This window comes from Mesorhizobium newzealandense, assembly GCF_042682145.1.
Classification (GTDB): Bacteria; Pseudomonadota; Alphaproteobacteria; order Rhizobiales; family Rhizobiaceae; genus Mesorhizobium; species Mesorhizobium newzealandense.
In genome coordinates this window covers 1-57,671 of sequence record NZ_JBHUGZ010000001.1, presented here as the reverse complement: position 1 = coordinate 57,671, position 57,671 = coordinate 1, and the positions used below count along the sequence as shown (strand labels likewise).

Here is a 57,671-nt window from a genome sequence, read left to right as displayed (position 1 = left end):
GCCGTACGGCCGATTTCGAGGACGCGCAGCGCATCCTGGTCAAGCGTCATCGTCATATCCTCAGGCCAGCAGGTCGCCCGCCTCTTCCTCTGTCAGCAGGGCAGGTTGAGTGACATCCCCCGCGACCGCGACCGAGCCCCGGCTCTCCCCGGAACGCAGGACAGCCTCCATGATCTCCAGTACGTGCAGCGCGAGGGTTCCGGAGGCGCGTGGCGCGTTGCCGGTTTGAAGCGAGCGCACCAGATCGGCGACGCCGAGCATGCGGTAATTGGCGCGATCGGGCGCCGCATAAGGCCAGTTGCGAGCGCCATAGAGGTCGCCCTCGCTGGTGAAATCCTTCCAGTCGGCGCCGCGTTCGGACAGCGATACGGTGCCGCCGAACGTATCGGGATCGGGCAGGCGCAGCGAGCCTTCCGTGCCGTGCAGCTCGATCGGGTGGTTGGAGTGGCGGAAGACATCCCACGAGGCGCCGAAGGTGACCGTCGCGCCAGAACGAAATTCAAGCAGCGACAGCACGTTGGTCGGAGTGCCGACCTTGAATGTGGTGTTCTTGAACGGCCCGTCGGCGGTGATCAGCCGTTCCTCCTGGCCCCGCGTCGCCATCGCCACGACGCGCTCGACCGGGCCGAGCAGGTTGACCAGCATGGTCAGATAGTAGGGGCCCATGTCGAACACCGGGCCGCCGCCCGGCTGGTAGTAGAATTGCGGATTGGGGTGCCAGTGCTCCATGCCGCGGCCCATCATGAAGGCGGTGCCGGTGACTGGACGGCCGATGGCGCCGGCATCCATCAGCCGGCGCGCCCGGCGACCGGCGGCACCCAGGAAAGTGTCGGGCGCCGAGCCGAGCAGCAGGCCGCGCGACTTCGCCTCGCTGACCAGAAGCTGCCCGTCGGCAGCCGAGGTGGCGAGCGGCTTTTCGGTGAAGACGTGCTTGCCGGCCGAAAGCGCCGACATGGTGACGTCGAAATGCACGGCGGGGATGGTGAGGTTGAGAACGATGCCGATTTCGGGATCGGCAAGCAGGGCATCGACGCCCATGGCCCTGATGCCGTATTCGCGCGCTCGCAGGGCGGCCGCGTCGGCCGAGATGTCGGCGCAGGCCTTCAGCTCGACTCCTGCAAAAAGTGCTGCGTTGCGCATGTAGGTCATGGCGATGTTGCCGCAGCCTATGACCCCAACACCAAGCTTTTCCATTATTCCTCCAGTCGGCCGCCGTCCGTCATTCCATGCCGGATCGGCGATTCTTCGTCCACGTGGCGATACTTCGCACACGTCATGAGCACATTGATGCACCATTATGCAGTTTAATTCTTGACGCGCGACAATTTTTTATAAATCATGTGCGAAGTTGGACGGGCGGGAATGGCTGCCGTCAACTCTGGGAGGACTACAAATGAACGAGTCAAGGAAGGGGCCGCGCAGCGGCTCCAAGTCGATTGGGCATGTCACCATTGCCGATCGCCGGCAATTTCTCATCGGTTCTGCCGGCCTTCTCGGCGCGGCGGCGTTCGGAGCAGGAACCTCGCTCGGCATTGGCCGGGCTCGTGCACAGAGCCGGGCCGAAATCTCGTTTGCCAGCGCCGCCTTCTTCGGCAAGGAGACCTTCGGCGACCTGATCAAGGCTTTCAACGAATCGCAGGACCGCATCCTGGTCAAGAACATCGAACTGCCGCCGCCGAGCTCCTCGACCGAGGTCTATCAGGGGCTGGTCCAGCAGCTCGCCCGCCGCACCGGCACGCCTGACGTCTTCAGCCAGGACGTGATCTGGATCGCCGGCTTTGCCGCCGCCGGATGGGCGCTGCCTCTCGACGAGTATTTCCCGGCCGACAAGCGCAGCGCATACTTCACCGGAACCCTCAATGCTTGTACCTATGGCGGCAAGCTTACCGCCCTTCCCTGGTTCATGGATTCGGGCATGTTCTACTACCGCAAGGATGTGCTGGAAAAGCATGGCGGCAAGGTTCCGGAGACCTGGGCCGACATGGCAACCATTGCCGCCGCCGCGCAGAAGGCCGGCGATATCGATTTCGGCTATCTCTGGCAGGGCAAGCAGGCCGAGGTTCTGGTCTGCGACGCGGTCGAGATCATCACCTCCAACAACGGCGCCATCCTGGCGCCCGACGGCAAGTCGTCGCTGATCAATCAGAAGGGCGCGGTGGAGGCGATCCAGTTCCTGCACGACACCATCGCCACCAACAAGATCAGCCCGCAGGACGTATTGTCTTGGGACGAGGAACCGTCGCGTCAGCCCTTCACCTCGGGCAAGGGCATGTTCATGCGCAACTGGTCCTATGTCTATCCGATCGCCCAGGACGCCAAGGCTTCCCAGGTGGTCGACAAGGTCGGTGTCGCGCCGCTGCCGTCGTTCCCCGGCGGCAAGAGTTCGGCCTGCCTCGGCGGCTACCAGCTCGGCGTCAATGCCAACTCGAAGCAGCGCGAAGCCGCGATCGAACTCTTGACCTGGCTGTCGTCGACCGAGACCCAGCACCGCATCGCACTGAACTTCGGCCTCGCACCAACGCGGCCGGCGCTGTTCCAGGACGCACAGATCAAGAAGGAACAGCCGTTCATGGCCAGCCTCGAGAAAGTCTTCACCGGCGCCACGGCGCGGCCGATCACGCCCGAATACGCGAAAGTGACGCTGGCCTTGCAGTCCGGCATCTCCAAGGCGCTGGTCTCGGGCAATATCCAGGCCGAGATGGACGCGACGGCGGCGCAAATCAACAAGATCGTAGGCTGAACCAATGTCCGCGGCGGCCACCATTCCTGGCATCGGCCGGCCGCGGCGCTCTGGCAAGGCGCTTCCGGGCGCCTTGTGGGCCTTGCTGCTGCTGACGCCGGCCTTCGTGTCGCTGGCGTCGGTTTCCTTCTACCCGATCGTCAACGGGCTCTACCTCTCGCTCACCAACACCTCGTTGATCACGCAGGAGCAGGATTTCACCGGCTTCTCCAACTACGTGGAGCTGTGGGGCGACCCGCAGTTCTGGAATGCCTGGTGGCACACGATGTGGTTCACCGCCGCCTCGACGGTGCTGGAGACGATGATCGGGCTCGGCATGGCGCTCATCCTGTGCGAAGCCTTCAAGGGGCGGGGGCTCGTCCGCGCGGCCATGCTGGTGCCGTGGGCGATGCCCACCGTCGTCACCTCCAAGATGTTCGGCTGGCTGTTCGACGGCCAGAACGGCATCGTCAACTACATCCTCCTGCATGCCGGGCTGATCGACCAGAACATCAACTGGTACGGCTCTCCCGACACGGCGATGATCACCATCATCATCGCCGATGTCTGGAAGACGACGCCGTTCATGGCGCTGCTGCTTCTGACCGGGTTGCAGACCGTGCCCAATTCACTGATCGAGGCGGCGCGCATGGACGGCGCCAAGGGTTGGATCACCTTCTGGTATATCCGCCTGCCGCTCCTGATGCCGACCTTGCTGATCGCCGGCCTGTTCCGCGCGCTCGATGCCTTCCGCGTCTTCGATCTCGTCTATGTGCTGACCGGCGGCGGCCCGGCCGACTCAACCGAAACGCTGTCGACGCTGTCCTACAAGGTCCTCTTCTCGACGCTGCAGTTCGGCTACGGCTCGGCCGTCTCGACGGCGATGTTTGTCACCGAGGGCATCATCGCGCTGGTGTTCTGCCTGTATCTCATCCGCCAGATCAGGAGGGCGCAATGAACGACACGCGCTCGCCGCTGCAGACAGTCATCATCTATCTCGGCGCCTTGCTGATCCTCGTCTGGTCGGGCGGTCCTTTCATCTGGCAGTTCTCGACCTCGTTCCAGCTCGACAAGGCATTGACGTCAGGCTCGCCGTCGCTGATCCCGCATCCCTTCACGCTGGAGCACTACTACAACGCCTTCATCGAGAAACAGCTTCACCGCTATGTCTGGAACTCGCTGGTGGTCTCGCTGGCGACGACCTTCCTGTGCCTGTTCGTCGGCTCGCTGGCCGCCTTCGCGCTGTCGCGGCTCAACATCAAGGGCCGCTTCGGCATTCTCATGGTCATCCTTTCTGTATCGATGTTCCCGCAGATCGCACTCGTCGGACCGCTCTATCTGGTCGCCACCAATCTCGGCCTGCTCGACACCTACACGGCGCTGATCATCACCTACCTGGCGCTCGGCCTGCCGCTGGTGACCTGGGTGCTGTTCGGTTATTTCGAGACGCTGCCGCGCGAGATCGACGAGGCGGCGCGCATGGACGGCGTCAGCGTGCCCGGCCTGCTCTGGCGCATCATCCTGCCGATGTCGCTGCCGAGCCTCGTGACCACCGGCCTGCTTGCCTTCATCACCGCGTGGAACGAATTCCTGTTCGCGCTCGCCTTCACCTCCAACATCGACCGGCAGACGATCCCGGTCGGCATCGCCAACTTCACCAACCTCTATTACGTCCCCTGGGGTGATATCGCCGCGGCCTCCGCCGTGGTGACCGTGCCCTTGATCCTTCTGGTGCTGTTCTTCCAGCGCCACATCATCGAAGGCCTGACCCAGGGTGGCGTCAAGGAATGAACGACATGACGAAGACGAAGCTCAAGGTCGGCTGCCAGACCTTCACCTGGGAAATGCTGGGCAAGGCCTGGACCGGCGGCCCCGATGACCTGTTGAAGGCGATAGAGGATGGCGGCTACGCCGGCATCGAAATCACCGACACCATGATCGGCCACTATGCCGACAAGCCCGCCGAATTCGCTGCCGCGCTCGGCGCCCGGGACCTCGCCCTCGTCTCCTTCGCCTTTGGCTCGAAGAGCGGTTTCACGCTGAAGGAGGCGCTGGAAAGTGACCTCGAAGCCGCCCGGCGCTGGACAGGCTTTGCGGCGAACTTTCCCGGCGCGCTGGTATCCATCGGTTCGGCGACGGTCGTCTCAGATGGTCCGCGTGAGGATAAATTCGCCATCGCTGCCGAATTCTACAACCGCGCCGCCGAGATCGGCCGCAAGGCCGGTGTCGACGTCGCCGTGCATCCGAGTTCGCACCACAACACGCTGCTGTTCGACCGCGCCGACTATGACACGATCTTTGCCTTGCTCGACCCCGACCTTGTCGGCTGGGTGCCGGATACCGGCCACATCCTGCGCGGTCACAAGGACATTTCAGACACGCTGCGCACCCACCGCGACCGCATCCGCTACATTCACCTCAAAGATGTCGACGCCAAGGGCACATGGGCGATGCTCGGCGCGGGCGTCTGCGATACCCCGGCGGTCATCGAGATCGCCGGCACAGCGCCGCACTTTACCGGCTGGCTGGTGCTCGAAGAGGAGTCCGACACGGCCGCCGCCGATCCCGCCGGCGCGGTCAAGACCAACCGCCAGACAATGCGCTCTTACGGCGCCTGAAGAACGAGACAATGATCAAGAAACAGGACAGACGCCTCAGGGTCGGCGTGCTCGGCTGCGGCCCCATCGCGCAGTTCGCGCATCTGCAATCCTGCGTGAAGGCCGGCAATGCCGACCTCTACGCCATCTGCGACGCGGCACCCGACCTGCTCGCCCGCATGGGTGCCACCTACGAGCCGCGGAAGATGTACGCCGACTATGACGCTATGCTCGCCGATCCCGAATTGGAGGCGGTGATCGTTGCCACGTCGGACGCCTATCACGTGCCGATGTCGATCAGGGCGCTCGATGCCGGCAAGCATGTCTTGTGCGAAAAGCCGATCGGCACCTCGGTCGAGGAAGGCGAGGCGCTCGCCGCGGCGGTCAGGCGCTCGGGCAAGTTGCTGCAGGTCGGCCATATGAAGCGCTTCGACCCGGCGCTGGAGGCGGCGCGCGACTTCGTCCGCGACGAGATCGGCGACGTGCTGGCGCTGAAGGCGTGGTACTGCGATTCCACCCATCGCTACACCAACACCGATGCCGTCCAGCCGCTGCCCGTCACCAGCAAACTGGCGAGGAAACCGAGCGGCAATCCGAAGGCTGATCTCAGGCAGTATTTCATGCTGGCCCATGGCTCGCATCTCGTCGACACGGCGCGCTTCCTGTGCGGCGATATCGTCGCCGTGCGCGCCCGCCTCAACGAGCGTTTCGGCGCCTATTGCTGGTTCGTCGAGACCGAGTTCGCCAGCGGCGCGCTCGGCCATCTCGATCTCACCGTCGCCGTACGGATGGACTGGCACGAAGGCTTCCAGCTCTACGGCGAGTACGGCTCTGTCGTCGCCAAGACTTTCAACCCCTGGTACTTCCGCGCCAGCGAAGTCGAGATCTTTCACGAGAAGACCGCGACCGCCCACAAGCCTCTCGGCGCCGATGGCCACTTCTTCCGCCGCCAGCTCGAAGGTCTTGCCGAAACGGTGCTGGACGGCGCGCCGATGCGCGGCGCCAATGTCGAGGACGGCATTGCGTCGATCCGCGCCATGGTCGCCATTGCCCGCTCGGTGGAGATCGGCGAGCGGGTGGAACTCGCCTCGGTTTCGGGGGCGGTCTGATGCGTCTCGGCATTTTCGCCAAGACATTTGCGGGCAGCGAGCCGGCCGCCGTGCTGGCGGCCGTGCGGCAGGCAGGCTATGACGCAACGCAGTTCAATCTTGCCTGCGCCGGCCTGCCGTCGATGCCGGATGCGGTTCCGGCCGAGACCGTCGCGGCGATCCGCGCCGCCGCGCAATCGGCCGGTGTTTCGCTCGCCGCACTTTCGGGCACCTACAACATGGCGCATCCCGACAAGGCCGTCCGCGACGACGGGCTCAGGCGCCTCGCCGTCGTCATCGAGGCGGCTGCTGTCCTGGATATTCCCCTGGTCACGCTCTGCACCGGCTCGCGCAACGCCGCCGATCAATGGGCGTACCATCCGGAAAATGCTACTCCGGCGGCTTGGTCCGACATGGCCACCGAGATGGAGAAGGCGCTGGCGCTGGCCGAAGCCGCCGGTGTCGATCTCGGCATCGAGCCCGAGCAAGCCAACATCGTCACCTCGGCGAAGGATGCGACGCGGCTGATCGCCGATATGGGGTCGAGGCGTCTGAAGATCGTGCTTGATCCGGCAAATCTGTTCGAACACGCGACGCCTGACGAAGCGCGCGCCATCGTCGCCGCCGCGATCGACGAGGCGGCCGGCCATGTCACCATGGCGCATGCCAAGGACCGCCATGGTGACGGCCGCTTTGCCACCGCCGGGCAAGGCATCGTCGACTTCCCGGATTTCGTCGGGCGGCTGAAGGCGGCCGGCTTCGACGGGCCGCTCGTCACCCACGGGCTGTCCGCCGACGAAGCCCCCGGCGTTGCCGCCTTCCTGCGCAGGCTCGTCTGATGCGCGCCGTGCCGACGATTATGCTTCGCGGCGATGCAGCGCTCCGTGTCTTCGATACGGGGCAGGGCAGGCTTCCCGTCGTTTTCCAGCATGGTCTCGGCGGCGATGCCACCCAGGTGGCGCAGAACTTTCCCGACAGCCCGTCCTATCGCCGGCTGACCGTCGAGTGTCGCGCACAAGGTGGCTCCGGCGCCGGCCGTGGGCGGCCCTTTTCGATCGCCATGTTTGCCGACGACGTGCTTGCCGCCGCCGACGCGGCCGGGCTCGACCGTTTCGTCGCCGGCGGCATCTCTATGGGGGCGGCAATTGCCTTGCAGCTTGCTGCCCGGCACCCGGGTCGTGTCACCGGTCTCGTGCTTGTCCGCCCAGCCTGGGCGTTCGATGCGGCGCCGCAAAACGTGCGCCCTTACGCGGAAGCCGCGGAACTCATCTGCGACCGTCCGCTGGATGAGGCGCGCAGCGTCTTTGCAACCTCCGCGACAGCGGCCCGCTTTCGCAGGGAAGCGCCGGACAATCTTGCTTCCCTGCTCGGCTTCTTCGAGCGCGAAAACGCGGCTGTCTTCGCCGAGGTGATGCAGGCGATCGCCAACGATGGGCCCGGCGTCACGCGGGCTGCGGCCGCCGGCCTCGCGGTCCCGACGCTCGTCATCGGCAGCGGCGTCGATCTCGTCCATCCGCTGGCGACCGCCCAGGAGCTTGCCGAAAACATCCCCGATGCGGTCTTCAGCGAGGTGACGCCGAAGGCCACCGACAAGGATCGCCATTTCGCCGAGGTCCGCGCGGTTATCGCGGGCTTCCTCGATGCAAATTTCAACAACCAGGACCGATCATGATCTCGAAACCTCTCTCAGGCCCGGCGGCCATCGCCGCACTGCCGCGCGATCGCATGATCGCTGAATTCTCGCTGTGGTCTGCCGACCTCGTCAATTTCGAGGGCGACCTGAAGCGCATCGAGCCCTATGTCGATCTTCACCACATCGATGTGGCGGACGGTCATTTCGCGCCGTCCTTCTTGTTCTTTCCCGATCTCGTAGCCCGCATTGCCAGGCGGACCGCCAAACCCATCCATGTCCATCTGATGGTCGATGCGGAGATAGTCGAGGCGCAGACGCGCCAGTTTATCGAGGCCGGCGCCGACATGATCAGCGTCCATGCCGAGAACCGCGAGGCGGGATTGCGCGCCGTCCGGTTGGCGCGGGAACTCGGCGCTGAAGCGGGCGTCGCGCTCAGGCTGGAGACGCCGGTCGAGACGGTGAGGCCTTTCGTCTCCGAGGTCGCTTTTGTCACGCTTCTTGGAACGGCAATCGGCGTCAAGGGCCAGAGCCTGTCGGACAAGGCTTGTGACAGGCTGGGCGCTGCCCGCGCCATCCTGAGAGAGGCCGGCCGCGAGGCGGCCGTTGTTCTTGCCGCCGATGGCGGTATCCGCCACGAGACCGTGCCGTTGCTGCGTGCAGCCGGCGCCGAGACCGTGGTTCTCGGTTCGCTCGCCTTTGGCGACAAGGATCTGGCCGGCCGCATAGGCTGGCTGCATGGCCTGAAGGTCGCGGCATGAGCAAAGAAGCCGCCCTCGCGATCGATCTTGGCGGCACCGAGCTTCGTGCCGCCCTGGTCGACCGTGACGGCAAGATCCTGGCGTTCGCCGCGGTGCCGACGCAGGCGCAGGCTGGCCCCGATGTGGTGATCGGCCAGATCGAGGCGCTGGCCGCGACCGTCCATGCCGAGGCACCGGCGCTCTCAATCCTCGGCGTCGGCGTCGGCGCACCGGGACCGCTCGATCCGCTGGCCGGCATCGCCGTCGGACCGCCGACACTCGCCGGCTGGCTCGACGTGCCGCTTGCCGATATCCTCGAACGGCGGCTCGGCCTGCCGGTGCGGCTGGAGAATGACGCCAATGCCGCGGCACTCGGCGAATGGCGCTTCGGCGCCGGTCATGGCGCCCGCTCGCTGGTCTTCGTCACGGTTTCCACCGGCATCGGCGGCGGTGTCGTTGTCGACGGACGCATCCTGCATGGCCGCCGCGGCCTCGCTGCCGAGATCGGCCATATGACCATCACCAATGAAGGCGAGCGTTGCGTGTGCGGCGTCGTCGGCTGCTTCGAGGCCATCGCCTCGGGCACGGCACTTGGCCGCCGCGCCAACGCCGCGACAGCTCCATCGGATGGCTCGACGCTGCGGGGCCTCTCGGGCAACGGTGACGTGACAGGCCGTCACGTGGTCGAAGCGGCGCGGCTGCAGGATGACCTTGCCTTGGCCCTGCTTGACGAGGAAGCACGCTGGCTGGGCATCGGCTTCACCAATCTGCTGCATCTCTATTCGCCCGACGTCCTGGTCGTTGGCGGCGGCATTGCCAACGGCCTCGACCTCATGGCGCCTGCCATCGAGGCGACCATCAGGCAACGAGCCATGCGAGCCTATCGCGACGTGCCGGTCGTTCAGGCCCAGCTCGGCCGCCACGCCGGGCTGGTCGGCGCGGCCAGCCTTGTCCTGTTCGATGATGGCGGCACGTTGGCGGCACGCATGCCGGTTGGCCCAAGCACATTTCCGGACACGAGGAGGGACTTCAATGGCTGAGCTCAAGCTGCGCGGCGTGCGCAAGTCCTATGGCAATGCCGAGGTGATCAAGGGCGTCGACCTCGATGTCGGCGACCGCGAGTTCGTCGTCTTCGTCGGCCCGTCGGGCTGCGGAAAGTCGACGCTGCTGCGCATGATTGCCGGCCTCGAGAAGATCACCTCCGGCGAACTGATGCTTGACGGCGCGCGCATCAACGAGGTCGATCCCTCCGAACGCGGCCTCGCCATGGTGTTCCAGTCCTATGCGCTCTATCCGCACATGACGGTCGCCGAGAATATGGGCTTCGCGCTGAAGATCGCCGGCCTGCCGGTGACCGAACGCGACGCCAAGGTCAAGGCGGCGGCCGACGTGCTGCAGCTGTCGCATCTGCTCGAGCGGCGGCCGAAGGAGCTGTCCGGCGGCCAGCGCCAGCGCGTCGCCATCGGCCGCGCGATCGTGCGCCAGCCGAAGGTCTTCCTGTTCGACGAACCCCTGTCGAATCTCGACGCCGCGCTGCGCGTCAACATGCGGCTGGAGCTGATGCAGCTGCACGAACGGCTCGCCGCCACCATCGTCTATGTCACCCACGACCAGACCGAGGCCATGACCATGGCCGACAAGATCGTCGTCCTCAATGGTGGCACGATCGAGCAGGTCGGGACACCGCTCGACCTCTATGCCAGGCCGGCCAATGTCTTCGTCGCCGGCTTTATCGGTTCGCCGAAGATGAACATGCTGCCGGTACGGGTTCTCTCAACCAACAGGGATGGCGTTGCCGTCGCACTGCCGGGCGGATCCAAGCTCGTCGTTCCGGTCGAGGCGCGTGCGCTTGCGCCGAACAGCGAGCTGCTGCTCGGCATCCGGCCGGAACATATCCGCATCGCAGATGCGGGCCAGTTCAAGGGCGAGGCAGTGCTGGCCGAACGGCTCGGCGGCCTGACCATCCTGCATGCCGACATCGGCGAGAAGACGAGGCTGGTCGTGCAGACCGAGGGCATCGACACGACACCGCTGCACAGCCCCATCGCCATGCAGGCCGACCCCTCCCGCTGTCATCTCTTCGCGGCCGACGGCAAGGCGCTGGCGCCACTGGGCAAAACCGGTACCGCCTGACATCGTCGTGACCTGAACGGCAACGGCCGGAGGCTGTGACCTCCGGCCGTTGATTTTGGTATTGCGCGCGCGGATTACTCGGCGGGAACGACATCAGCCGGCAGGCTGTCGTCGGCCGTGCCCGCCAGTGCCCTGGCCAGCTTGGCTTCGTCGAGTTCGCCTTCCCAGCGTGCCACCACCAGCGTGGCGACGGCGTTGCCGACGAAGTTGGTCAGCGCCCGGCATTCCGACATGAAGCGGTCGACGCCGAGGATCAGCGCCATGCCGGCGACCGGCACTGCCGGAACGACCGACAGCGTCGCGGCAAGGGTGATGAATCCGGCCCCGGTGATGCCGGCCGCACCCTTGGAGGAAAGCATGGCAACCAGCAGCAGCAGGATCTGGTCGCCGATCGACAGATGGGTGTTCGTCGCCTGCGCGATGAACAGCGCCGCCAGCGTCATGTAGATGTTGGTGCCGTCGAGGTTGAAGGAATAGCCGGTCGGGATGACCAGGCCGACCACCGAGCGCTTGGCGCCGGCCTTCTCCATCTTTTCCATCAGCGAGGGCAGGGCGGCTTCCGACGAGGAGGTTCCTAGCACCAGCAGCAGCTCTTCCTTGATGTAGCGGATCAGCGACAGGATGGAGAAACCATTGTAGCGGCAGACCGCGCCCAGCACGACGAACACGAACAGCAGCGACGTCACGTAGAAGGTGCCGACCAGCATGGCGAGGTTGATGACCGCGCCGATGCCGTATTTGCCGATGGTGAATGCCATGGCGCCGAAGGCACCGATCGGAGCTGCCTTCATCAGCACGCTGACCAGCTTGAAGATCGGCGTCGTCAGCGCCTGCAGGAAATTGAGGACGGGCGTGCCCTTGTCGCCGACCAGCGCCAGCGAAATGCCGAACAGCACCGAGAAGAACAGCACCTGCAGGATGTCGCCGTCGGCGAAGGCGCCGACGATCGTCGACGGGATGATGTTCATCAGGAACCCGGTGACCGACTGATCATGCGCCTTGGCGGTGTAGGTGTTGACGGTCGAGGCGTCGAGCGTTGCCGGGTCGATGTTGAAGCCGGCACCCGGCTGCACGACATTGGCCACGACAAGGCCGATGATCAGAGCCAGCGTCGAGAAGGTGAGGAAGTAGAGCATCGCCTTGCCAGCGACCCGGCCGACCTTCTGCAGGTCGCTCATGCCGGCGATGCCGGTCGCCACGGTCAGGAAGATGACCGGGGCGATGATCATCTTGACCAGCTTGATGAAGGCGTCGCCGAGCGGCTTCATGCTCTCGCCGACCGACGGATAGAAGTGACCGAGCAGGATGCCGACGGTGATCGCGACGAGCACCTGCACGTAGAGTTGGGCATAGAAAGGCTTGCGCTGCGCGGCAAGCGCGCCTGATTGGTCTGCGATGTGCATCGAACTCTCCCTGCCGGACGGGGCGGAAATGCACCGCCCTGCGTGACTTCTCCCATCGCGGCGCTCCGGTCGCACGCCGCTGCAAGGACTTTTGCAAGCGCTGTGCCAGATCGGTGAAAGGCCGGAATCCCGGGATTTCGGCGGTTGTCCGTGCTTTTCGGTAAATGCCTGTGCGGATTTCCGCACAGGCGACGTTTGCCTGGGCGGAATTTCGCATTACACTGGCCGCAAGGCCGCGGAGAAAAGGGGCCGCGAGGAAAAAGGGAGAGGGCAGACGTCGCAAGCAGGCACCGATAGCGGATCCACAGGGTTTGCCGGCCGTGAGTTGCTGCGCGAGGCGGTGGCCCGGCTGCGCGATGGCCGCTGGCTTGTCGTGCTTGTCGCCCTGGCGATTCTGGCAGGGGCGATCGCCATTGCCGGGCGCATCGCATCCGGCCAGGCGGCCGACAATCTGCGCGACACAGCACTTGCCGCCTTGCCGCTGGCGGCGGGAACCCTGACCGGCGAAATCGAAAAGCAGCGCCTGGTTCCATTGGTGCTGGCACGCGACGATGCTGTGCGTGGCGCGCTGCGCCGGGCCGGAAAGATGGAAGAATCCGCCCTCAACGACAAGCTCAAGGCGATTGCCGGCGATGCGTCGGCGTCCGCTATCTATGTCATCGACACAGCCGGCATTGCGATCGCCGCCAGCAACGCCGGCGAGCCGACGAGCTTTGTCGGCATCGACTATAATTTCCGTCACTATTTCAAGGAGGCAATGGCCGACGGCGCCGCCAGCCAGTATGGCCTCGGCACGATCAGCGGCCGGCCGGGTCTTTACCTCGCCAGCCGCGTCGACGATGGCGCCAAGCCGCTTGGCGTTGCGGTGCTGAAGGTCGAACTCGATCGCGTCGAGGCCAATTGGCGCTCCAGCGGCTTTCTTGTTTTCGTCACCGACGAACGCGGCGTGGTGCTGGCCACCAGTCAGCCCGAATGGCGGTTTCGTGCCCTGGCGCCCCTCTCGGCGCAGGACGCCGCAATTGCCCACGAACAGCTTCAGCTGGCCGATGCCGGCTTCGCACCGCTGCCGCTGCGGCGTGGCGCTGGCGACGGCCTGGCGACGATCGACAGTTCTGGAAAGCCGCGCCAGTTCGTCGAAGTGGTGCAGGACCTGCCCGGCGCGGTGCCCGGCTGGCGTCTGTGGCTGCTGACGCCAGCCGACGCCGCTCTCTCCTCCGCCGCCAACACGGCGCGCCTGACCACGCTGCTCGGGCTGCTGCTTATGGGCCTGCTTGCCTTCGTGCTCACCCGGCGCAGGCGCGCCCGCCGGATGAGGCAGGAGGCGCTGGCGCGCATGAATGCCGAACTGGAGAGCCGGGTGAGCACGCGAACGGCCGAGCTGACACGTTCCAACACGGCACTCGCCGGGGAAATCGCCGAGCGCGAAAATGCCGAAGCCAAGGTCCGCCGGCTGCGTGACGATCTCGCCCAGGCCAACCGGCTTTCCATCCTCGGCCAGATCGCCGCCGGCGTGGCGCATGAGATCAACCAGCCGGTCGCCGCCATCCGGACCTATGCCGAGAATGCGGGCCGCTTTCTCGACACTGGCAAGACCGAGCCGGCCACCGGCAATCTGACATCGATCATTTCAATGACCGAACGCATCGGCGCGATCACCAGCACCCTGCGCACCTTCGCCCGTCGGCCGGGCGTCGCCGCCTCGCCGCTGCCGGTGCGCGAGGCGATCGACGGCGCGCTGTCGCTTTTGTCCGGCCGCATCCGCGATTCCGGCGTGACCATCGTCAAGCCGCGCGGCACCGCGTCGCCTGTGGTCATGGCCAGCCGCATCCGGCTCGAGCAGATCCTGGTCAACCTGTTGCAGAACGCGCTGGACGCGATGAAGGACCAGTCCGATCCCCGCATCGAGATCGATATCGCCGAGCGCGACGACAGGGTGCTGATTTCGGTGCGGGACAACGGCCCCGGCCTCGGTCCGGAGGCGGCCGGCAATCTGTTCATGCCGTTCCAGACCACCAAGGAGAAGGGGCTTGGCCTCGGGCTGGTGATCTCGCAGGAGATCGCCCAGGAATTGGGCGGCACGTTGCGTCTCGATCCCGGCAGCACCAGCGGCGCATCCTTCACCATCGACTTGAGGCGAATCGAATGACAGAGGCATCAGGGCTGGTGGCGCTCGTCGACGACGATGCGGACCTGCTGCACGCCACCACCCAACTGCTCGAGCTTGCCTGTTTCACGGTGGTTGCGCTCGATGCCGCCGAGGCAGCGCTTGCCGTCGTCGACAGGAATTTCGAGGGCGTGGTCGTCAGCGACATCCGCATGCCGGGCATGAACGGGCTGCAGCTGTTCGATCGCATTAGGGCGATCGACCCCGACATACCGGTGATCCTGGTCACCGGGCATGGCGACGTCGATCTCGCGGTGGCAGCGCTCAAGGATGGCGTCTATGATTTCATCCCGAAACCTTATGCCGGCGAGCGCCTCGTCGAGGCGTTGAGACGGGCTTCGGAGAAGCGGCGGCTGGTGATGGAGAACCGGCGGCTGCGCGAGGCGGCGGCGCAGGCCGCCGACGGCCTGCCGCTGATCGGCGAGGCGCCCGCGATCAGACGGCTGCGTGAGACCTTGCGCCAGATCGCCGACATGGATGTCGATGTGCTGGTGGAAGGGGAGACGGGGACCGGCAAGGAAGTGGTGGCGGACCTCCTGCACAAATGGGGCCGGCGCCGCGCGAAGCCCCTTGTGGCGCTGAATTGCGGCGCCCTGCCGGAGACCGTCATAGAAAGCGAGCTGTTTGGCCACGAGGCCGGCGCGTTCACCGGCGCGCAGCGGCGACGGATCGGCCGCATCGAGCATTCCAGCGGCGGCACGCTGTTTCTCGACGAGATCGAATCCATGCCGCCGGCCCTCCAGGTCAAGCTGCTGCGCGTGCTCGAAACGCGCAGCGTTACCCCGCTTGGCTCGAACGAGACCCGACGTGTTGACCTGAGAGTCGTCGCGGCGACCAAGGTCGATCTCGGCCGGCAGGATCAGCGCGGCGATTTTCGCGAGGATCTCTATTTTCGCCTCAACGTGGTGACGCTGCGCATCCCGCCGCTGCGCGAACGGCGCGGCGACATCCCGATGCTGTTCGGCCATTTCCTCGGCAAGGCCTCGGAGCGGTTCGGCCGGCCAGTCGCAAAGGTGAACGCGGCGGTCAGCGACCATCTCCAGTCGCATGCCTGGCCAGGCAATGTGCGCGAGCTCGCCCATTTTGCCGATCGCGTCGCGCTTGGCCTTGGTCCGGATGACGACACGAGGGCGGTTCCCGCGAAATCGCAGGAGCTTGAGGCCACACTGCCCGAACGAGTTGGGCACTATGAGGCGCAACTCATCCGCGATGCATTGCGCGATCACGGTGGTGATGTGCGTAGTGCCATCGACGCGCTCGGCGTGCCGCGCAAGACCTTCTACGACAAGCTCAAGCGCTACGGCATTGCCGCATCCGAATTTCGCAATGGCGGCGATCCGGATCCGCACCCTGTTCGGGACCAGATATAGATGCGCGGGGCAACGCCCTTTCGTAACGCGTCGTTCGTATCCAGCTGCACATCTCGGAAAAGCCATGAACACGACACTTGAAACGACGGCAAATCCCTTGCCGGAAGAGCTCACTTTTCTCGCCGAGCGCTTGACGGCATTCAACGATAGCGACGTCGGCGCTTCCGAAAGGAAGGCCCTGGCGGTGTTCGTGCGCGACGAGGATGGCGCGGTGGTCGCCGGCATCTCCGGCTACACCGCCTGGGGCTGGCTTTACGTGCAATGGCTGTGGGTCGATGAAAGGCTGCGCGGCCAGCACATGGCCGGCAGCATGCTGGACGCGGCCGAACAGGAAGCCGTGGCGCGCGGCTGCCGGAATGCCTGGATCGACACCTTCAATCCCAACGCCGCCAAGGTCTATCAGCGCCAGGGCTATCAGCCCTTCGGCACGCTTGCCGATTTCCCTGTCGGCCGCAGCCGCATCTTCCTGCGGAAGACGCTGTCGCCGGCTTGATCAGCCCGCCAGGCGTCCGCCACGCATCGGCTGCGGTGCGCCGGTCGTGCTCGGGAAGCTGATCGGCAGGCCCCTCAGCACGCGAACCGCGAGGAAGGCAAAACACTCCGCCTCCACCGCGTCGCCGCTCCAGCCGAGGCTTTCGGCCTGCACCACTTCGACACCGGCGCGGCTGGCGAGCATCGCCATCATCGTCGGGTTGTGGCGGCCGCCACCGCTGACCACCAGTTTTTTCGGCCGGCTTGGCAAGAGGTCGAGCGCCTTGCCGACAGCGGCGGCGGTGAAGGCAGTGAGCAGGGCCGCACCATCCTCGGCATTCAGGCCGTCCGCCATCGCGGCGCCGAAGTCGAAGCGGTCCAGCGATTTCGGATAGGGCTTGGTCAGATAGGGGTGCTGCAACAGCTTGGCGAGCCGTTCCTCGTCGACCATTCCCGCGCGGCCAAGCACACCATCGCGGTCCATTTCGCCGAGCCCCTTCGACTTGATGAAGTCGTTCAGCGGGGCGTTCGCCGGTCCGGTGTCGAAGGCAACGACATTGTCGGCGCCGTCCCACCAGGTGACGTTGGCGACGCCGCCGAGATTGAGCACGGCCACCTCGCCGCTGGCACCGGCGCTGCGCATCAGCGCGGTGTGATAGGCAGCGGCCAATGGCGCACCTTGCCCGCCGGCACGCATGTCGGCCGAGCGGAAATCGTAGGCGACCTTGGTGCCGAGGATGGCGTGCATGAGTTCGCCATCGCCGAGCTGCCGGGTCTGGCCGAGCCGTCCCACCTGTGGTGCGCGGTGCAGCACGGTCTGGCCATGAAAACCGACGACGCCGATGTCGGCCATCGTCATGCCATAGCCTTCGACGAGTTCCTTGACCGCCGCGGACTGGGCACGCGTCAGGGCGTCTTCCGCCTTGCGGAAGATCGCCGGCTCCGGTCCGGTGAAATTCCAGGCTCTTGCCGCGGTCAGCGTCTCTTCCAGCAGGGAACGGATCGATTGCGGGTAGGGCATCAGCCTATAGGTGCCGAAATCGTCGATGCGCTCGCCATCGGTCTTGATCAGCGCGACGTCGATGTTGCCGTCAAGCACGGTGCCGGTCATCAGGCCGACGGCCCAGATTGGTTCCATGGTCACTTTCCTAATAATCCCCGTTAACAAAGTCGCCGACCGCCTGCCGAAGCGCGGCGATGCCGCTGTCGAAATGACGTGTCGGATGGATCCGGTTGGTGAGCAAGGTCCAGGCCTTGCCTCTGTCGAAGTCGATCCACAGTCCCGTGCCGGTAAAGCCGGTGTGGCCGATGGTTCCCGGACTGCACAACATCCCGCCGGACCAGCCCTCATAGGGGCGCTCCCAGCCATGGGTGCGGGTGGCGGACAAGGGCGTTCGCATCAGCGCGATCGAACGCTCGGAAGCGCCAGTGCCATCCAATAGCCCCTGCGCGAAATCGAGGACGGAAGCGGCCGTTCCGAACAGGCCGGCGTGCCCCGCGCCTTGCAATGCCGAGCAATTGGCGTCGTGCACCTCGCCGGACAGCACCCGATGGCGCCAGGTGCAATCCTCTGTCGCGGCGGCGGCGTCCGGTTCGGCGGAGAATGCGAAGCCGGGACCGGGATATATGTCCCGGACCATCTTTCCCGACAGCCGCTCAAGCGCAAAGCCGAGCAGGATGAAGTTGATGTCGGAATAGACCGGGTCGCGGGCGCGCCATTCGCGCTGCAGGATGAAGGCACGCAGCAGTTCGGGGTCGCGCCCATAGGTGTAGATCGGCTCGACGGCGGGAAACGGTGTCTGGTGGCCGAGACACTGGCGGAAAGTTGCCTTCCGTTCCCAGGCCTCTGCATCATACTGGCGTAGGTCCGGCAGGGCGGAGGTCAGCGGCGCGTCGAGATCGATGGTGCCGGCTTCCGCCAGCGCCAGGATGCGCGGCGTGGTGAAGATGACCTTGGTCAAGGACGCCAGGTCGAACCAGGTTTGCTCCTCCATGGGTCTTGGATTTGGCACCAACTGCGCGGAGCCGATCGCCCTGACGGTGCGTGCGCCATTTCTGTCGACAATGCCGAGCACACCGCCAGGAATGCGCCTGGCGGCCACGGCGGCTGCCAGTGGTGCGAACGCGCGATCGAAGAGCTGGGCGAGGGCGCTCAATGCCGGCCTCCATCTGAAAAGTAGCACTGCGTCCCACCACCCATCACGCCTCCGCCCTCGCTCGATGATCAGGCCCAAACTGCTGCCACCTCGCTGGCGCCGGCTCAAACCCCTGCGGGCGCACCAGCGAGGGAACCTGGCGCGTGTCGAGTTCGAAATGTTCATGCCGGCGGTCGATGGTCGGAACGGCGGCGATGAGCTTCTTCGTATAGGAATGCTTCGGCTTCGACAGCACCGAGGTCGCGTCGCCGATCTCGACGATCTGGCCGGCATAGATGACGGCGATCCGGTGGGCGATCCGCTCGACGACAGCCATGTCGTGCGAGATGAACAGATAAGCCAGCCCAAACTCGCGCTGCAGGTCGACCAGCAACTCCAGCACCTTGGCCTGCACCGAGACATCGAGCGCGGACACCGCTTCGTCGAGAACCACGACGGAAGGGTTGAGCATCAGCGCGCGGGCGATGCACAGCCTTTGCCGCTGGCCGCCGGAGAATTCGTGCGGATAGCGCTCCAGACTGTTTTTTGGCAGGCCGACGCGTTCCAGCAGGCTCGCCATCCTGGCCCGCGTTTCAGACTTCACCCGGCCACCGGTGGCGATCACCGGCTCGGCCAGAATGCTCTCGATGGTCAGCCTTGGATTGAGCGAGGCATAGGGGTTCTGGAACACCATCTGCACAGGCAGGGCGCTCTGCTCGGCCGAAGCCTTTCGGACTCCGACCGTGAAGCTGCCGCGTGTCGAACGCACCAGCCCCAGGACGGCGCGCGCGGTGGTCGATTTGCCCGAGCCGCTCTCGCCGACGATGGCCAGTGTTTCACCTGGCATCAGGTCGAAATCGATGCCATCGACGGCATGCACCGCGCCGCTGGCGCGGCTGAAGAAACTGCTCTTGAGAGGAAATCGTACAACCAGGTTATCGACCTTCAGGGCCGGTTCCGTGCTTGCATCCTTGTCGCGCTGCCCGTCCACGCGCGTCGCGCTGCCGTTGGCGAAATGCGGCACGGCATGCAGCAGGTGCTGCGTATAGGGATGCTGTGGAGTGTCGAGGATCTGGTTCAGCTCGCCTTGCTCCACGGCCTGGCCGTTCTGCATCACCATCACCTTGTCGGCGATACCGGCAACCAGGCCGATGTCGTGGGTGATGAAGATCATCGACATGCCGGTTTCCCGCTTCAGCTCGGCCAGCAGCGCCATGATCTGCGCCTGCACCGTCACGTCGAGCGCCGTCGTCGGCTCGTCGGCGATGAGCAGGCGCGGATTGCAGGCCAGCGCAATGGCGATCATCACCCGCTGCAGCATGCCGCCTGACAGCTGGTTGGGCGTGTATTTCAGCCGCCGCGCGGCATCGGGAATGCGCACGCGGTCGAGCGCATCCCTGGCCGCTGCGGTGGCTTGTCTTCCGGTCAGCCCGCGGTGCAGGCGAAACGATTCCTCGATCTGCCTGCCGATGCTCAGCACCGGATTGAGCGAAGTCATCGGCTCCTGGAAGATCATGCCGATCTCGGCGCCGCGAATGCCGGTCAGCTGCGGCTCGGTCGCGGTCATCAGGTCGAAGACGCTGCCATCGGCGCGCTTCAGCTTCATGGCGCCACCGGTGATGCGGCCACCGCCAAAATCGATGAGGCGGTTGATCGACAGTGCGGTGACGGATTTGCCCGAGCCGCTCTCGCCGACGATGGCCAGCGTCTCGCCATCGGCGAGGTCGAAGCTGACGCCGCGCACCACCTCATTGGCTTGCGGATTGCGGCCGAAGCCGACGCGCAGATCCGTGACGGACAGCAGCGGGGTCATGCCGGCGCCCTCCGCATCCTCGGATCGAGGATATCGCGCAAGGCGTCGCCAAGCAGATTGAAGCCGAGGATGCTGATCATGATCGCCAGACCCGGAAAGATCATCAGCCAGGGCGCCGTCTCCATCAGATTGCGGCTGTCGCTCAGCATCAGGCCGAGCGAGGCGGCGGGCGGCTGTGTGCCGAGCCCCAGGAAACTCAGGCCCGCTTCCGTCAGCAGCGCCCAGGCCAGCGCCAGCGTCACCTGGACGGTCAACGGCGCCACCAGGTTGAGCAGCAGATGGCGTGTGACAATGTAGCTTGAGCTGCTGCCGAAGGTGCGCGCGGCGTCGACGAATTCGCGCGCCTTGAGCGACAAGGCAGGGCCGCGCACCACGCGGGTGAAAATCGGCGTGTAGACGATGCCGATGGCGACGACACTCGTCCATGTGCCCGGCCCGGCAACGGTGACGATGAGCAGCGCCAGAAGGATAGCCGGGAAGGCCAGCAGCACGTCCATGACCCGCATCACAACGCCGTCCCAGCGGCGTCCGAGCCAGGCGGCGGCCAGCCCCAGCACTGTGCCGGCAAGCGTCGCGAAGGCCACCGAGAAGAAGGCAACGGTGAAGGATTGGCCGACGCCCGCCATCAGCCGGCTGGCCACGTCGCGGCCGAACAGGTCGGTGCCCATCCAGTAAGCGCCGTTGGGCGCATGCAGCCGGTCGACCCGGTATTGCGTGATGGGATTGTGCGGCGTCAGCCCCAGCATACCGAGGATGGCGATCAACAGATAGACGCCGACGATGATGCCGCCGATGCGGCCGCTGCCATGGCCGAAGATGGCGCGCAGGATGCGCATCATGGCTCTCCCAGCCGAATGCGCGGATCGAGCGCGACATAGGCGAGGTCGACCAGGAGATTGACGATCATGAAGTTGAAGGCGATGAACAGCACGCTGCCTTGCACCAGCGCGTAATCGCGTTGCAGGATCGCGTCCAGCACCATGCGTCCAAGCCCCGGCAGGGCATAGATCTGCTCGACGATGACGGCGCCGCCCAGCAGGTAGCCGAACTCAATGCCGCTGAGCGTCACGACCGGGATCAGCGCATTGGGCAGGGCGTGCCGCCAGATGACGCTGCGTGCCGAGGCGCCCTTGCTGCGCGCGGTGCGGACATAGTCGTCGCTCAACACGTCGAGCATCGCCGAGCGCGATATGCGGGTGACCGACGCGGCGAAGGCGAAGCCGAGTGTGATGGCGGGCAGGATCAGCTGGCTGAGATTGCGCAGGGGATCGTGCCAGATCGGCGCGAATTCGCCCATCGCCGGCAGCACGCCGAAGCCAGCCGACAGCGTGTAGATGATCAGCAGGCCAAGCACGAAGCTCGGCGTCGACTGGCCGATCATGGCGGCGATGCGCACGCCGAGATCCGACAATTTCTCATTGTGCGTGGCGGCAAAGATCCCCGCCGGCATGCCCACGGCAAGCGCGATGATCATCGACAGGATTGCCAGTTCGAGCGTCAGCGGGAAGCGCTCGAGGATGACGTCGAGCACCGGCCGGCCATAGGTGACCGAGATGCCGAGATTGCCGTGCAGGATGCCGCCTATCCAGCGCCAGTACTGGACGAACCAGGGCTGGTCGATGCCGAAATAGGCGGCGAGCGAGTCGCGTTGCGCCGGCGTCAGCAGGCCGGCTTCGGTCCCCAGCATCGCCGTGATCGAATCGCCTGGCACCATCCGGATCGCAACGAAGACCAGGATGGACACGCCAAGCAGGACGAGAGGAAACGTCGCCAGTCGTCGCATCAGATAATTCACGCGAAGAGTACCTCTCGTCCAATGCCGGCGGCTACTGCTGGATGGTAACCTTGCTCAGGCTGAACAGAGTGCCCGTCGGGGTCGGCACGAACCCCGCAATGTTCTTCTGCTGGGCCGTATAGCTGTACGAGGTGTAGAGCCAGATCCATGGCGACATCTCGGCGAGGTGCTTCTCGAACTCGGCGAAGATCACCTTGCGTTTCGCCGGATCGGTCTCGGCGCGGCCCTTCTGCATCAGGCTGTCGAGCGTGTCGTCGATGTAGTTCGCCACCTTCTGCAAATTGCCTGATTTGGTCCAGTAGCGGTTGTACATGGTGTAGGGGTCGGCGCGGCCGCCGTTGAGCGCGATGGCCATGTCGAAGTCGCCCTTCAGCCAGGCGTCGACATAGACGTTGAGCTCCATCATCTTGATGTCGAGCTTGACGCCGATTTCGGCCAGCTGCGACTGGATGACCTGGGCTTCCGCCGCCGCCGTCGGCGGCTCGCCGGTGGCACCGATCACCGTCGCCGAAAAGCCATCGGCATAGCCGGCCTCGGACATCAGCTTCTTGGCCTTCTCGACGTCGCGCTTGTAGCAGAACAGCTGGCTGGGATCGGTCGCCAGGGCTGGGATGGTCAGCGGCCCGGTGACCTTGCCTTCGCCGAGCGAAGCGGTGTCCAGCACCTCCTGCCGGTCGATGGCGCAGGAGATGGCCTGGCGCACCTTGAGCTCGGTCATCGGCTTGCGCGACGGATTGAGCTGCAGCACGTGATAGGACAGAACCGGCACCCGGTTCAGTTGCAGGCTGGCTTCCTTCGGCACCAGCGTGGCGACGAGCGGGTCGTTGAGCAACGCGAAATCGATCTGCTTGGTGCGCATGGCGGCCAGGATCGCGGCTTCGTCGGGAAGCACGCTGATCTCGATGCCGTCGACGCCGGTCGCGCCGCCGGCCCAGTCCTTGTTGGCGCTCAGCACCTCCTTGGCATTGGGGTCCCATTTGTCGAGCTTGAAGGGTCCTGAGCCGAGCGCCTTGGTGCCGATCGAGCCGGCCTTGATTTCGCTTGCCGGAACGATGGCCGCGTTGACATCGCTCATCGCCGTCAGGATCGGCGCGTCCGGCTGCGAGAGATGAAACACGACGGTCGCCGCATCGGGCGTGTCGATGCTGGCGATCGACAGGAAGTTGGCGCGGGCGGCCGCACCGGTCTTCTCGTCGAGGATGCGCTCGAACGATGCCTTGACGTCGGCCGGGGTCACAGCCGTGCCGTCCTGGAATTTCGCCTTGGGATCGAGCTTGAAGGTCAGCTCCTTGCCGTCCTTGGAGAATTCCCAGGAGGTGGCGATGGCTGGGATGATCTGCAGGCTGGCGTCGACCCGCACCAGCGGCTCATAGATCAGCTCGAGCAGCCGCAGCGACGAAAAGGCCGTCTGCTTGTGCGGGTCGAGCCCGGTAGCATCCTGCGACCAGGCCATATGCAGCGTCGCTGCATTCGCCTGCGTTGAAACCGCGGCCACGCCGAGCATCGCGGCCAGCGTGATGCCTGACAGCAGCTTTCTTGTGAGGTGAACCATTCTCGTCTCCCATTCTGATTGAACTTGATGCCTTGCAGTTTCTGCGGACCGCTTCCAAGACACACATGGTTTGGAGTATCAGCCCAGTCTATGCGGCTTCACGCCGTCTTGTCTCAAGCGGCTTCACGCCGTTGTGTCGCTGATCGCCTTTCGCAGGAATCCTCCGGCCTTGCCGAGAGCCGCACGCGCCTCCTCGACGCCCATGCCGGTGATCGTCACCAGGATCGCCAGCTTCACATCATTGCCGGTCTGGCCGAGAACGTGTTTTGCCTGCTGCGCCGTGCAGCCGGTCGTCTGCATGACGATCCGGATCGCCCTGGCGACCAGCTTCTTGTTGGACGGGTTAAGATCGACCATCAGGTTCTGGTAGCTCTTGCCGATGCGGATCATGCTGGCGGTGGTCAGCATGTTGAGCACCAGCTTCTGCGCGGTTCCCGACTTCAGCCGGGTCGAGCCGGTGAGCACTTCCGGACCGACAACCGGCGAGATGGCGATGTCGGCCATGCCGGCAATGGTCGATGCCGGATTGCAGGACAGCGCGACCGTCGTTGCGCCCACCTGCCTGGCATAGTTCAGTCCGCCGATGACATAGGGCGTGCGCCCACTGACCGCTATGCCGACCACCACGTCGTCTGCTGTGAGCCCGATCTCCTGCAATGCCTTGGCACCCATTTTGGGATCGTCCTCGGCGCCTTCTGTCGACCGCACCAGGGCGTCAGGACCGCCGGCGATCAGGCCGACGACCATGCCTTCGGGCACGCCGAACGTCGGCGGACACTCCGAAGCGTCGAGAACCCCGAGCCGGCCGCTGGTGCCGGCGCCCATATAGATCAGCCGCGCACCCTTCTGGAAGGCAAGCACGGTGCGGTCCACCGCGGCGGCGATTTCCGGCACGACCTTCTCGACAGCCGCCGGGACGGCCCTGTCTTCATCGTTGATCTTGCGCAGGACGTCGATGGTCGGCAGCAGGTCGATGTCCATCGTCCTCGGGTTGCGGCCCTCGGAAACCAGCCGGTCCAGCTCGGACATCAACCCTTGTTCGGTCATCTCTTACTTTCAAATCGTGCCGCACGGCCGGCGTCGAGCGTAGCTCCTTGACCGGCACCAGCGCACACGGACCATGGGTCCGTTGTCGCTACCTGTTTTCCTTCGTTAACTTTTTAGAATTGAATATTCGCACCGTCAACAGGAATGTGGAATATATTATTCCTATCCGGACAGAGCGCTATCGCCCGCCGCAGGACCGTTTGGCGAGGATGATCGCGCCCGAGACGGCATCGCCGTCAGCCGGCTTCAGGCGGCGCCTCACATCGGGGGCGAGCCATGGTTCGAGCGGGCTGGACAGGCCGCCCAGCAAGGTCACGCGCGGCGCGCCTTGTTCGAACAGCACCCGCACCAGCGTGTCGATCTGCTCGGCCGCACTTTGCACGATGCGCCGCCCGACCGGGTCGCCCTGGTCGGCATGGCGCATCACCATCGGCGCCAGGACCGCGTAGTCCGTGGCGCTGGCGCGGTCCATCCAGGCGACCGCTTCCATCGGGTCGCCCTCGAAGCGCTGCATCACCTCCGCCAGCAGCGCCGTCCGCTCATGCCGGCCATCATGGGCGCGCAACGCCAGCTGCACCGCTTTCAGTCCAAGATCGGCGCCGCTGCCTTCGTCGGAGATCGGAAACCCGTAACCGCCGACACGCAGGTCGCGGCCGTCGACAAAGCCGAGGCCGATCGAGCCCGTGCCGGCAATGACGATGGCGCCGTCCTGGCCGGAATGGGCGCCGAGGCAGGCACCGACGCCGTCGCTGACGAAATCGATGCTGGCAAATGGATGCGCGATCTCCCGCAACGCCTCCAGCGCGCCCTTGCGGCCGATGCCGGCAAGGCCGATACCGGCGCTGATCCGGGCGGTCTTGGCTGGTCCGAACCCTGCCTCTTCGATCGCCGCGTCGAAAGCTTTCGCAATCGAGGCCCAGGCAGCGTCGATGCCGAGCCGGGTTGTTGCCGGGCCCGACAGGCCCTGTCCCAGCACGTTTCCCTGGGCATCCTCGATGCGAGCCCTGCAGCCGGTGCCGCCGCCGTCGACACCGAGAAAATAATGATCCGCGTCGCTCATGCGCTCAGCCGCTCGATGTCGGCGCCGCACAGGCGGAGCTTGCGGTCCAACTGCTCATAGCCGCGGTCGAGGTGATAGACGCGGTTGATGGTCGTCTCGCCCTCGCACACCAGCGCCGCCAGCACCAGCGACACCGAAGCACGCAGGTCGGTGGCCATCACCGGCGCGCCATGTAGCCTTTCGCCACCACGCACCAGCGCCGTGGTGCCCTGCAGCTTGATGTTGGCGCCGAGCCGCATCAGTTCGGGAACATGCATGAAGCGGTTCTCGAAGATCGTTTCGCGCAACAGCGACGCGCCCGCGGCACAACACATCAGCGCCATGAACTGCGCCTGGAGATCGGTCGGAAACCCCGGATAGGGTTCCGTCGTGAGGTCGACCGCCTTGAGCGGCCGGTCGCGCGACACGATGAGCCCGCGGTCGCCCGGCCAGACGCTGACGCCGGTGGCCTCCAGCAGTTGCACCACCGAGGCCATATGCTCGAGCCGGGCATGCGTCAGTTCGAGCTGTCCGCCGGTAATCGCCGCGGCGATGGCATAGGTGCCGGCCTCGATCCGGTCCGGGATGATGTCGTGCCGGGCAGCGTGCCAGGTCGTGTTGCCGGCGATCAGGATGCGGTGCGTGCCGGCGCCCTCGATGCGCGCGCCCATGGCGTTCAGGCAAGCGGCGAGGTCCGCCACTTCGGGTTCGCGCGCCGCGTTGAGGATCTCGGTTTCGCCCTTGGCCGTGGTCGCCGCCATCATCGCGGTCTCCGTTGCCCCGACCGATGGTGAGCTCAAGACGATGCGCGTGCCGGTCAGCCCGTGCGGCACTGATGCGACGATCGAGCCGTTTTCGATGGCGATCCGGGCGCCCAGTGCGGCGAGCGCCGCGACATGCATGTCGACCGGCCGCGCGCCGATCGCGCAGCCGCCCGGCAGCGAAACCCGCGCATGGCCGAAGCGGGCCAGCAGTGGCGCCAGGACGAGCACCGTCGCCCGCATCTTTCGCACCGTATCGTAGGACGTCTCCTTGGAGACGGCGGCACTGGTGTCGATCGTCGCGGCATGGGCCGACCGCGTCACTTCGGCGCCGTGCAGCCGCACTACGCCGAGCATGTTCTCGACGTCGGTCACATCAGGCAGGTTGGTCAGTTCGAGCGGGTAGGGGCTGAGCAGGGCCGCCGCGATCTGCGGCAGGGCAGCGTTCTTGGCGCCGGATATGGTGACCGCGCCTTCCAGTCTTTGTCCGCCGACGATCCGCAGTCTGTCCATGGGCTGAAACCTTGTGCCAGGAGCCGGGCCGCCGTCACGCTCCGGAGTGCTGCTCCGAATCCTGGATTGGCTTGGGTCCAGGTCGAGAATTAATTGTGCGTTCTTGGCTGTCAATCGGAATTGGAATATTTTATTCCTATCTTGGCGCGCCGTCAGCCGGGGTTGGCTGTGCGCCTTGCCGGCCTGAAACGCGTAAGGGAATCCCGTGTCCGTTCTGAACAGGATCAATGCGAAGCTCGACGGCATGGCTCCTGGCGATCGTGAGATCGGCCAGTACATCGTCGACAATCCCGACCAGATGCTGCGCCTGTCGACTGCCGCACTTGCGGCCGAGATCGGACGCAGCCAGTCGAGCGTCGTCAAGTTCAGCCAGAAGCTCGGCTATGCCAGCTACCAGGAACTCAAGCTCGCCGTCAGCGAGGCCAAGGCGCAGGAATGGCAGGTGCCGGCCGGCGTGATCCACGGTTCGATCGAGGTCGGCGACAGCTACCAGGTTATTCTGAAAAAGCTGGTCGGCAGCAAGCTTCTGTCGATACAGCGGACCGTCGCCGCCAACACCGAGCGGATCATTTCCAGGGCGCTGGAACTATTGGATGGCGCGCGCCGCATCCATCTGGTCGGTGTCGGCGCCTCCTCGCTGGTGGCGCGCGATTTCTCCTACAAGCTGATGAAGCTCGGCCGCAATGTGCTGCATGACAGCGACAGCCACATCCAGATGGCCAATGTCTCGACGCTCGGGCCTGGCGATGTGCTGTTTGCACTCTCCTATTCCGGCGCCAGCATCGAAACCTTGCGCATCGCCGAGCTTGCCCGCAAGCGCGGCACGACGGTGATCGCCGTCACCGGCCTGCACGACAATCCGCTGAGCCGGGTTGCCGACATCTGCCTCTACACCATCGCCGACGAGGAGCGTGCGCGCTCCTCATCCATCACCGCACGCGACGCGCAGCTGACGCTGACCGACCTTTTGTTCATCCTGCTGGTGCAAAAGCAGCCCGACGCCAACGAACATATCCACAACAGCGAGCTAGCGGTCTCGGTGCTGAAGGCCGATCGGTCTTCGTAGTTTCCTCAGGACGGAGGGCAGTCCCGCCGTCATCTGGAATGGAGCCTGCCTCTCCCACGATCTGCCAGAGGCTTGCACGTGCGGTTTTTGGTATCCACATCCTCCTGACACCAAAATCGCAGCAAAGGCTTTTCTTGCCTCTTGTCGCCGAAAGCGCGACGTTGCGAAACACCGGAGGAAAAAATCATGACATCCGATGTGGCCGTCATTGCAGGTGCGGGCGCTGGCCTGAGCGCCTCGCTTGCGCGTCTTCTCACGAGAGAGGGCTTCCGTGTGGTTCTGGCGGCCCGCAACGTCGAGAAGCTGCGCGCCCTGGTCGACGAGACCGGCGCACTGGCCGTCGAGACGGACGTCGCCGATCCAGCCTCCGTTGCAAATTTGTTCGACGCCGCCGACAAGGCCGGTCCGCTGCGCTTGCGGTGTTCAACGCCAGCGGGCGCACGCGCGGCCCGATCGCCGATCTCGATCCCGATGCGGTCAGGCAGGCGCTGCTGGTCGGCGCTTATGGCGGCTTCCTGGTCGGCCAGCAGGCGGCGCGGCGGCTGCTGGCGCGGGGCTCGGGATCGATCCTGTTCACCGGTGCCACCGCCAGCCTCAAGGGGTTTTCCGGCTCGGCCGGCTTTGCCATGCCGAAATTCGGCCTGCGCGGACTGGCGCAATCCATGGCCCGCGAGCTTGCGCCCAAAAACATCCATGTCGCGCATTTCATGATTGACGGTCAGATCGCGCCGCCCGGACAGGCAACCGATCCCGACAGGCCGGACCACCGCCTGTCGCCAGACGCGATCGCCGAGGCCTATCTCGCGGTCCATCGTCAGCACCGGAGCGCTTGGAGCTTCGAAGTCGAGCTCAGGCCGTGGGTCGAGGCGTTCTGACAATCTAACTGATGCGGCCATAGTTCATGCCGCCGACAATCTGGTCGACCACGATGCCCTTATAGGGCAATCGGACCTAAACGCTTTCGAGGTAGGTCTCGATCTCGAAATCGCTGACATTGAGCGCGAACGTGTTCAGTTCCTGGCGTTTGCAGGCGATGAAAGAGTCGCGCAGGATTGCCGGAAAGATCTCGGCCACGTGTGTCCCGCTCTCGAAACTGGCGATCGCGGAGGCCCAGTCCGGCGGCAGCTTGGCCGGCACAAGCCCTTGCCAGTCGCTGCCGGTCGGGTCGCCGGGCGATAACTGTCTTTCAATGCCGATTAGTGCTGCGCCCAATATGGCGGCAAGCACCAGATAGGGATTGGCATCCGCTCCCGAAACGCGATGCTCGATGCGACGCGCGCCGGTCGGGCCACCGGGAATGCGGATCGCGACCATGCGGTTCTCGTAACCCCAGGCCACGGCGGTCGGAGCGTAGGACCTCGGACGCAGCCTGCGGTATGAATTGAAGTGCGGTGCGAACACCAGCGTGCTCTCGGCCATCGCCGCGAGAAGGCCGCCGACCGCATGGCGCATGATTTCCGAGCCCTGATCCGTGCCGTCGTCGAACACGTTGCGCCCCTCGGCGTCGACCAGGCTGAAGTGGACGTGAAAGCCGTTGCCGGCGCGGTCGCCATAGGGCTTGGCCATGAAACAGGCGGCAAAGCCGTGCTTGCGGGCGATGCCTTTCACCGTGCGCTTGAACAACACGGCATCGTCGGCCGCCCGCAGAGCGTCGGCGACGTGGTTCAGATTGATCTCGAACTGGCCGACGCCGTTTTCGGCAATGGCCGTGTCGACGGGAATGCCTTGCGTTCTGCAGGCTTCGTAAACGTCGTGGATGAAGGATTCGAAGTCGTCGATCTCATCGATCGAGAGCGCGGCGTCGGAATCGAGGCGGCGCCCGGTTACCGGTGACACCGGCCCGACCGGCCGCTGCGACTGCGGATCGACCAGATAGAATTCGAGTTCCGTCGCCGCGACCGGGGTCAATCCCAGGGCCTTGTAGCGATCGAGAATGCGGGCCAGCGCCCGCCGTGGATCGCCAAGATAGGGCGCGCCGGTTTCGTCGGCGAGCCAGAGCGGGACAAGCGCGGTGGGATGCGCCGTCCAGGCCACCGGGAGAATGCCGCGCCCCGTCCATTGGCACAATCCGTCGGCGTCGCCGGTCGAGAAAACCAGCGTGTTGCCTTCGATGTCTTCGCCCCAGATGTCGAGGCCGATCAGGGAATAAGGCATGCGCAGCTTGCCTTCCAGCGCCTTGCGTGCCTGCTCGACCGGGATGCGCTTGCCGCGCATGACGCCGTTGAGGTCGCACACCGCCGCCCTCAGGCTCTGGATGTCGTTTCTGGTTTCAAGCCAGTTCAAAACGTCCGCAATTGCATCGCTCAATTTCTAACCTCTGGTTTTTGAAGGTGCCGCAACCTGACCGGCTACGCTGTCCCTGGTAAAAATGGCTTGTGAGTTCTTGAAAACCAAAATCCGACCGCCGCCGGAGGTTTTCTTATCTTTTCAAGTCACTAGTCGGGATGTCGGGAGGCATTTCAAAACCAATTACGCGATCTGCGATCGCAACATAGAGGCATGAGTTGGGAAAGCCAAGTGGCATTCGAGTGGTGCGTGTTACCAGGTGCAACCCGGCCACTTGATAAGCACGCTGTGCCCGTAGGCAGCCTCCTTATCGTCAAATGACTTGACGACCGACCATACCGGATTGCCGTTGTCGTCGGTTTCGTTGTTCACCATGACCGCAACGATATGGTCCGGATACGCGGCGCTCTCGACTGCCGTCAGCCTGTCGCGAACGCGCGCCTTTTCCTCGTCGGTCAGATGTCGTTTCATGGAAGAAACCTCCACCACTTTCCGCCGAGCATACAGGAGTTCGGCCCGCCATGCGACAGCAGGCAAGCTTCGACGACATACCTGCTATACGGCTGGATGCCTCTCGGTCGAAAGTGATCAAAGCGGGCAATTTTGTGCTAGTCTCGCGAGCGGTTGAACGGATGGTGGGTGGTGGCAATGCTTGAAGCGGACAAGATGTTCACCGGCTCGATTCCGGAAAACTACGACCGCTATATGGTGCCGTTGATTTTCGAGCCGTTCGCCGCGGATCTTGCGCGAAGGGCAGCGTCCTTGTCGCCGAGTGCCGTTTTGGAAATCGCCGCTGGCACCGGGGTGGTCACCCGCGCATTGGCGCCAAGACTGTCCCCCGGCGCAAGCTATGTCGTAACCGACCTCAACCAGCCGATGCTCGACTACGCCGCGTCGCGACAAGCTCCCGACAGTCGCATCACATGGCGCCAGGCGGACGCCCTGGCACTGCCATTTGAAGATGCGGTCTTCGATCTCGTTTGTTGTCAGTTCGGCGCGATGTTCTTTCCCGACCGCCCCTCAGGCTACCGCGAAGCAAAGCGGGTCTTGAAGCCCGGAGGCCATTTTTTGTTCAACGTCTGGGATCGCATCGAGGAGAATATATTCGCCAACGATGTGACGAATGCTCTCGCGGAGATTTTCCCGAACGATCCGCCGCGCTTTCTGGCCCGCACGCCACACGGCTACCACGATACGGCGCTGATCCGCAGCGAGCTGGAGGTCGCGGGCTTCTCCCATGTGATGATCGAAACGAGAGCCGAACAAAGCCGCGCATCCTCGCCGCGCGTTCCGGCCGTTGCCTATTGCCAGGGAACTGTTCTTCGCAGCGAAATCGAGGCCAGGGACGCGGGAGGACTGGAAGCCGCGACCGACTACGCAGCAGCCGCCATTGCGGACAGACATGGCCGCGGCGAGGTTGCCGCCAAAATTCAGGCCCACGTCATCATGGCTGTGGTCTAGAGCAATTCCAGGAAAAGTGTGAAACAGTTTTCCCGGGAAAAGCGCGTAGCGCTTTTCCCTAGGGAATTGCGTTAAAACAAAGAGATAGGGCGATCCGGCGGTTCCGTGAAACGGTGGATCGCCCTAGTTTCTGGCTTTCGGAAACCGGGCCTGCCGAAGGATATGTGTGGCGCCTTCGTCGATGTCCCGAACGATGGCCGCGCGCGCACGCTCGCCATCCTGGGCCTCGATCGCCGCGACGACTTCCTCGTGGTAGTCGATGTCGAGAATGGAGGCGAGATCGTCCTCGAATCCCATGGCCAGGTTCCTCAGAAACGGGCCGACCTGCATCCAGACGGTCTCGATCAGGAAGATCATCTGCTCATTGCCGCAATGGCGGTAGATCGAGAATTTGAAGTCGTGGTTCTTGCGCAGATAGTCGTCGATATCGCCCTTGCGGGCCGCCAACGTCAGGTCGGTGCAGTGGCGTCGGATCGTCCGCAAATTGTTGCCGTTGATGAGCTTTGTCGCAAATTCAGTCGCGGAGCCTTCAAGGATCGTCCGCACGGCGGTCAATTGTGAAAACCGTTCAGCCGAGATGACAGGCACTTCGACGCTGCCGTTCGGCATCGGGCTCAGTGCCCGCAGCGCCTGCAGCCGCATGAAAGCGCTGCGCACCGGCATGTCGCTTGTGCCGAGTTCCTTGGCGAGCTTGCGCGAGGTCAGCTTCTGGCCAGGCACGAACTGGCCGGACATCAAGGCCCTGACAAGCTCCAGATAGACTTTCTCATGCAAGGGGACGGTGTCGACGGCGGTCAACCCGAATTGTGTTCTGTCGGCCATGGCAGGGGCGCTACTTCATTCGTTCTGAAATCTACCCTGACGACATTCGCCGCAGACGATCGGGTTGGCCGAACGCGGCAGGAACGCCGAAGTCAGCGATTTATCAAGCACATGATAGCCGCTGCGATCATTGCGCGGCAAGCCGTGTTGGCAAAGCCGGCCCCCAGCGGCCCGGCGCCCGGCGTCTGTACCACGGTGTGCAAAACCGTCATCACAAATCTTGACCGTTCCCGCACTTGCACCTCTGGCCGCTCTCTGGCTTTTTGGGGTACCCATCCGAACGGACTGATTCGCGTCATGCCGCTCGATTGCAATGACCCAAAGGCAGTCTGCGGGTGGGTCGTGAAGTGCGCGCGATTGGCGAAGGAGAAACAGGCATGGCCGAGTTCAAGAAGCCCGAAATCTCCGAGATGAGACCCAAGATCACCGTCATCGGCGTCGGCGGCGGCGGCGGCAATGCCGTCAACAACATGATCACGGAGCAGCTTCAGGGAACCGAGTTCATCGCCGCCAACACCGACGCGCAAGCGCTGACCATGTCGAAGGCAACGCGGCTGATCCAGCTTGGCGCGCATGTCACCGAAGGATTGGGCGCCGGATCGCTTCCCGAGATCGGCCGCGCCGCGGCCGAGGAATCGCTCGACGAGATCATGGACCATCTGGCTGGCACGCATATGTGTTTCGTCACCGCTGGAATGGGCGGCGGCACCGGAACCGGCGCTGCTCCGATCATTGCCCAGGCTGCGCGCAAGGCCGGTATCCTGACCGTGGGCGTCGTCACCAAGCCTTTCGCCTTCGAGGGCAGGCGCCGCATGCAGATGGCCGAAGAGGGCATCGAGCGGCTGCGCGAGAGCGCCGACACGGTGATCGTCATCCCGAACCAGAACCTGTTCCGGATCGCCGACGCCAAGACCACCTTCGCCGATGCGTTCGTCATTGCCGACCGCGTGCTCTATTCCGGCGTCAGCTGCATCACCGACCTGATCGTCAAGGAAGGCCTGATCAATCTCGACTTCGCCGATGTCAAATCGGTGATGCGCGACATGGGCCACGCCATGATGGGAACCGGCGAGGCCTCCGGCGACGGCCGGGCGATGAAAGCGGCGGAAGCCGCGATCGCCAACCCGTTGCTCGACGAAGTGTCGATGAAGGGCGCCAAGGGCGTCCTAGTCTCGATCTCGGGCGGCAGGGACATGACCTTGTTCGAGGTCGACGAGGCCGCCACCCGCATCCGCGAAGAGGTCTACGAGGACGCCGACATCATCGTCGGCGCCATCTTCGACAAGAGCATGGAAGGCCGCTTCAGGGTCTCGGTGGTGGCGACGGGGCTCGACCGTTCGTATGGGGCCGAGGATGCCGATGCCGGCATCGCCCGCGACCACGTCGGCCAGCCGCCAGCGCGGACGCTTCAGTAGGGCGTATCCCGCGTATATCCTCGCCTAGGCACGCCTTTCTGAGGGAGATCACCGAACAGCAGGACACATTGCCCGCAGATCAGCCTGGCGACGCAAATTAACGCGGCCAGCTGTATCGATCTCTGGGGCACTGCTGCTACAAGAATCCTTCACAGACGGCCATCTATACTGGCAACCGGCATTCGTTCGAGCGACGAGAGGCGCGGCTTGGAATTTGACTTGAAAACCATCGAGGCGCTCGCGCCCGACCAGGCGTCGTTGAGCGCCGCTTCCAAGTTGACCAAGCAATCGAACTGGCCACGGCTCGAAAAGAGTGAACAGCTCGCTCTCATCTGGGGGGAATGCCAGGGTTCCGGCTCCAATCCCTACCGTGTGGTCGTCGACACCGGCGACCATGGCTACAAATGCACCTGCCCGTCGCGGAAATTTCCCTGCAAGCACACTTTGGCGCTGATGTGGATCGCCGCCACCGCGCCAGCCGGTTTTGCCGCTGCCGGCTCGACGCCGGAATGGGTGAACGATTGGCTGGGCCGCCGTAGGAAGACGGCGTCGCAGCCTGTGGAACCGACGCCCGGTGCGGGAGGCAAGAGCATTGGCGAAGCCGCGCGCGACGAAAGCGCAGATATCGAGGACGCCGCAGCGGTCGAGCGCCGCGAGGCGGCGCAGCGCAGGCGGGCGGGAGAGACGCGATCCTCCGTGTCGGCGGCGCTGGATGAGTTGGATCAATGGATCGCCGACCAGCTGCGGCTTGGGCTTGCCGGTTTTGTCGACAACAGCAGCGACCGTTGCCGCCGGATCGCTGCGCGGCTGGTCGACATGAAGGCGACGGCACTTGCCGGCCGCATCGACGAGATACCGTCACGGTTGATGGCGTTGCGCAGCGAGGAACGGCCGGACGCAGCGATCCGCGAACTCGGCAAGCTTGTGCTGCTGGCCAAGGCCTGGCGATCGGCACCCGATGACCCGGAACTGAAGCGGCTCGTATCGACCTCCGAGAGCCGCGAACAGGTGCTGGCCAATCCCGATGCGACACAGGTCGAAAGCGTCTGGGAGGTGCTCGGCGAGAAGATCGAATCCCGCCGCGACGGTCTTGTCAGCCATTCGACCTGGCTGCTCGACCTGAACAGCGCGACCTCGCAATTTGCGCTCCTGCTCGATTATTTTCCGGCGTCGGCCGGTCGCCGGTCGAACGCGTTCACGCCAGGCGACCGCTTCGATGCCCGGCTGATCTTCTATCCCGCGCGCCAGCCGCTGCGGGCTCTGGTGGCGGACCGCAGGGGCGACGTCCCGTCCGGTGAGTGGCCCGATTTCAGCGTTGGCGCATCGGATCCGCTCGCGGCCCATATTGCGCGCCAGGACGCCGCGCCTTGGGTGACCGATTGCCCTGTCATGCTGCCGTCCGGAGCGATCCTGCTGGATGATCGGGGCGCCGCTTGGTGGCAGGCCGCCGGCGATCCGCACGGCATCGCCTTGCCGATCGCCGACACCGTCAATCCAACGCTGCTTGGGCTGGACCTCAAGGCAACGGCCGCACTTTGGAACGGCAGCCGGCTTGACCTGCTGGCGGCGCAAAGTGGGTTCGGAAGGCTTGATCTGTCATGAATGAGATCGAGCAGACCGGCCTGGCGACCATGCGCGATTGCTGGATCACCGGCGGGACCACATTCGACCTGGCTCCGGCCGCGTGGAAGGAGATCGCCGGCAGTGCAAACCCCGACGAACGCGAACGCCGCCTGCTGGCAATCGCCGCGCAAGCCCTCGACATCGCCTTGCGGCCGGCCGCGCCGAAGACGCTGAAGGGGCGCCCGCCGCTGCCCGAACTTGCCTTGCCGATGCTGCCGGAGCGGCTGCGGCCGCTTTTGCGAGCCGCGCTGAAGCATGCCAGCGACACACGAGGCAAGACGCGTGTGGTGACTCTCGTCGCCAGCCGAGGCTTCGTGCTGCATCCGATGGATTGGATGCCTGCCGCATCGTATCAGGAAAGTCCGGACGTCTATGCGCCCTGGATCGACTGGCAGTCAGGCGTGGACGGCGAAAAACATACAAGCCAGGAACAACTGGCGGCGGAAAATTGGGACGACTTCTATCCCGCTGCGCGCCGTACCGCGCTGGCCGACATGCGTCGCACCGCACCGGCTTCGGCCCGGATGCTGATCGAGACCAAGGGGTCTGGCGAGCCGGCGGAGGTCAGGCTCGCGCTCATCGAACTGATGCGCTTCGGCCTCGGCGCCGATGACGTGCCGTTCCTGCAGAGCCTCTCCGCCGATCGTTCCGGCAAGGTGCGCGAATTGGCCGGCCGGCTGCTGGCAAGGCTGGGAGAGCACGGCCATCCCCGTGATGGCGGGCCGGAAGATCCGACAGCCGAACTCGCCGCCTTCATCGCAGAAGGCAAATCCGGCTTCATCCGCCGCCGCACCACCTACGCGCCGGCAAAACTCAAGTCACCTGCGCAAGAGGCACGCCGCGGCGATTTGTTTGCCACCTGTTATCTGGGCGATCTTGCCGCCCGCTTCGGCAAGACAGAGTCCGATTTCGTCGGGGCATGGCAGTTCGGCGTCGACGACAATGCCGATCTCTTTCTCGTTCGAATGGTCTCGGTGTCCGGCGGCGATGCGGCGGTGGCGTATTTGGCTGATGCACTTGTCGCCGAAGGCGGCAAGCCGGCGCTTTTGGTCCTCCAACTGATGCCGCGCCTGGACAGCCAGCGGAAGCGTGTCTTGGTCAGGTTGATCCTGAAAGGCCCGCAACCGCTTGGCGCGCTCAATCAGGCCGAAGGCCTCGAAGCAAGTTGGCTGGAATGGGCAGACCTGACACAGGCCTTGCCGGCGTTGCGTTCCGCCATTGCGGGAAGCGACGAGCTCGCGCGGCGAAGCAGCGAGCAAATACTGGAAACGATAGGCTTTCTTGCCACAGCGGCGACGGCGGAAAAATTGATCGGGGACGTTGTCGCGGCCGGCATGCCTCCGGCTGCGCCTTCGCTCGGTCTTCTGCGTCTCAACGCATCACTGGCCGGGCCTGGAACCGACATATGATCAATCCGGAGAAAAGCAAATGAACGCAGCCATCCGTCTCCCGGTCGAGCAGGCCTACGCCACCGAGTTGCAGGCGCTCGCACGCAACGACGACCGGCAAAGGCCTGCCGGGTGGAGCCTGTCGCCAAAGTCGGTTCTCACCTATCTGCTCGGCGGAAAGGCTGACGACGGGACGCTGATAACGCCGAAATATGTCGGGCGGCGTCGGCTGATGGAGACCGCCGTGGCGACACTCGCCACCGACCGCGCATTGTTGCTGTTGGGTGTTCCGGGCACGGCGAAATCCTGGGTGTCGGAGCATCTCGCCGCCGCCATCATGGGCGACTCGACATTGATCGTGCAGTGCACGGCCGGCACCGATGAGAACCAGATCCGCTATGGCTGGAACTACGCGCAGCTTCTGGCCAAGGGGCCGAGCCAGGAGGCGCTGGTGCCGACACCGCTCTACCGTGCCATGCAGGACGGCAAACTGTGCCGCCTCGAAGAACTGACGCGCATGGGCTCTGACGTGCAGGACACGCTGATCACCGTGCTTTCCGAAAAGATGATGCCGATCCCGGAACTCAACACATCGATCTACGCGCAGCGCGGTTTCAACATCATCGCCACCGCCAACAACCGCGACAAGGGCGTCAACGAACTGTCATCGGCGTTGAAGCGCCGCTTCAACGTCGTCGTGTTGCCATTGCCCGAGGACATGGCCGAGGAAGTCGCGATCGTCTCCAAGCGGGTCGGCGAAATGGCCGGCGGTCTCGACCTGCCGGTGCCGAAGAATGTCGGCGAGGAGATCGCCCGCGTGCTGACCATCTTCCGCGAATTGCGCTCCGGTGCGACATCAGACGGCAAGGTCACGCTGAAGACGCCGTCCGGTTCGCTGTCCACGGCCGAAGCAATCGCCACCATGGTTGGTGGCCTCAGCCAGGCGGCCTGGTTCGACAGCGGTAAGCTCGGCGCCGAAGGTCTGGCGGCCAGCCTTGTCGGCGCGATCATAAAGGATCCGGTGCAGGACAAACTGGTGCTGGAAGAGTACCTGGAAACGGTCCTCAAAAAGCGGCCGGACTATGCCGGCTATTACGCGGCCTTGAACGCGGCCATCTGACGCCATGGCGCTGAACGACGTTTCCTATTTCGGCATACGCCATCACGGGCCCGGCTCCGCCGACAGCCTGGTGCAGGCGTTGCAGGAGTTGAAACCGGTCGCCGTTCTGATCGAAGGGCCGGCTGACGCCTCCGCGCTGCTGCCACTGCTTGCCCGACCTGAAATGCAGCCGCCGGTGGCGCTGCTCTGCTATCCGGAAGACGATCCGGCCTCGACGAGCTTCTGGCCCTTCGCCGAGTTCTCGCCGGAATACCAGGCGGCCCTGTGGGCTGTCGGCAACAACGCGGCTTTGCGGTTCATCGACCTGCCGTCATCGGCCCGGGCTGCGCCTGTTGACGACGCGGAAAATGCCGATGCCGGCGAAGAAGAACCCAGCGCCGGCAACGAGACGGCGCCGCATTTGCGCGACCCGATCGGGACGCTGGCGCAGGCCGCCGGCTATGAGGATGGTGAGAGCTGGTGGTCTGACATCATCGAGCAGAATCCGCAGCCGGGCCCGATCTTCGCCGCGATATCCGATGCAATGACGACGCTGCGCGACGGCGAGGGTCCGCTTGCCGCCTTCGAGGCCAGGCGTGAAGCGCATATGCGGCTTGAAATCACCGCCGCGCGCAAGGAATTCGAGGGGCCGGTCGCTGTCGTTTGCGGTGCCTGGCATGTGCCTGCGTTGCAAGCGACGCGACCGCAGAAGGAGGACCAGGCGCTTCTCAAGGGGCTCGCCCGGCGCAAAAGCATGATGACTTGGGCGCCATGGACGGGGCCGCGTCTGGCGCTGGGCTTCGGCTATGGCGCCGGCGTCGTCGCGCCCGGCTGGTGCAAGCATCTGTGGCGCACACGCGGCCGGCACGACGCGGCGACCCTGTGGCTGGCGATGATCGCGGCGGTGCTGAGAGCGAAAGGGCATATGGTCTCGACCGCCTCGCTGATCGAAGCCGAACGGCTGGCGCGCACGCTGGCCGCAATCCGTGAGCGGCCAAAGCCTGGTTTCGAGGAATTGCGCGACGCCGCGATCGCCGCCCTGTTCAACGGCGAAGCGCTGCTGTGGGCGCTGGTCGAAGCCGAATTGCTGCTGGGTGCAGATGTCGGTGAAATTCCACCCGACACGCCACTGGCGCCGCTGATCGAGGACCTCCAGCGCAACCAGAAGACGGCGCGGCTGAAGCCCGAGGCGCTGGAGCGCGAACTGTCGGTCGACTTGCGCAGCGAAAGCGGGCTGTTTCGTTCGACATTGCTGCACCGGCTGAACGTGCTTGGCGTGCACTGGGGCAAATTGACCGACAGCGGCCGCAGCCGCGGCACGTTTCGCGAGCGGTGGATGCTGTCGTGGGAGCCGGAATATGCCGTTCGCCTGGTCGAGAACCTGGTCTATGGGCCGACCATCGAAAAGGCCGCCAACGGCCGGCTGATCCAGATGATCGGCGCGGCGACGTCTCTCGATGCGATGGCCGCACTGGTTCAGGGCGCCATCACGGCAAACCTGTCGGAAGCGTCGGCGGCCGGCCTCGTGGCCTTGGAGGAACGGGCGGCGCGCAGCAGCGAATGCCTGGAAATCCTGGCATCGGTGCCGCCGCTCGCCGACATCATCCGCTATGGCGAGGCGCGCAAGACGCAAACGGTTCGCCTGTCCGGTCTGCTAGAACGGCTGATCATCGAAGGCGGGATCGCACTTGCCTATGCCGCCCGCGACCTCGATGCCCAGGCGTCCACGACGCTGGTTGGCGCCATGCGCAAGGCCGACGAGGCGATCAGCCTGGTCGAGCCCGGACAGGACGTGCTGGACGCCTGGCGCAATGGACTGGCTGCGGTGCTGGATGGATCGCGATCGACGGCGCTGGTGGCGGGCTGTGCCGCGCATCTGCTCTACGAAGCCGGCCATCTGTCGGCCGACGCCGCGACGGGCCTGATCGCGCGGCGCCTGTCGCCGGGAACGCCGGTCGCCGAGGCGGCAGGGTTCTTCGAGGGTTTCTTCAGCACTGCCGGCCAACGGCTGATCTATGATGAAGGCCTGCGCGGAGCGGTCGATGCCTGGCTCAAATCCCTCGACGAAGACGCCTTCATTGCGCATCTGCCGCTGCTGCGCCGGGTCTTTTCGCATCTGGACGCGATGGAGCGGCGGCGGTTGATCGAAGCGGTGCTCGGCCGCGCCAGGCGCTTACCTGCGGGCCTTACACCGACGCCGGACGGTGGTGAGGCGTGGCGCCGTCACCTGGAACGGCTTGGACCCTTGCTGATGGGCGAGAATGGCGATGGATGACGAGGGCGAGATAGGCGAAGCGTCGACCGATGACGGACGCGAGCGCCGCTGGCGACTGGCGATCGGCGCCGATGACGAGAAATCGCCTTCTCTTTCCGACACTGACAAGCGGCTTTCGGCAGCGCTCGATGCACTCTACGGCGATGGTACTGGCGATGCGGCCGCTGATCCGCGCAAGCGACGCGGCGGGCTCGGCCGCTCGGCGCCGCGGGTTGCGCAGTGGATGGGCGATATCAGGTCGTTCTTTCCCGCGCAGGTCGTGCAGATCGTGCAGAAGGATGCCTTCGAGCGCCTCAACCTGAAGCAGATGCTGATGGAGCCGGAGTTCCTCAAGGCGATAGAGGCGGACGTCAATCTCGTTGCCGACCTGATTTCGCTGCGCTCGGTCATGCCGGCCAAGACCAAGGACATCGCGCGTACGATCATCGCCGATATCGTCGCCAAACTGATGCAGCGGCTGGAGCAGAAGACGGCCGAGGCGATCCGGGGCGCGGTCGACCGGTCGCAGCGCACCAATCGGCCACGCCAGCGCGACATCGACTGGCCGCGCACCATCTCGGCCAACCTTCGCCACTACCAGCCCGAGCACAAGACCATCGTGCCGGAGAAGCTGGTCGGCTTCTTGCGCAAGCAGCGCCGACTGGTCGATCTGGACGAGGTCGTGCTGTGCGTCGACCAGTCAGGATCGATGGCAAGCTCGGTGATCTACGCCTCGATATTCGCCGCGGTGATGGCCTCGTTACCCGTCGTGCGGACCAAGCTCGTCTGCTTCGATACGGCCATCGTCGACCTGACCGATGAGCTCAGCGATCCCGTCGAAGTCCTGTTCGGCGTGCAGCTTGGCGGCGGCACCGACATCAACCAGGCCGTCGCCTATTGCGCGGAGCGCATCGAACGGCCGACCAAGTCGCACATGGTGCTGATCACCGACCTCTATGAAGGCGGCAACGGTCAGGAATTGCTGCGGCGGCTTGCCGCGCTGGTTCGTTCCGGCGTCAATGTCGTGGTGCTTCTGGCGCTGACCGACCAGGGCAGGCCCGGTTACGACCCAAAGATGGCGGGTTCTGTGGCCGCGCTCGGCATTCCGGTCTTTGCCTGCACGCCGGATCTGTTTCCAGACATGATGGCGGCGGCATTGCGGCGGGAGGATATTGGCGCATGGGCGGCCGGCGCCGACATCAAGCTGGTCCGCGCCGAGACCGAGACGCCGGAGTGAAACAGCCGGCACCAGAGTTGCCAGGATGATCCCGGCAACTCTGGGAGATGTCAGCCGAACTTCGGATCGAGACTGCCCGATTTGTAGCGCTTGGCCATTTCGGCGACCGGTAGCGGCTTGATCTTCTGCGCGTTGCCGGCGGTGCCGAACTGTTCGAAGCGCTCCTTGCAGAGCTTCCTCATCGCCGCCATCGCCGGCGTCAGGTATTTGCGCGGGTCGAACTCGCTCGGGTTCTCGGTCAGCACCTTGCGGATCGCGCCGGTCAGCGCCATGCGGTTGTCGGTATCGATGTTGATCTTGCGCACGCCATGCTTGATGCCGCGCTGGATCTCCTCGACCGGCACGCCCCAGGTCGGCTTCATCTGGCCGCCATATTTGTTGATGATCTCCTGCAGATCCTCCGGCACCGAGGACGAGCCGTGCATGACCAGATGCATGTTCGGCAACCGGCGGTGGATCTCCTCGATGACGTTCATGGCCAGCACCGCGCCGTCCGGCTTGCGCGAGAATTTGTAGGCGCCGTGGCTGGTACCCATGGCAACCGCCAGCGCGTCGACATGGGTGTCCTTGACGAACTCCACCGCCTGCACCGGGTCGGTCAGAAGCTGGTCGTGGCTGATCGCGCCTTCGACGCCGTGGCCGTCTTCCTGCTCGCCGCCACCGCTTTCCAGCGAGCCGAGCACGCCGATCTCGCCTTCGACGGAAACGCCGCCCCAATGCGCCATGTCGACGACGCGGCGGGTGATGCCGGAATTGTAGGCGTAGTCGGCCGGCGTCTTGCCATCTTCCTTCAGCGATCCGTCCATCATCACGGAGGTGAAGCCGTACTGGATCGCGGTGACGCAGGTGGCTTCGTTGTTGCCATGGTCGAGATGCATGCAGACCGGAATATCGGGGTGGATTTCGACCAGCGCGTCGATCAGCTTGGCCAGCACCACGTCATTGGCATAGGCGCGGGCACCACGGCTCGCTTGCAGGATGACCGGTGACTTGGTCTCCTCGGCGGCCTCCATGATGGCGAGGCCCTGTTCCATATTGTTCATGTTGAAAGCGGGCACGCCGTAGCCGTATTCGGCGGCGTGGTCGAGCAATTGTCTCAGTGTTATGCGAGCCACCCAATAGTCTCCCGTATCTGGTTTCAAGCGCAACGTCGCGGCCGACCGGTCGCCGGTCGGCCCTTGATGCTTCTGGCCGGATTTCAGGCCAACCGCAACCTTCAGAGGCCTTATCGACCGCAATTCTTGTTGCAGGGCTGAAATCCGGCTTCTTTTGGTGATCTCAAGCCGCGATCAACTCGCGCGCGGTCAGGATCTGCACGCAGGCATTGGCCGCTTCCTTGCCCTTGACGGTGAAGTGCTCGAAGAAGAAGCGGTGATGTTCGGCGCTGTCATGGTAGTTGTGCGGGGTGAGCACCGCCGACAGCACCGGCACGCCGGTCGACAATTGCACGTTCATCATGCCGTCGATGACGGCACTCGCGACGAATTCATGCCGGTAGATGCCGCCATTGACGACGAAGGCTGTGCCCAGGATCGCGGCATAGCGGCCGGTCCCGGCCAGGGTCTTGGCGTGCAGCGGAATTTCGTAGGCGCCGGGCACGTCGAAGACATCGACGGCGAAGCGCTCGCCTCCGAGCAAGGCCAGTTCCGCCTCGAAGGCCTGCACGCACTGGTCGACAATGTCGGCATGCCAGCGCGCGCGAATGACGGCGATGCGGGTCTTTTCATAGTCTTTATGGGAATGCTGATTCATGGGTCCATCCTTCCGTTTCGAACCAGAATCAGGACGCACGATACAAAATCCGGCCCGCCAAGGCGGTCCGTCTTCCGTTCGCTCTCTTCCATCCGGACTGTAACCGTCGGCTCCGGAATCACACCGGATCTGCTGACCCTTCCGATTGTGTCGGAAAGCGCTCGCGGGCTTGGGCCGAAACCCTTACCGCCGGTGGGGACTTTCACCCCGCCCTGAGAACATTAACGCCGTTTGTATGGAAGGGCAGGGCGCCGCTGTCAATCGCGCGAAAGACCGATGGCCACTACAGTCTGTCAATTAGTCGTGCGCCACGCCGCCGCAGCAGCGGCCACCAGCATGAGCAAGGCCGCAACCGCTGCGCAGGTGGCGAAACCGAAGGTCGAATAGAGCGGCCCGAAGCCGGTGGTGCCGACAAAGACCGCCAGATAGGTCACCGCACTGTTCAGCCCCATGATCGTGCCGCGCCGCGACGGATCGAGCGCCGACAGGCGCATCACCAGGACGTTCAGGCCGAAGTGGTTGGCCAATCCCCAGACCGCCACCATGGTGATGGTCAGGCCGAAGCTGCCGCTGGCCGCGGCAATCGCGACGTAGACGGTGGCGACAAGAAGATAGGCAAACGGCATGACGCGACGCGCGCCCAGGCGATCGATGACGCCGTCGAGGAGGGCAGCCGTGCCGAAGCCGATGCCATAGGCAAGTGCTGCCCAGCCGTTGTCGCTCACCGGTCTCCCCAATCCGCTGTGCAGGTGATCGCCGAGATAGCCATAGACGCCGTAGAAGGCGGTCATGAAAGCGGCGCAGGCGATCAGAAGCGGTGCGATGCCTGGAATGCCGAGCGCCTCCAGCGGCGTCGGTGCCGGGCCGCTCTTCCTGGCGTCGCTCAGCGAGGTCATTGTGAGGCCGGCCAAGGCAAACATTGCGAGCAGTGCGACCGCTGCGAAAACGGCACGCCAATGCACGAGATCGGCAAGCACGGCCGACAGCGAAACACCGGCGACCATGCTCAAGGTCCAGCCGGTCAGCACGACACCGATGGTGCCGCTTTCGCGACCCGGCGGCGCGATGGCCGCCGCACTGGCATAGATTGCCGGCATGGCGATACCGGCGGCGATGCCGGCAACAGACTGGGCCACGACCAGCGCCGCGACCGTCGGTGCCGCGGCACTGGCGACGAGTGCAATCGCCAGCAACAGCAATGCGCCCTGCAGCATCCGGCGGGCGCCAACCCGGTCGATATAGCGCGCCAGGAACAGGGCGCTTGCGGAGGTGCCGAGGCCGAACGCGGCCGCCGCAATCATCACGACCGGCACGCTTGTCGCAAACGACGAGGCCACGGCCGGTGCGATCGGGCCCAGCACAAGCGAATTCGAGCCGATCACGGCGATGCAGCCGGTCAGGAGATAGGCAAGGGCCGGGATCGGCGCCCGGGCGCTTGTGGCCAATGATGCAACTTGATCAGCGTTCGACATAAGACCATAGTGACCGCATTAAATTCTGTAGCAACCGGGAATTTCAACATGGATGAAGAAACAGATGGCATTCTGCAGAACAGGTCTGCGGCCCGTGACCTCGACGCAATCGACCGAAAGATATTAGGTGTCCTCGTCGACGACGCGACGGTCAGCTATGCGGAACTCGGTGATCGCGTGGGGCTTTCACCGCCGGCCGCGCATGAACGGGTCAAGCGCCTGCGGCGCAGCGGCGCCATCCGCAACACAGCCGCCATCATCGATCCCAAATCGGTGAAAAAGCCGTTGCTCGCCTTTGTCCATATCGACACCAGAGGCTGGGGAAAGACCCCGGAACTGATGGCGGTTTCGCAGTATCCGGAAGTCGAGGAAATCCACACCGTCGCCGGTGACACATGCATGCTACTGAAGGTCCGCACCGAAGACACGAGAGCGCTTGAGGGACTTCTGGCACGCCTCTACGAGACGCCGGGTGTCACCTCGACGCGCAGCTATGTGGTGCTGTCGACCTATCTCGAGCGGCCGGTGCAGCCCGGCGTCACCGCGACATGGCCGACGCCCAAACATATGGTCGAGCCTCTGTACTAGAAGACCGAGCCGGCAAAGTGCTGGACGGTGCTACGCTCGCTCGGGAAACATCGCCTTCAGGCCTTCGCGGGATGCCTTGGCGACACCGCGTTCGGTGATCAGGCCGGTGACCAGCCGCGCCGGCGTCACGTCGAAGGCCGGGTTCGCCGCGGGCGTCGTCTCGGGTGATATCCGCACCTGGGCGATCTCGCCGGCAGCGGTCTTGCCCCAGACCAGCGACACCTCGTCGGCGGAACGCTGCTCGATCGGGATTTCGGCCAGCCCGTCATGCACCGTCCAGTCGATGGTCGGCGACGGCAAGGCGACATAGAACGGCACGTCATTGTCGGCGGCGGCAAGTGCCTTGAGATAGGTGCCGATCTTGTTGCAGACATCGCCATCGGCGGTGGTGCGGTCGGTGCCGACGATGACCATGTCGATCTCGCCGCGCTGCATCAAATGGCCGCCGGCATTGTCGACGATCAGCGTGTGCGGCACGCCGTGGCCGGCCATCTCCCAGGCGGTCAACTGGGCGCCTTGGTTGCGCGGCCGCGTCTCGTCGACATAGACGTGGACAGGAATGCCAGCCTCTGTGGCCAGATAGATCGGCGCGGTGGCGGTGCCGTAATCGACGGTCGCCAGCCAGCCGGCATTGCAATGGGTCAGGATGTTGACGGGTTCGCCCGGCGGCTTGCGCGCCGCGATCGCCTTGATGATGGCGAGGCCGTTCTCGCCGATGGCGCGGTTGAGGCCGACATCCTCGTCGGCGATTTCGCCAGCGCGTTGGTAGGCGGCTTCGGCGCGTTGTTCTGTTGGCAGCGGCTTGAGGAAGCGCCGCATTTCATCGAGCGCCCAGCGCAGATTGATCGCTGTCGGTCGCGTCTCGTGCAAGGTTTCCCAGACGGCGTCGAGTGCTGCATCCGACGGATCGTCGGCCATCTGCATGGCGACACCATAAGCGGCGGTGACGCCGATCAGCGGCGCACCGCGCACCCACATGTCGCGGATCGCGGTGGCGATGCCGGCCACGCTGCCGATCCTTTCGACGCGGAAATCATGCGGCAGCCAGCGCTGGTCGATGATCTCCACCGAACGCCCGTCGTCGCTCAGCCAGATGGTGCGATAGTGGCGGTCGCCGACGTTCAAATGCTGCTCTCCTGTTCGATCAGCGCGGCCAGAGTGTTGACCTCGTCGATGCTGTGGATCTGGCGCCGGTTGACGGCGAGGTGACGGCCGAATTTCAGCGCCTTCGCCTCACAACTGGCGCGCAGATCCTCGTCGGCAATGGTCTCGAAATCGGCATTGTGGGCGAGGCCGAGGATGCGCCGGTGGACCTCGATGCCGGCAAATCCCAGGAGATCGGTCCAGATCTGGTGCAGCACATGGTCGAGCGCCTGTTCGGCGCCGAGCCTGTCGCCCTGATCCTCGAACAGGCTTTTCTGGTAGAGCATGCCGGTGCGCTCGGTGCGCCACAGATGCGAGAACTCGGCGCGGAACACAGCCCAAGTCTCGACGGTCACCTCAAGCAGATAGGCGCGCATGGCGTCGCGCTTCCTATTCTGCTCATGTCCACGCTGCGAGAAGAAGGACATCCAGAAATTGGCGAGCAGCATACCGACATCGAACGCCATCGGACCGTAGAAGGCGAACTCCGGATCGATCATCCGGGTTTCCGAGTCGGTGACCATGATCGAGCCGGAATGCAGGTCGCCATGCAGCAGCGTTTCGGCATTGGCGGCGAAGATATGCTTCAGCCGCTGCGCCTCGACCTTGAGGTCGCGGTCGGCGCGCAGTTCGGCGACGAGACCGTCGAGCTGCGGGCTCGTATGCCGGTTCATCCTGGCGTCGAAATAGGGATCGGAGAACACCAGGTTCTCGGTGATGTCGCAGAGTTCGACATTGTCGGCAAACAGCGCCAGATCGGCCTTGCGGTCCTTGGCTGCCATATGCAGATCGGAGCCGCGAAACAGGGTGCGCGCCATGAACAGGCCGATATCCCTGGCGATATCAGGCAATTGCCGGCCCTCGATCAATGCCCGTCGCAGGATGATGTGCGGCGACAGATACTCCATGATGATCAGCGCCTGGCTTTCATCGAAATGATAGATCGCCGGCACCGAACCTGGCGCGCGCGCCTCCTGCCGCGTCAGCGCGTGGTATTCGAAGAAGGAGCGCTTGAGCGGCAGCGGCCAGCTGTCGCCGACCAGGCGGACATAGGGCAGGGCCTGCTTGACCACCGCTGCACCGCTGGCGCCCTCGACGATGAAGACGAGATTGAGATTGCCGTCGCCGACCTCGCGGACCTTCCAGGCGTTCGTGTCCTTGCCGATCTTGGCGCGCAACGCCTCGTTGTCGCCAAGGCGGGTCGGCAGCGTCTCGACCGACAGTGCTTCGAACTGCAATTTCCCAGTCATCGTCATCCTCCCGCATATGCGCTCCGAACATAACGGAGGCATAGCGGCCGGGCCAAGCTAGGAAGCGATCTGGCAATTGTCAATCGTGTTGACAATTGCCGATGTAGCCCATAGCGTCATGTCAGGGAGGAACGCATGGTCGGCAATGCCGTGTTCCGCGCAGAGGGGCTGAGGAAATCCTTTGGCCAGAACGAGGTGCTTGGCGGCGTCTCGCTGGAGCTGCACGCCGGTGAAGTGACCGTGCTCATGGGCGCCAACGGTGCCGGCAAATCCACCCTCGTCAAGATCATCAGCGGCGTCTATGAGCGCGGCGACGGCACCATGGGCCTCGCTGGACACGCCTTCGCGCCGAACACGCCGGCGGAGGCGATCCGCGCCGGCGTCGTCACCGTTCACCAGAACATCAATGACGGCGTCGTCGCCGATCTCGATGTCGCCACCAATTTGACCCTCGACCGCTTGAGTGGCAGCGGCGCCCCGTTCCTGTTCAATCCGGCGCGCGTGCGTCGCGAGGCCAAGGCCGTTGCCGACCGCATGGGGCTGGCCATCGACCTCAAGGCGCGCATCAGCGATCTTTCGCTGGCCGATCGCCAGATGGTGGCGATCGCCCGCGCTTTGGCGCATCAGCCGAAAGTGCTGATCCTCGACGAGCCGACCTCCTCTCTGTCCAGCGCCGAGGCCGACCGGCTGTTTGCGCTGATCGACAGGCTGCGCGAGCAGGGCGTCGCGATCCTCTACATCTCGCACCGCATGTCTGACATCAGGCGGCTTGCCGACCGCATCGTCTCGATGCGCGACGGCATCATCTCAGGCGTCTTCGACAAGAAACCGCTCGATTATGAAGGCGCGGTCAACGCCATGCTCGGCCGCAAGATCCAGCTCGACCAGATCGTCGTCAGGGATTCGGCCAAGATCGTCCTCAAGATCGATGGTTTGCGCATAGCGCAAGGCGCCAGGCCGATCTCGCTGACGCTCGGCGACGGCGAGGTCGTCGCCATCACCGGCCTCGTCGGCGTCGGCAAGACGGCGCTGGCCGAGACGCTGTTTGGCGTGCGCAAGCCGCTTTCCGGCACCATGGTGCTGAACGGCAAGCCCTATGCACCGGAATCGGCGGGCGAGGCGATCGCCGCCGGCGTGTTCCTCGTCGCCAAGGACCGCGGCGAAAACGGTATCGTCGCCGGCTTCAACATCCAGGAAAATATCAGCCTGCCGTTTCACAAGCGCATGTCGCGTTTCGCCGTTCTCAGGCGCCGTCTGGAACGCATCACCGCGCGCCGGCAGATCGAGGAACTTGGCATTGTCTGCCGCTCCGAGAAGGACGAGATGTCGGCGCTGTCCGGCGGCAACCAGCAGAAGGTGATGGTCGCCCGCTGGATGGCGCAGAATGCAGGGCTGTTCATTCTGGATGAGCCGTTTCAGGGCGTCGACATTTCCGCGAGGCGCGACATTGCCGCCAAGCTGAGGGCGAGTGCAAACGGCCGCGCCACGCTGCTGTTCGTCACTGAACTCGACGAGGCACTGGAGACCGCCGATCGCATCCTGGTGATGTCGGAGCAGACCATCGTCGGCGAACATCGCAACGCCGATGTCGATCTCGATCGCCTGCTGGCCGAGGTCGCCGGCGGACCGCTGCACAGCGCCGCCTGAGCGCGGCGGCAAGGAATTGGAATGGAGAGAGCATGAGTTCGAGTTGGGTAAAAATCGCAGCGGCGTTGGGGAGCGCTGAATGACGCTGCGCGACCATGCCATCCGCTACGGCTTCATCGTGCTCTTGTTCGGGCTCGTCGCCTATTTCGCGATCGCCGCCGACGGTTTCGTTTCGCCGCAAAGTGCCGTCTTCATCTTCCAGTCAGTCGCCATCACCGGCGTGCTGGCGCTCGGCGTCACCGCCACGCTCGTCGTCGGCGGCTTCGATCTGTCGATCGGCTCGGTCGCCACCTCAGCCATGATGGCGGCGGCCTATGTCATGGTAGTGCTGGAGCAGAACGCTCTCGTCGCGGTCGTCGCCTGCCTGCTGATCGGCGCCATCGTCGGCCTGATCAATGGCTGGCTGATCGTCTATATGCGGGTGCCCGATCTCCTGGCGACGCTCGGGATGATGTTCCTGCTGGTCGGCCTGCAGCGCATCCCGACCGAGGGCCGTTCGATCGCCACCGGCATGACCATGCCGGACGGTTCGGTCGCCAATGGCAAATTCTCTGACGCTTTCCTGGCGCTCGGCCGCCACCGCTTCGATTTCTTCATCCCGAACCTCATTCCGGTGTCGGTGGTGGTGCTGCTCGTGCTCGCCGTGCTGATCTGGTTCTTCCTCGAATACACGCGTTTCGGGCGCATGATGTATGCGGTAGGAAGCAACGAGCGTGCCGCCGAACTCGCCGGCGCGCCTGTCAAGGCATACAAAATCTGGGCCTACGTTATTTCAGGAGTTTTTGCCTCGATCGGCGGCATTTTGCTCGCCGCCCGACTTGGACGCGGCGACATCGCCTCGGGTAATAATCTGCTGCTCGACGCTGTCGCCGCGGCGCTCATCGGTTACGCGGTGCTTGGCGCCGCCAAGCCGAACGCCTTCGGCACCGCCGTCGGTGCGCTGTTCGTCGGCATCTTGCTGCAAGGCCTGACGATGATGAACGCGCCTTACTACACGCAGGATTTCGTCAAGGGCGTGGTTCTGGTCGTCGCCCTTGTCTTCACCTTTGCGCTTTCGGGCAGGGGCAGGAGATAGCTTTCGACCGGATAGGATTTTGGGTTCAACAAGAGTGGAGGAAACGAAGTGAACATCACAAGAAGACTTCTGGGGAAGGTCGCGCTCGGGCTGGCCGGCGCAACCATGCTGATGCAGTTCCCGGCGCTGGCCGCGGACAAGCCGGCGCCTTTCGACAAGCCCGGCGTCAAGATCGCGCTGGTGCGCTATCTCTCGACCGGCGACTTCTTCCAGGCCTATCTCAGCGGCGTCGAGGCACAGGCCAAGGCGCTGGGCGTCGACCTGCGCGTGCTCGACAGCCGCCAGGACGCCGCGCTTCAGTCTGACATGGTCGATCAGGCCATCGCGCTTGGCGTACAGGGCATCATCATCCAGCACGGTCTGACGGAATCGATGAAGGACGCCGCGCAGCGCGCGGTCGACGCCGGCATCAAGGTGGTGGCTTTCGACGTCAATGTCGAAAACCCCAAGATCCCCCAGATCGAGCAATCCGACCGCGACCTGGCCCGTCTCGCGCTCGAACAGGCGGTCAAGGACAATGGCGAGAGCTGGAAGGCCGGCTATGTCTATGTCGCCGGCATCGCGCCGCTCGACCGCCGCAACGAGACCTGGGTCGACGTCAAGAAGAAGTATGCCGGCATCAGCGAAGTCGCGATGTTCGGCACGCTCGACAATCCGATCGCCAATTCCGTCGCCAACCAGGCGCGTTCGGTGCTGTCGGCCCATCCCGACATCAAGGTGATGTTCGCCCCCTATGACGAATTCGCCAAGGGTGTGAAGATCGCCGTCGACGAGGCGGGCTTGAACAAGGGCATCAAGATCTACTCGGCCGATATCTCGACGTCCGACATAGCCGCGATGCGCGAGCCCGACAGCGCCTGGGCGGCAACCGCCGCGACCAACCCGGCCGTCGTCGGCCAGGTTTCGGTGCGTGCGCTGGCACAGCTGCTCGCCGGTGAAGACCCCGGCCACAATGTCGTCGTGCCGCCGACGCTGATCACCCAGAAGGACCTCATCGACAAGGACATCAAGAACATGGAAGACCTGTCGGCCAAGTTGCCGCAGTTCGCCCATGCCGATGTCGCGATGCCGGCCTGGATGCCGAACCCGAACGCCAAGTAAGGTTCGTCACGACACAAACAAAAAGGGGCGGCCCGTGAGCCGCCCTTTTTTGGTCGGCCGGTCCGCCTACCGCAACGCGGCCGCGATGTTGCCGCCGTCGACCGTCGTCACATCGGCGGTGGTCCGGTCGGCCAGCGCGTGGTGCAGGAACGCCTGCGCCACGTCCTGCGCCGTCACTTCCTGGCCGAGCAGATTGCCGGACATGTATTCCTTCTCCGACACGCCGCGCGCGCCGGAGCGGCTGGCGATCATGGCGTCGGTCAAAAGACCCGAGCGGATGCGGTCGGCGTTGACGGCGTTCGAGCGGATGCCGTGCGCGCCATAGTCGAGCGCGTATTGCCTGGACAGGAACAGCGTCGCTGCCTTCGGCACGCCATAGGCGCCGAACTTCGGCCCCGGATTGACCGCCTGCTTGGAGGTGTTGAACAAAAGCACGCCGCCGGTGCCCTGTTCGAGCATGATGCGCACGGCATTCTGCGCCACCGACTGGTGGGCGAAGAAATTGAGCTCGAAACTCCTGCGCAAAAGCGCATCGTCGAGTTCGCCGATCCGGCCTTCCCAGGCAGCGCCCGCATTGGAGACCAGCATGTCGACGCCGCCGAACACGGCAACCGCCCTGTCGAAGGCGGCACGCACCTGCGTCGGATCGGTGATGTCGGCGGCAACACCGATCGAGTTGTTGCCGGCCTTCTTGGCGGCGTCGGCGGCCTTTTCGGCATCGAGATCGACAACGACGGCATGGGCGCCATTGTCGGCGAAGAGCCTGGCAGTCGCGGCACCAATCGCGCCGGCGCCGCCGGTGATCAGCACCACCTGGCCGGTCAGCGGCTTCGGCTTGTTGGAGGCGAGCTTGGCCTGTTCCAGCGACCAGTATTCGAGCGGAAACAGGTCGGCCTTGGCGAGCGGATGGAAACGGCCGACCGCCTCCGCGCCGCGCACCGCCTCGATCCACATCTCGCCGACGTCGGAGGCGATCTTCGCATCCTTCAGCGTGCGGCCATGGCCGAACATGCCGAGACCCGGCACCAGCGTCAGCCGCGGCATCTGGTCGAGCATGGTGCGCTTGACGTCGTCGAGGGCATCGTTGGTTTCGAAATAGGCGCGGTAATCCTTGGCGAAGGCCTCGACGTGATCCTTGATCACGGCCTTGTAGTCGCCGACCTTGTCGGCATCGGGCGCCGGCAGCGCCATCGGTCCGGTCTTGATGCGGATCGACAGATCGGGCGTCGAAACGCCGCGTCCGGCCAAGTCGGCGATCTCAGCCGAATTGATGAAATCAACGATCGCGTCCGAGGTGCGGAAGTCGCTGATCATGCGGTCGAAGCGGCCTTCGCCGCGAGCCACAGCGACGGCGCCGCGCAGTGTCGGCGCGATGGTGGCCGGCGTCGCGAGCTTTGCCGGCAATGCTGCCTTCGCCGCTCGCGGCTTGGCGTTTTTGGCGACGTAGTCCTCGGCGACGTTCACATAGTGGATCATCCGGTCGTAGGCCTGCCTGGCATCGTCGCCGAAGGTGAAGATGCCATGCTTGTCGAGGATCAGGCCCTCGACGGTCGGATCGGCGTCGAAGATGTCGGCCGCCGCCTTGGCGAGGTCGAAGCCGGGCATGATGTAGGGCACATAGCCCATCTTCGCGCCGAACACCGTCGCCACCAGCGGCTTGCTGTCTTCCTGGTCGACGATGGCGAGAATGGCGGTCGAGTGGGTGTGGTCGACAAATTTGTGCGGCAGGAAGGCGTGCAGCAGCGTCTCGACCGACGGGTTGGGCGACGAGGGGTCGATGAGGTTGACGCGTTGCAGGGCAACCATGTCCTCGTCGGCCAATTTGTTCAGCGAGCGCGCCTTGAGCAGCGGCTTGAGCTTGACCGCCGGCAGGCCCTGCGGCTCGATGACGCCCATGTCCCAGCCGCTGCCCTTGACGCACAGCACGTCCCACTGGTCGCCGACAAGATCGGTGGCCGTCGTCTTGCAGGAGGTGTTGCCGCCGCCATGCAGGACCAGCCGCGGCTCGCCGCCCAGCAGCCGCGTCGTGTAGACGCGCAGCGCCAGGTCGCGCTCGACACCCTTCCTTGCATAGTCGGCAACGAGTTTCTCGGCTGCCTCGTCATTCCACAGGTTCTTCATGTTCGCTTCGTCCGATTGCTGTCATTGATGGTGAAACAGGTATGCCGCGACGCTTTGATGACAATGCGCCGGCGGCGGAGATGGTGGTTTCCTAGGAGGCCTTTTCTGTCGTGGCAGCCGCATGGTCCAGCAGCCGCTGCGCCATGCGCGCGCCGACCACCAGATGCGTGCAAAGTCCGCCAGCGATCGCCGCGAGAAGCGGTTCGAACTTGCTGTCCTCCTGCACGACCATCAGGCGCCTGGCGATGGCACGCAGCGAGGCAAGATCAGCCGAGATCACCCGGCGGTTATAGCTGCAGTCGAGCACCTTGCCCTGGGCGTCGATGATCTGCCCGGCAATGACGCCGGCAGCGCCTTGGCTGCGCAGCTCCGCCATTTCGCCTGATGTCAGCGCGCCGCATTTGACCAGATGGCTGTCGGCGTCGACCGCGCCGACCGAGTACAGCGCCAGATCGCATTCGCCGACGCCGGACAATTGCTCGCGGATCACCGGTTCGGCGCGCAGCGCGCGCGCCAGCTCTTCCGTCGACAGCACCAGCGGCGCGTAGAAGTTGAGGCCCTTGGCGTTGAGCCGCCGCGCGATTTCCATGGTGCACTGGTCGGGCCGGTAGGAATAGGGCGCGCCGAGATTGCCGCACAGCTGCACCACGGTGACATCCTGCAGGTCGGCGTAGGACATGATGTCGGCGATCGTGTAGACGGTGCGGCCCCAGGCGACGCCGATGCGGTCGCCCTTCTTGACCAGCTCGAGAAAGACGCTTGCCGCCAGCACGGCGATTTCCGTCGACGGATCGGCGATATGGTCGTTTTCCGGCGCGATCCAGACGGCGTCGAGGCTCAGCGCATCCTCGAGCTTGCGCGCCAGCACATCGTCGGTGAAAAGCTGGGTCGAGGTCGAGATGTTGACGATGCCGGTCTCGCGCGCCTTGCGCAGATACATGGCGACCGAGGCGCGGGAAATGTTAAGCTGGCTCGCCACCTGGTCCTGCCGCAGGCCATGGGCGTAGTAGAGCCAGGCGGCCTTGTGGATGAGCTGTTCTGCCGGTCGGATCGCCATGCCGTCTCCTCGGCTGACATTATTCACGGCCTTCGACAAAAGTCAAACAAGGCCAAGGTATACGATGCCCTTTCGCCCGCTGAATCTAGATCATCATTGTGCCAAATGCGCTCGATCGTGGCATCGTTGGTGGTGACGCGGCCCGAGCCTGTTATTAGAAGGTCTCAAGGAAGACACTACAGCGCCGCGCGTCCTCACGGACGCGCAAAGGACGCTGTAGCACTTTGGTCTGCGCATGATCCTTTCCGAAAATCGATTCCGATTTTCGGGGTCATGCGCTAGGGAGGACGGGATGGGCAATCCTTACGAACAGGATCTCGACAAGAACGCGGCCAACCACCAGCCGCTGACGCCGCTCACCTATCTGGAGCGCGCGGCAAAGACCTATCCCGACCATGTCGCCATCATCCATGGCCACCAGCGCATAGACTATCGCACGTTCTGGCGCCGGTCGCTGATGCTTGCCTCGGCGTTACGCAAACGCGGCATCGGCAAGGGCGATACGGTCACCGTCATGCTGTCCAACACGCCGCCGATGCTGGAGGCGCATTTCGGCGTGCCGATGACCAAGGCGGTGCTGCATTCGCTCAACACCCGCCTCGATGCCGCGGTCATCGCCTTTCAGCTCGACCATGCCGAGACCAGGATACTGATCGTCGACCGCGAGTTCTCCAGCGTCGTCAAGCAGGCCCTGGAACTGGCCAAGGTCAAGCCTCTGGTCATCGACTATGACGATCCCGACTACGCTGCCGACGCACCTTACCCCAAGGGCGAGCGCATAGGCGCGCTCGACTATGAGGACTTCGTCGCTGGCGGCGACGAGGATTTCGCCTGGTCGATGCCCGACGATGAGTGGGACGCGATCTCGCTCAACTACACCTCCGGCACGACAGGCAATCCGAAGGGCGTCGTCTACCACCATCGCGGTGCTGCGCTGATGGCCTACACCAACACCATCCATGCCGGCATGGCCAAGCATGCCGTCTATCTGTGGACGCTGCCGATGTTCCACTGCAATGGCTGGTGCTTTCCATGGACGCTCGCCGTCCAGGCTGGCACCCATGTCTGCCTGCGCTGGGTGCGGCCGAAGCCGATCTACGATGCGATTGCCGATCACGGCGTCACCCATCTGTGCGGCGCGCCGGTCGTCATGTCGGTGCTGATCAATGCGAAGGACGAGGACAAGCGCGAATTCCCGCAGACCGTCACCTTCAACACGGCCGCTGCTCCGCCGCCGGAGGCCGTGCTGTCGGGCATGGCCGATGCCGGCTTTGCCGTCACCCATCTCTACGGCCTGACCGAGACCTATGGTCCGGCGGTCGTCAACGAATGGCATGGCGCCTGGGACGATCTTGAAAAGGCCGAGCGCAGCGCCAAAAAGGCACGGCAGGGCGTGCGCTATGCAGCGCTCGAGGGCTTGACCGTCATGGACCCCGAGACGATGCGGACGACCCCGGCGGATGGCGAGACCATCGGCGAGGTCATGTTCCGCGGCAACATCGTCATGAAGGGCTATCTGAAGAACCGCAAGGCCAGCGACGAGGCCTGTTGCGGTCGTCGCTGGCTACCGCTGTACGCACCACCATCATCCACTCGACGATGACGGCTCGCGAGGTCTGTCCCACACCCCGCGCCATGGGGCGACAATCTACCTTCGATGTGGCGCGGCGCACGCGGCAGGTGTGCGGCTGGCCGTCGTCAGAGCAGATCGTGCCGCGGCGGGCTAATTGGCATGCTGCGCGCGGTCCGTCGATGCGTCGATCGGCGCGTGTTTTCCGGTTTTGCCCTGCGTGAACGCTCGGGTAGCAGCGAGTGGGGCTCATCGGGGCGGCACGGCTGCTGAGCCGGCGCTGCGCCCTTGACCCGGCCGGAATCCGGTGCGGCGGCTTCCGGCGCGCGGGCGCTCCGAAGCGTGCAAGGCGCGGCCGCGGGCACGGACGCGAAGCTCTCGGCAAAGTCCCGGCGCGGGCTGGCCAGCAAGCCGCGCAGCGCGCCCGCCCAACTTGAAATCAGGGTGCAGGCGAAATCCAGGCGAAAAAATCCGCCCGCTGCGCAAATACCGGACGCGTGAAACCGCGGCGAGACCAGCGGAGGCGCGAGGCATAGAGGGTAGTTTGACAAGGCGCCGCCGCCAGGCCTGTGTCCGCCATCGCATGACAAAGCCGGACGGCGGCGCTCGCCGCCAGCATGCCGCCAACCGGAGCGCGAACGGGTGTGCGCGAGTTACTGGCCTGCCCGAAGCGAGACACCACGCATGGCGATGATTCCCTGAGCAATGCGGTGCGCAGCCGACTTCCGCACGACCACGTCGCGCCGGCGTCATCGCGAGGTGCGCGTGCCGACAGCCCGACAGTATCTGAAGATCGTCGCTTCGGTGCTGCCCAAGGATTTGCATGTTTCGATCAACCAACTGGACGGGTCTGCAGCGATATGACGAGATCCGGCAGCCAGGCATCACCGCACGCCTCGACAGCACGTCCTCAGCCGTTCAACTGAAGACCTCGGACGCTCCGATTCCCACGACGGCCACTATCCTCCTTGGCCGCCGCCCCTCTGCTGGCGGCCCAGCTGGAACGACGTTTCCCGCGCCACTGCTTTCACGCGCCCACCCTCCCCAATCCTCTGCCTCCTCGCCGCCTACCGGCCCTATGCAGGCACGCGGAATTCCACGCGCGCTGGCGCGCAAAACCGTGCGAACGGCTGTCATGTGCCGGCAACCAGCTCGGCAAGACCCGGGCCGGCGGTGCGCGTGTAATGGGCAATGCATCTACACCGGCCGACTATCCCTCCTGGTGAGCAAGGCAAGTGTTCTTTCGACACGCGGCGGCTGTGGGCCGCAGGTGA

Annotated in this window: 47 protein-coding genes, 2 pseudogenes and 1 riboswitch (1 of these 50 running past the window's edge); of the genes and pseudogenes, 27 read left to right on the top strand and 22 right to left on the bottom strand. The window is 64.6% G+C overall.

What is annotated here, in order from left to right; genetic code table 11:
* A protein-coding gene (locus ACFSOZ_RS00245) for an alpha/beta hydrolase (protein WP_379092063.1) crosses the window boundary here: on the bottom strand, positions 1-50 show its 5' portion. Its footprint begins 895 nt before the window's first position; the window shows 50 of its 945 coding nt (coding positions 1-50); its start codon is at positions 48-50; its stop codon lies off the left edge, out of view.
* Between the two features lie 10 nt (positions 51-60).
* Positions 61-1,194 carry a Gfo/Idh/MocA family protein gene (locus tag ACFSOZ_RS00240; RefSeq protein WP_379092060.1) on the bottom strand — a complete coding sequence of 378 codons (1,134 nt, stop codon included), beginning with the start codon at positions 1,192-1,194 and terminating at the stop codon, positions 61-63.
* 199 nt (positions 1,195-1,393) lie between these two features.
* Here ACFSOZ_RS00240 and ACFSOZ_RS00235 point away from each other — a divergent pair, with 199 nt between their 5' ends.
* The 10 genes from ACFSOZ_RS00235 to ACFSOZ_RS00190 are packed head-to-tail and all read left to right on the top strand — an operon-like array spanning position 1,394 to position 10,907.
* Positions 1,394-2,740, top strand: a complete 1,347-nt coding sequence (locus tag ACFSOZ_RS00235) for an ABC transporter substrate-binding protein (RefSeq protein WP_379092057.1) — start codon at positions 1,394-1,396, stop codon at positions 2,738-2,740.
* A 4-nt stretch (positions 2,741-2,744) separates the two neighbouring features.
* Positions 2,745-3,677 carry a carbohydrate ABC transporter permease gene (locus ACFSOZ_RS00230; protein WP_379092054.1) on the top strand — a complete coding sequence of 311 codons (933 nt, stop codon included), beginning with the start codon at positions 2,745-2,747 and terminating at the stop codon, positions 3,675-3,677.
* A complete protein-coding gene (locus tag ACFSOZ_RS00225; protein WP_379092051.1) occupies positions 3,674-4,510 on the top strand; it encodes a carbohydrate ABC transporter permease in 837 nt (278 codons plus the stop codon). Before ACFSOZ_RS00230 ends, ACFSOZ_RS00225 begins: the two co-directional genes overlap by 4 nt.
* A 5-nt stretch (positions 4,511-4,515) precedes the next feature.
* Positions 4,516-5,337 carry a sugar phosphate isomerase/epimerase family protein gene (locus ACFSOZ_RS00220; protein WP_379092048.1) on the top strand — a complete coding sequence of 274 codons (822 nt, stop codon included), beginning with the start codon at positions 4,516-4,518 and terminating at the stop codon, positions 5,335-5,337.
* A gap of 11 nt (positions 5,338-5,348) precedes the next feature.
* Positions 5,349-6,425 (top strand): Gfo/Idh/MocA family protein, encoded by a 1,077-nt coding sequence (locus ACFSOZ_RS00215; protein WP_379092045.1) that lies wholly within the window; start codon positions 5,349-5,351, stop codon positions 6,423-6,425.
* Positions 6,425-7,243, top strand: coding sequence for a sugar phosphate isomerase/epimerase family protein (locus ACFSOZ_RS00210; RefSeq protein WP_379092042.1), 819 nt, complete (start codon positions 6,425-6,427; stop codon positions 7,241-7,243). Before ACFSOZ_RS00215 ends, ACFSOZ_RS00210 begins: the two co-directional genes overlap by 1 nt.
* Positions 7,243-8,076 (top strand): alpha/beta fold hydrolase, encoded by an 834-nt coding sequence (locus ACFSOZ_RS00205; RefSeq protein WP_379092039.1) that lies wholly within the window; start codon positions 7,243-7,245, stop codon positions 8,074-8,076. The genes ACFSOZ_RS00210 and ACFSOZ_RS00205 overlap by 1 nt, the downstream gene beginning before the upstream one ends.
* Entirely contained in the window at positions 8,073-8,795 is a 723-nt protein-coding gene (locus ACFSOZ_RS00200) for a ribulose-phosphate 3-epimerase (RefSeq protein ID WP_379092036.1), read from the top strand. Before ACFSOZ_RS00205 ends, ACFSOZ_RS00200 begins: the two co-directional genes overlap by 4 nt.
* Positions 8,792-9,814: an ROK family protein gene (locus tag ACFSOZ_RS00195; RefSeq protein WP_379092033.1), complete on the top strand. Its 1,023-nt coding sequence runs from the start codon at positions 8,792-8,794 to the stop codon at positions 9,812-9,814. Before ACFSOZ_RS00200 ends, ACFSOZ_RS00195 begins: the two co-directional genes overlap by 4 nt.
* Positions 9,807-10,907, top strand: coding sequence for an ABC transporter ATP-binding protein (locus ACFSOZ_RS00190; protein ID WP_379092030.1), 1,101 nt, complete (start codon positions 9,807-9,809; stop codon positions 10,905-10,907). The genes ACFSOZ_RS00195 and ACFSOZ_RS00190 overlap by 8 nt, the downstream gene beginning before the upstream one ends.
* 74 nt (positions 10,908-10,981) lie before the next feature.
* Here ACFSOZ_RS00190 and ACFSOZ_RS00185 read toward each other — a convergent pair whose 3' ends face one another.
* Positions 10,982-12,310, bottom strand: coding sequence for a dicarboxylate/amino acid:cation symporter (locus ACFSOZ_RS00185; RefSeq protein ID WP_379092027.1), 1,329 nt, complete (start codon positions 12,308-12,310; stop codon positions 10,982-10,984).
* Positions 12,311-12,635: 325 nt separating this feature from the next.
* On the opposite strand from ACFSOZ_RS00185, the gene ACFSOZ_RS00180 reads away from it, so the two are divergent.
* The 3 genes from ACFSOZ_RS00180 to ACFSOZ_RS00170 all read left to right on the top strand — a co-directional run bounded on the left by ACFSOZ_RS00180 (position 12,636) and on the right by ACFSOZ_RS00170 (position 16,337).
* Entirely contained in the window at positions 12,636-14,456 is a 1,821-nt protein-coding gene (locus ACFSOZ_RS00180) for a sensor histidine kinase (RefSeq protein WP_379092024.1), read from the top strand.
* Entirely contained in the window at positions 14,453-15,844 is a 1,392-nt protein-coding gene (locus ACFSOZ_RS00175; protein WP_379092021.1) for a sigma-54-dependent transcriptional regulator, read from the top strand. The genes ACFSOZ_RS00180 and ACFSOZ_RS00175 overlap by 4 nt, the downstream gene beginning before the upstream one ends.
* Positions 15,845-15,908: 64 nt before the next feature.
* Positions 15,909-16,337 (top strand): GNAT family N-acetyltransferase, encoded by a 429-nt coding sequence (locus tag ACFSOZ_RS00170; protein WP_379092018.1) that lies wholly within the window; start codon positions 15,909-15,911, stop codon positions 16,335-16,337.
* Here the strand turns inward: ACFSOZ_RS00170 and ACFSOZ_RS00165 are convergent, their stop codons facing one another.
* The 9 genes from ACFSOZ_RS00165 to murA form a co-directional block, all read right to left on the bottom strand.
* On the bottom strand, positions 16,338-17,453 hold the full coding sequence (locus ACFSOZ_RS00165; protein WP_379092015.1) for an anhydro-N-acetylmuramic acid kinase: 1,116 nt from the start codon (positions 17,451-17,453) through the stop codon (positions 16,338-16,340). It abuts the gene before it with no gap.
* Positions 17,454-17,463: 10 nt separating this feature from the next.
* Positions 17,464-18,471: a serine hydrolase domain-containing protein gene (locus tag ACFSOZ_RS00160; protein WP_379092012.1), complete on the bottom strand. Its 1,008-nt coding sequence runs from the start codon at positions 18,469-18,471 to the stop codon at positions 17,464-17,466.
* 43 nt (positions 18,472-18,514) lie between these two features.
* On the bottom strand, positions 18,515-20,263 hold the full coding sequence (locus tag ACFSOZ_RS00155; protein WP_379092009.1) for an ABC transporter ATP-binding protein: 1,749 nt from the start codon (positions 20,261-20,263) through the stop codon (positions 18,515-18,517).
* Entirely contained in the window at positions 20,260-21,099 is an 840-nt protein-coding gene (locus ACFSOZ_RS00150; RefSeq protein WP_379093748.1) for an ABC transporter permease, read from the bottom strand. Before ACFSOZ_RS00150 ends, ACFSOZ_RS00155 begins: the two co-directional genes overlap by 4 nt.
* A complete protein-coding gene (locus tag ACFSOZ_RS00145; RefSeq protein ID WP_379092006.1) occupies positions 21,099-22,058 on the bottom strand; it encodes an ABC transporter permease in 960 nt (319 codons plus the stop codon). Before ACFSOZ_RS00145 ends, ACFSOZ_RS00150 begins: the two co-directional genes overlap by 1 nt.
* Before the next feature lie 31 nt (positions 22,059-22,089).
* Positions 22,090-23,610, bottom strand: coding sequence for an ABC transporter substrate-binding protein (locus ACFSOZ_RS00140; protein WP_379092003.1), 1,521 nt, complete (start codon positions 23,608-23,610; stop codon positions 22,090-22,092).
* A 123-nt stretch (positions 23,611-23,733) separates the two neighbouring features.
* Positions 23,734-24,657 carry an N-acetylmuramic acid 6-phosphate etherase gene (murQ, locus tag ACFSOZ_RS00135; RefSeq protein ID WP_379092000.1) on the bottom strand — a complete coding sequence of 308 codons (924 nt, stop codon included), beginning with the start codon at positions 24,655-24,657 and terminating at the stop codon, positions 23,734-23,736.
* Positions 24,658-24,835: 178 nt separating this feature from the next.
* Positions 24,836-25,717 carry a glucosamine kinase nucleotide-binding domain-containing protein gene (locus ACFSOZ_RS00130; protein WP_379091997.1) on the bottom strand — a complete coding sequence of 294 codons (882 nt, stop codon included), beginning with the start codon at positions 25,715-25,717 and terminating at the stop codon, positions 24,836-24,838.
* The gene (gene murA, locus ACFSOZ_RS00125; protein WP_379091994.1) at positions 25,714-26,970 is read right to left on the bottom strand and encodes a UDP-N-acetylglucosamine 1-carboxyvinyltransferase; all 1,257 of its coding nucleotides are present in this window, start codon (positions 26,968-26,970) and stop codon (positions 25,714-25,716) included. Before murA ends, ACFSOZ_RS00130 begins: the two co-directional genes overlap by 4 nt.
* Positions 26,971-27,175: 205 nt before the next feature.
* Here murA and ACFSOZ_RS00120 point away from each other — a divergent pair, with 205 nt between their 5' ends.
* Complete coding sequence (locus ACFSOZ_RS00120) at positions 27,176-28,036, top strand: MurR/RpiR family transcriptional regulator (RefSeq protein WP_379091991.1); 861 nt, start codon at positions 27,176-27,178, stop codon at positions 28,034-28,036.
* Positions 28,037-28,222: 186 nt separating this feature from the next.
* A pseudogene (locus ACFSOZ_RS00115) lies at positions 28,223-28,911 on the top strand (SDR family NAD(P)-dependent oxidoreductase).
* Between the two features lie 76 nt (positions 28,912-28,987).
* Here the strand turns inward: ACFSOZ_RS00115 and ACFSOZ_RS00110 are convergent.
* A complete protein-coding gene (locus ACFSOZ_RS00110; RefSeq protein WP_379091988.1) occupies positions 28,988-30,343 on the bottom strand; it encodes a glutamine synthetase family protein in 1,356 nt (451 codons plus the stop codon).
* 231 nt (positions 30,344-30,574) lie between these two features.
* Positions 30,575-30,793 (bottom strand): hypothetical protein, encoded by a 219-nt coding sequence (locus ACFSOZ_RS00105; protein ID WP_379091985.1) that lies wholly within the window; start codon positions 30,791-30,793, stop codon positions 30,575-30,577.
* 177 nt (positions 30,794-30,970) lie between these two features.
* Between ACFSOZ_RS00105 and ACFSOZ_RS00100 the strand changes: the two genes are divergently transcribed.
* Positions 30,971-31,783 carry a class I SAM-dependent methyltransferase gene (locus tag ACFSOZ_RS00100; protein ID WP_379091982.1) on the top strand — a complete coding sequence of 271 codons (813 nt, stop codon included), beginning with the start codon at positions 30,971-30,973 and terminating at the stop codon, positions 31,781-31,783.
* 123 nt (positions 31,784-31,906) lie between these two features.
* Here the strand turns inward: ACFSOZ_RS00100 and ACFSOZ_RS00095 are convergent, their stop codons facing one another.
* Positions 31,907-32,605: a GntR family transcriptional regulator gene (locus ACFSOZ_RS00095; protein ID WP_379091979.1), complete on the bottom strand. Its 699-nt coding sequence runs from the start codon at positions 32,603-32,605 to the stop codon at positions 31,907-31,909.
* A gap of 377 nt (positions 32,606-32,982) precedes the next feature.
* Here ACFSOZ_RS00095 and ftsZ point away from each other — a divergent pair, with 377 nt between their 5' ends.
* The 6 genes from ftsZ to ACFSOZ_RS00065 all read left to right on the top strand — a co-directional run bounded on the left by ftsZ (position 32,983) and on the right by ACFSOZ_RS00065 (position 41,621).
* The gene (gene ftsZ / locus ACFSOZ_RS00090; protein WP_379091976.1) at positions 32,983-34,020 is read left to right on the top strand and encodes a cell division protein FtsZ; all 1,038 of its coding nucleotides are present in this window, start codon (positions 32,983-32,985) and stop codon (positions 34,018-34,020) included.
* Positions 34,021-34,239: 219 nt separating this feature from the next.
* Positions 34,240-35,622 carry an SWIM zinc finger family protein gene (locus ACFSOZ_RS00085; protein ID WP_379091973.1) on the top strand — a complete coding sequence of 461 codons (1,383 nt, stop codon included), beginning with the start codon at positions 34,240-34,242 and terminating at the stop codon, positions 35,620-35,622.
* The gene (locus tag ACFSOZ_RS00080) at positions 35,619-37,052 is read left to right on the top strand and encodes a DUF5691 domain-containing protein (RefSeq protein ID WP_379091970.1); all 1,434 of its coding nucleotides are present in this window, start codon (positions 35,619-35,621) and stop codon (positions 37,050-37,052) included. Before ACFSOZ_RS00085 ends, ACFSOZ_RS00080 begins: the two co-directional genes overlap by 4 nt.
* 19 nt (positions 37,053-37,071) lie before the next feature.
* Positions 37,072-38,151, top strand: a complete 1,080-nt coding sequence (locus ACFSOZ_RS00075) for an ATP-binding protein (RefSeq protein ID WP_379091967.1) — start codon at positions 37,072-37,074, stop codon at positions 38,149-38,151.
* Positions 38,152-38,155: 4 nt separating this feature from the next.
* Positions 38,156-40,405: a DUF5682 family protein gene (locus tag ACFSOZ_RS00070; protein WP_379091964.1), complete on the top strand. Its 2,250-nt coding sequence runs from the start codon at positions 38,156-38,158 to the stop codon at positions 40,403-40,405.
* Positions 40,398-41,621 carry a VWA domain-containing protein gene (locus ACFSOZ_RS00065; RefSeq protein WP_379091961.1) on the top strand — a complete coding sequence of 408 codons (1,224 nt, stop codon included), beginning with the start codon at positions 40,398-40,400 and terminating at the stop codon, positions 41,619-41,621. The genes ACFSOZ_RS00070 and ACFSOZ_RS00065 overlap by 8 nt, the downstream gene beginning before the upstream one ends.
* Before the next feature lie 50 nt (positions 41,622-41,671).
* On the opposite strand, the gene fba is transcribed toward ACFSOZ_RS00065, so the two are convergent.
* The 3 genes from fba to ACFSOZ_RS00050 all read right to left on the bottom strand — a co-directional run bounded on the left by fba (position 41,672) and on the right by ACFSOZ_RS00050 (position 44,845).
* Positions 41,672-42,736 carry a class II fructose-bisphosphate aldolase gene (gene fba, locus ACFSOZ_RS00060; RefSeq protein ID WP_023729260.1) on the bottom strand — a complete coding sequence of 355 codons (1,065 nt, stop codon included), beginning with the start codon at positions 42,734-42,736 and terminating at the stop codon, positions 41,672-41,674.
* Positions 42,737-42,899: 163 nt separating this feature from the next.
* Positions 42,900-43,373: a 6,7-dimethyl-8-ribityllumazine synthase gene (locus ACFSOZ_RS00055; protein ID WP_379091958.1), complete on the bottom strand. Its 474-nt coding sequence runs from the start codon at positions 43,371-43,373 to the stop codon at positions 42,900-42,902.
* A gap of 76 nt (positions 43,374-43,449) precedes the next feature.
* Positions 43,450-43,597: riboswitch (FMN riboswitch) on the bottom strand.
* A 69-nt stretch (positions 43,598-43,666) separates the two neighbouring features.
* Positions 43,667-44,845, bottom strand: a complete 1,179-nt coding sequence (locus ACFSOZ_RS00050; protein WP_379091955.1) for an MFS transporter — start codon at positions 44,843-44,845, stop codon at positions 43,667-43,669.
* 48 nt (positions 44,846-44,893) lie between these two features.
* Here ACFSOZ_RS00050 and ACFSOZ_RS00045 point away from each other — a divergent pair, with 48 nt between their 5' ends.
* Complete coding sequence (locus ACFSOZ_RS00045; RefSeq protein ID WP_379091952.1) at positions 44,894-45,433, top strand: Lrp/AsnC family transcriptional regulator; 540 nt, start codon at positions 44,894-44,896, stop codon at positions 45,431-45,433.
* 30 nt (positions 45,434-45,463) lie between these two features.
* Here the strand turns inward: ACFSOZ_RS00045 and mtnA are convergent, their stop codons facing one another.
* Both mtnA and mtnK read right to left on the bottom strand, forming a co-directional pair.
* Positions 45,464-46,558 (bottom strand): S-methyl-5-thioribose-1-phosphate isomerase, encoded by a 1,095-nt coding sequence (mtnA, locus tag ACFSOZ_RS00040; RefSeq protein WP_379091949.1) that lies wholly within the window; start codon positions 46,556-46,558, stop codon positions 45,464-45,466.
* The gene (gene mtnK, locus ACFSOZ_RS00035; protein ID WP_379091947.1) at positions 46,555-47,826 is read right to left on the bottom strand and encodes an S-methyl-5-thioribose kinase; all 1,272 of its coding nucleotides are present in this window, start codon (positions 47,824-47,826) and stop codon (positions 46,555-46,557) included. Before mtnK ends, mtnA begins: the two co-directional genes overlap by 4 nt.
* A gap of 135 nt (positions 47,827-47,961) precedes the next feature.
* Between mtnK and ACFSOZ_RS00030 the strand changes: the two genes are divergently transcribed.
* From ACFSOZ_RS00030 to ACFSOZ_RS00020, 3 genes are all read left to right on the top strand, one after another.
* The gene (locus ACFSOZ_RS00030; protein ID WP_379091944.1) at positions 47,962-49,473 is read left to right on the top strand and encodes a sugar ABC transporter ATP-binding protein; all 1,512 of its coding nucleotides are present in this window, start codon (positions 47,962-47,964) and stop codon (positions 49,471-49,473) included.
* A 79-nt stretch (positions 49,474-49,552) separates the two neighbouring features.
* Complete coding sequence (locus ACFSOZ_RS00025) at positions 49,553-50,548, top strand: ABC transporter permease (protein ID WP_379091941.1); 996 nt, start codon at positions 49,553-49,555, stop codon at positions 50,546-50,548.
* Between the two features lie 48 nt (positions 50,549-50,596).
* The gene (locus ACFSOZ_RS00020) at positions 50,597-51,649 is read left to right on the top strand and encodes a substrate-binding domain-containing protein (protein ID WP_379091938.1); all 1,053 of its coding nucleotides are present in this window, start codon (positions 50,597-50,599) and stop codon (positions 51,647-51,649) included.
* Between the two features lie 66 nt (positions 51,650-51,715).
* Here ACFSOZ_RS00020 and ACFSOZ_RS00015 read toward each other — a convergent pair whose 3' ends face one another.
* Positions 51,716-53,770, bottom strand: a complete 2,055-nt coding sequence (locus ACFSOZ_RS00015; protein WP_379091935.1) for a bifunctional aldolase/short-chain dehydrogenase — start codon at positions 53,768-53,770, stop codon at positions 51,716-51,718.
* A 91-nt stretch (positions 53,771-53,861) separates the two neighbouring features.
* The gene (locus tag ACFSOZ_RS00010) at positions 53,862-54,827 is read right to left on the bottom strand and encodes a sugar-binding transcriptional regulator (RefSeq protein ID WP_379091932.1); all 966 of its coding nucleotides are present in this window, start codon (positions 54,825-54,827) and stop codon (positions 53,862-53,864) included.
* Between the two features lie 292 nt (positions 54,828-55,119).
* Here ACFSOZ_RS00010 and ACFSOZ_RS00005 point away from each other — a divergent pair.
* Positions 55,120-56,382, top strand: a pseudogene (locus ACFSOZ_RS00005) (AMP-binding protein); the annotation flags it as partial.
* Between the last annotated feature and the right edge of the window lie 1,289 nt (positions 56,383-57,671).

Bases quoted from the DNA above. Each gene is read 5' to 3' on its own strand.
- ACFSOZ_RS00240 (WP_379092060.1), bottom strand. From the start codon at position 1,194: ATGGAAAAGCTTGGTGTTGGGGTCATAGGCTGCGGCAACATCGCCATG.
- ACFSOZ_RS00235 (WP_379092057.1), top strand. From the start codon at position 1,394: ATGAACGAGTCAAGGAAGGGGCCGCGCAGCGGCTCCAAGTCGATTGGG.
- ACFSOZ_RS00230 (WP_379092054.1), top strand. From the start codon at position 2,745: ATGTCCGCGGCGGCCACCATTCCTGGCATCGGCCGGCCGCGGCGCTCT.
- ACFSOZ_RS00225 (WP_379092051.1), top strand. From the start codon at position 3,674: ATGAACGACACGCGCTCGCCGCTGCAGACAGTCATCATCTATCTCGGC.
- ACFSOZ_RS00220 (WP_379092048.1), top strand. From the start codon at position 4,516: ATGACGAAGACGAAGCTCAAGGTCGGCTGCCAGACCTTCACCTGGGAA.
- ACFSOZ_RS00215 (WP_379092045.1), top strand. From the start codon at position 5,349: ATGATCAAGAAACAGGACAGACGCCTCAGGGTCGGCGTGCTCGGCTGC.
- ACFSOZ_RS00210 (WP_379092042.1), top strand. From the start codon at position 6,425: ATGCGTCTCGGCATTTTCGCCAAGACATTTGCGGGCAGCGAGCCGGCC.
- ACFSOZ_RS00205 (WP_379092039.1), top strand. From the start codon at position 7,243: ATGCGCGCCGTGCCGACGATTATGCTTCGCGGCGATGCAGCGCTCCGT.
- ACFSOZ_RS00200 (WP_379092036.1), top strand. From the start codon at position 8,073: ATGATCTCGAAACCTCTCTCAGGCCCGGCGGCCATCGCCGCACTGCCG.
- ACFSOZ_RS00195 (WP_379092033.1), top strand. From the start codon at position 8,792: ATGAGCAAAGAAGCCGCCCTCGCGATCGATCTTGGCGGCACCGAGCTT.
- ACFSOZ_RS00190 (WP_379092030.1), top strand. From the start codon at position 9,807: ATGGCTGAGCTCAAGCTGCGCGGCGTGCGCAAGTCCTATGGCAATGCC.
- ACFSOZ_RS00185 (WP_379092027.1), bottom strand. From the start codon at position 12,310: ATGCACATCGCAGACCAATCAGGCGCGCTTGCCGCGCAGCGCAAGCCT.
- ACFSOZ_RS00175 (WP_379092021.1), top strand. From the start codon at position 14,453: ATGACAGAGGCATCAGGGCTGGTGGCGCTCGTCGACGACGATGCGGAC.
- ACFSOZ_RS00170 (WP_379092018.1), top strand. From the start codon at position 15,909: ATGAACACGACACTTGAAACGACGGCAAATCCCTTGCCGGAAGAGCTC.
- ACFSOZ_RS00165 (WP_379092015.1), bottom strand. From the start codon at position 17,453: ATGGAACCAATCTGGGCCGTCGGCCTGATGACCGGCACCGTGCTTGAC.
- ACFSOZ_RS00155 (WP_379092009.1), bottom strand. From the start codon at position 20,263: ATGACCCCGCTGCTGTCCGTCACGGATCTGCGCGTCGGCTTCGGCCGC.
- ACFSOZ_RS00150 (WP_379093748.1), bottom strand. From the start codon at position 21,099: ATGCGCATCCTGCGCGCCATCTTCGGCCATGGCAGCGGCCGCATCGGC.
- ACFSOZ_RS00140 (WP_379092003.1), bottom strand. From the start codon at position 23,610: ATGGTTCACCTCACAAGAAAGCTGCTGTCAGGCATCACGCTGGCCGCG.
- murQ (WP_379092000.1), bottom strand. From the start codon at position 24,657: ATGACCGAACAAGGGTTGATGTCCGAGCTGGACCGGCTGGTTTCCGAG.
- ACFSOZ_RS00130 (WP_379091997.1), bottom strand. From the start codon at position 25,717: ATGAGCGACGCGGATCATTATTTTCTCGGTGTCGACGGCGGCGGCACC.
- murA (WP_379091994.1), bottom strand. From the start codon at position 26,970: ATGGACAGACTGCGGATCGTCGGCGGACAAAGACTGGAAGGCGCGGTC.
- ACFSOZ_RS00105 (WP_379091985.1), bottom strand. From the start codon at position 30,793: ATGAAACGACATCTGACCGACGAGGAAAAGGCGCGCGTTCGCGACAGG.
- ACFSOZ_RS00100 (WP_379091982.1), top strand. From the start codon at position 30,971: ATGCTTGAAGCGGACAAGATGTTCACCGGCTCGATTCCGGAAAACTAC.
- ACFSOZ_RS00095 (WP_379091979.1), bottom strand. From the start codon at position 32,605: ATGGCCGACAGAACACAATTCGGGTTGACCGCCGTCGACACCGTCCCC.
- ftsZ (WP_379091976.1), top strand. From the start codon at position 32,983: ATGGCCGAGTTCAAGAAGCCCGAAATCTCCGAGATGAGACCCAAGATC.
- ACFSOZ_RS00080 (WP_379091970.1), top strand. From the start codon at position 35,619: ATGAATGAGATCGAGCAGACCGGCCTGGCGACCATGCGCGATTGCTGG.
- ACFSOZ_RS00075 (WP_379091967.1), top strand. From the start codon at position 37,072: ATGAACGCAGCCATCCGTCTCCCGGTCGAGCAGGCCTACGCCACCGAG.
- ACFSOZ_RS00070 (WP_379091964.1), top strand. From the start codon at position 38,156: ATGGCGCTGAACGACGTTTCCTATTTCGGCATACGCCATCACGGGCCC.
- ACFSOZ_RS00065 (WP_379091961.1), top strand. From the start codon at position 40,398: ATGGATGACGAGGGCGAGATAGGCGAAGCGTCGACCGATGACGGACGC.
- ACFSOZ_RS00055 (WP_379091958.1), bottom strand. From the start codon at position 43,373: ATGAATCAGCATTCCCATAAAGACTATGAAAAGACCCGCATCGCCGTC.
- ACFSOZ_RS00050 (WP_379091955.1), bottom strand. From the start codon at position 44,845: ATGTCGAACGCTGATCAAGTTGCATCATTGGCCACAAGCGCCCGGGCG.
- ACFSOZ_RS00045 (WP_379091952.1), top strand. From the start codon at position 44,894: ATGGATGAAGAAACAGATGGCATTCTGCAGAACAGGTCTGCGGCCCGT.
- mtnK (WP_379091947.1), bottom strand. From the start codon at position 47,826: ATGACTGGGAAATTGCAGTTCGAAGCACTGTCGGTCGAGACGCTGCCG.
- ACFSOZ_RS00030 (WP_379091944.1), top strand. From the start codon at position 47,962: ATGGTCGGCAATGCCGTGTTCCGCGCAGAGGGGCTGAGGAAATCCTTT.
- ACFSOZ_RS00025 (WP_379091941.1), top strand. From the start codon at position 49,553: ATGACGCTGCGCGACCATGCCATCCGCTACGGCTTCATCGTGCTCTTG.
- ACFSOZ_RS00015 (WP_379091935.1), bottom strand. From the start codon at position 53,770: ATGAAGAACCTGTGGAATGACGAGGCAGCCGAGAAACTCGTTGCCGAC.
- ACFSOZ_RS00010 (WP_379091932.1), bottom strand. From the start codon at position 54,827: ATGGCGATCCGACCGGCAGAACAGCTCATCCACAAGGCCGCCTGGCTC.